Annotated in this window: 48 protein-coding genes and 2 pseudogenes (2 of these 50 cut by a window edge); 24 read left to right on the top strand and 26 right to left on the bottom strand. The window is 63.7% G+C overall.

Features of this window, described 5'->3' with window-relative positions; translation table 11 throughout:
- The 4 genes in view from JOE41_RS16070 to JOE41_RS16055 are tightly spaced (at most 9 nt apart) and all read right to left on the bottom strand, a layout consistent with a single transcriptional unit that may run on beyond the window.
- Positions 1-3,586, bottom strand: partial view of a hypothetical protein gene (locus tag JOE41_RS16070; protein ID WP_209752939.1) — the 5' portion only. The gene continues 1,991 nt to the left of window position 1, outside the view; 3,586 of the gene's 5,577 nt are visible here — the first part of the coding sequence; it begins with the start codon at positions 3,584-3,586; its stop codon lies off the left edge, out of view.
- Between the two features lie 8 nt (positions 3,587-3,594).
- Positions 3,595-5,022 carry a hypothetical protein gene (locus JOE41_RS16065; RefSeq protein ID WP_209752938.1) on the bottom strand — a complete coding sequence of 476 codons (1,428 nt, stop codon included), beginning with the start codon at positions 5,020-5,022 and terminating at the stop codon, positions 3,595-3,597.
- Positions 5,022-7,475, bottom strand: coding sequence for a hypothetical protein (locus JOE41_RS16060; protein ID WP_209752937.1), 2,454 nt, complete (start codon positions 7,473-7,475; stop codon positions 5,022-5,024). Before JOE41_RS16060 ends, JOE41_RS16065 begins: the two co-directional genes overlap by 1 nt.
- A 9-nt stretch (positions 7,476-7,484) precedes the next feature.
- Entirely contained in the window at positions 7,485-9,890 is a 2,406-nt protein-coding gene (locus JOE41_RS16055; protein WP_307800710.1) for a DEAD/DEAH box helicase family protein, read from the bottom strand.
- 545 nt (positions 9,891-10,435) lie between these two features.
- Here JOE41_RS16055 and JOE41_RS16050 point away from each other — a divergent pair.
- From JOE41_RS16050 to JOE41_RS16040, 3 genes are all read left to right on the top strand, one after another.
- Positions 10,436-10,984 (top strand): hypothetical protein, encoded by a 549-nt coding sequence (locus JOE41_RS16050; protein WP_209752936.1) that lies wholly within the window; start codon positions 10,436-10,438, stop codon positions 10,982-10,984.
- A gap of 1 nt (position 10,985) precedes the next feature.
- On the top strand, positions 10,986-12,572 hold the full coding sequence (locus JOE41_RS16045) for a DUF262 domain-containing protein (RefSeq protein WP_209752935.1): 1,587 nt from the start codon (positions 10,986-10,988) through the stop codon (positions 12,570-12,572).
- A gap of 681 nt (positions 12,573-13,253) precedes the next feature.
- Positions 13,254-13,844 (top strand): hypothetical protein, encoded by a 591-nt coding sequence (locus JOE41_RS16040; protein WP_209752934.1) that lies wholly within the window; start codon positions 13,254-13,256, stop codon positions 13,842-13,844.
- A gap of 166 nt (positions 13,845-14,010) precedes the next feature.
- On the opposite strand, the gene JOE41_RS16035 is transcribed toward JOE41_RS16040, so the two are convergent.
- Together JOE41_RS16035 and hisC are read right to left on the bottom strand one after the other, a co-directional pair.
- Positions 14,011-15,423, bottom strand: a complete 1,413-nt coding sequence (locus JOE41_RS16035; protein ID WP_209752933.1) for an amino acid permease — start codon at positions 15,421-15,423, stop codon at positions 14,011-14,013.
- A 41-nt stretch (positions 15,424-15,464) separates the two neighbouring features.
- The gene (gene hisC, locus JOE41_RS16030) at positions 15,465-16,574 is read right to left on the bottom strand and encodes a histidinol-phosphate transaminase (protein WP_209752932.1); all 1,110 of its coding nucleotides are present in this window, start codon (positions 16,572-16,574) and stop codon (positions 15,465-15,467) included.
- Between the two features lie 93 nt (positions 16,575-16,667).
- Here hisC and JOE41_RS16025 point away from each other — a divergent pair, with 93 nt between their 5' ends.
- The 5 genes and pseudogenes from JOE41_RS16025 (at position 16,668) to JOE41_RS16010 (ending at position 21,845) form a co-directional block, all read left to right on the top strand.
- Positions 16,668-17,171, top strand: a complete 504-nt coding sequence (locus tag JOE41_RS16025; protein WP_209752931.1) for an Lrp/AsnC family transcriptional regulator — start codon at positions 16,668-16,670, stop codon at positions 17,169-17,171.
- Positions 17,172-17,278: 107 nt separating this feature from the next.
- Positions 17,279-18,487 carry a hypothetical protein gene (locus JOE41_RS16020; RefSeq protein ID WP_209752930.1) on the top strand — a complete coding sequence of 403 codons (1,209 nt, stop codon included), beginning with the start codon at positions 17,279-17,281 and terminating at the stop codon, positions 18,485-18,487.
- A 414-nt stretch (positions 18,488-18,901) separates the two neighbouring features.
- Entirely contained in the window at positions 18,902-19,840 is a 939-nt protein-coding gene (locus JOE41_RS16015; RefSeq protein ID WP_209752929.1) for a reverse transcriptase family protein, read from the top strand.
- A 104-nt stretch (positions 19,841-19,944) separates the two neighbouring features.
- Positions 19,945-20,067 (top strand): annotated as a pseudogene (locus JOE41_RS21185) (Lrp/AsnC family transcriptional regulator); the annotation flags it as partial.
- 119 nt (positions 20,068-20,186) lie between these two features.
- Positions 20,187-21,845 (top strand): thiamine pyrophosphate-binding protein, encoded by a 1,659-nt coding sequence (locus JOE41_RS16010; protein WP_209752928.1) that lies wholly within the window; start codon positions 20,187-20,189, stop codon positions 21,843-21,845.
- Between the two features lie 352 nt (positions 21,846-22,197).
- On the opposite strand, the gene JOE41_RS16005 is transcribed toward JOE41_RS16010, so the two are convergent.
- Positions 22,198-22,653 (bottom strand): universal stress protein, encoded by a 456-nt coding sequence (locus tag JOE41_RS16005; RefSeq protein ID WP_209752927.1) that lies wholly within the window; start codon positions 22,651-22,653, stop codon positions 22,198-22,200.
- A gap of 275 nt (positions 22,654-22,928) precedes the next feature.
- On the opposite strand from JOE41_RS16005, the gene JOE41_RS16000 reads away from it, so the two are divergent.
- Positions 22,929-23,885 (top strand): lipid kinase, encoded by a 957-nt coding sequence (locus JOE41_RS16000; protein WP_209752926.1) that lies wholly within the window; start codon positions 22,929-22,931, stop codon positions 23,883-23,885.
- Between the two features lie 23 nt (positions 23,886-23,908).
- Here JOE41_RS16000 and JOE41_RS15995 read toward each other — a convergent pair whose 3' ends face one another.
- A complete protein-coding gene (locus JOE41_RS15995; RefSeq protein ID WP_374068727.1) occupies positions 23,909-25,045 on the bottom strand; it encodes a methyltransferase in 1,137 nt (378 codons plus the stop codon).
- Positions 25,046-25,254: 209 nt separating this feature from the next.
- Complete coding sequence (locus tag JOE41_RS15990; protein ID WP_209752925.1) at positions 25,255-25,815, bottom strand: hypothetical protein; 561 nt, start codon at positions 25,813-25,815, stop codon at positions 25,255-25,257.
- Between the two features lie 237 nt (positions 25,816-26,052).
- On the opposite strand from JOE41_RS15990, the gene JOE41_RS15985 reads away from it, so the two are divergent.
- Positions 26,053-26,733: a DUF998 domain-containing protein gene (locus tag JOE41_RS15985; protein WP_209752924.1), complete on the top strand. Its 681-nt coding sequence runs from the start codon at positions 26,053-26,055 to the stop codon at positions 26,731-26,733.
- 41 nt (positions 26,734-26,774) lie between these two features.
- Positions 26,775-27,860, top strand: coding sequence for a hypothetical protein (locus JOE41_RS15980; protein ID WP_209752923.1), 1,086 nt, complete (start codon positions 26,775-26,777; stop codon positions 27,858-27,860).
- 39 nt (positions 27,861-27,899) lie between these two features.
- Here the strand turns inward: JOE41_RS15980 and JOE41_RS15975 are convergent, their stop codons facing one another.
- The 3 genes from JOE41_RS15975 to JOE41_RS15965 are packed head-to-tail and all read right to left on the bottom strand — an operon-like array spanning position 27,900 to position 30,170.
- A complete protein-coding gene (locus JOE41_RS15975; RefSeq protein ID WP_209752922.1) occupies positions 27,900-28,598 on the bottom strand; it encodes a hypothetical protein in 699 nt (232 codons plus the stop codon).
- Between the two features lie 35 nt (positions 28,599-28,633).
- Positions 28,634-28,777, bottom strand: coding sequence for a hypothetical protein (locus JOE41_RS15970; protein WP_198011534.1), 144 nt, complete (start codon positions 28,775-28,777; stop codon positions 28,634-28,636).
- A gap of 1 nt (position 28,778) precedes the next feature.
- Positions 28,779-30,170, bottom strand: a complete 1,392-nt coding sequence (locus JOE41_RS15965; RefSeq protein WP_209752921.1) for an OFA family MFS transporter — start codon at positions 30,168-30,170, stop codon at positions 28,779-28,781.
- Positions 30,171-30,447: 277 nt separating this feature from the next.
- Between JOE41_RS15965 and JOE41_RS15960 the strand changes: the two genes are divergently transcribed.
- The 4 genes from JOE41_RS15960 to JOE41_RS15945 all read left to right on the top strand — a co-directional run bounded on the left by JOE41_RS15960 (position 30,448) and on the right by JOE41_RS15945 (position 34,368).
- A complete protein-coding gene (locus JOE41_RS15960; RefSeq protein WP_209752920.1) occupies positions 30,448-31,341 on the top strand; it encodes a potassium channel family protein in 894 nt (297 codons plus the stop codon).
- A gap of 256 nt (positions 31,342-31,597) precedes the next feature.
- On the top strand, positions 31,598-32,254 hold the full coding sequence (locus JOE41_RS15955; RefSeq protein ID WP_209752919.1) for a hypothetical protein: 657 nt from the start codon (positions 31,598-31,600) through the stop codon (positions 32,252-32,254).
- 9 nt (positions 32,255-32,263) lie between these two features.
- On the top strand, positions 32,264-32,578 hold the full coding sequence (locus tag JOE41_RS15950; RefSeq protein WP_209752918.1) for a hypothetical protein: 315 nt from the start codon (positions 32,264-32,266) through the stop codon (positions 32,576-32,578).
- 113 nt (positions 32,579-32,691) lie between these two features.
- Positions 32,692-34,368, top strand: coding sequence for an FAD-binding dehydrogenase (locus JOE41_RS15945; RefSeq protein ID WP_209752917.1), 1,677 nt, complete (start codon positions 32,692-32,694; stop codon positions 34,366-34,368).
- A gap of 27 nt (positions 34,369-34,395) precedes the next feature.
- Here JOE41_RS15945 and JOE41_RS15940 read toward each other — a convergent pair whose 3' ends face one another.
- Positions 34,396-34,926, bottom strand: a complete 531-nt coding sequence (locus JOE41_RS15940; protein ID WP_209752916.1) for a GNAT family N-acetyltransferase — start codon at positions 34,924-34,926, stop codon at positions 34,396-34,398.
- Between the two features lie 269 nt (positions 34,927-35,195).
- Between JOE41_RS15940 and JOE41_RS15935 the strand changes: the two genes are divergently transcribed.
- The 3 genes from JOE41_RS15935 to JOE41_RS15925 all read left to right on the top strand — a co-directional run bounded on the left by JOE41_RS15935 (position 35,196) and on the right by JOE41_RS15925 (position 38,738).
- Positions 35,196-36,233, top strand: a complete 1,038-nt coding sequence (locus JOE41_RS15935) for a TOMM precursor leader peptide-binding protein (protein ID WP_245200738.1) — start codon at positions 35,196-35,198, stop codon at positions 36,231-36,233.
- A 551-nt stretch (positions 36,234-36,784) separates the two neighbouring features.
- Positions 36,785-37,513, top strand: a complete 729-nt coding sequence (locus JOE41_RS15930; protein ID WP_245200737.1) for a hypothetical protein — start codon at positions 36,785-36,787, stop codon at positions 37,511-37,513.
- 1 nt (position 37,514) lies between these two features.
- Positions 37,515-38,738: an MFS transporter gene (locus JOE41_RS15925; RefSeq protein WP_209752914.1), complete on the top strand. Its 1,224-nt coding sequence runs from the start codon at positions 37,515-37,517 to the stop codon at positions 38,736-38,738.
- 105 nt (positions 38,739-38,843) lie between these two features.
- Here JOE41_RS15925 and JOE41_RS15920 read toward each other — a convergent pair whose 3' ends face one another.
- Both JOE41_RS15920 and JOE41_RS15915 read right to left on the bottom strand, forming a co-directional pair.
- On the bottom strand, positions 38,844-39,533 hold the full coding sequence (locus tag JOE41_RS15920) for an excalibur calcium-binding domain-containing protein (protein WP_245200736.1): 690 nt from the start codon (positions 39,531-39,533) through the stop codon (positions 38,844-38,846).
- Between the two features lie 53 nt (positions 39,534-39,586).
- Positions 39,587-40,984 (bottom strand): DUF1524 domain-containing protein, encoded by a 1,398-nt coding sequence (locus JOE41_RS15915; protein WP_209752912.1) that lies wholly within the window; start codon positions 40,982-40,984, stop codon positions 39,587-39,589.
- Between the two features lie 298 nt (positions 40,985-41,282).
- Between JOE41_RS15915 and JOE41_RS15910 the strand changes: the two genes are divergently transcribed.
- From JOE41_RS15910 to JOE41_RS15895, 4 genes are all read left to right on the top strand, one after another.
- On the top strand, positions 41,283-42,356 hold the full coding sequence (locus tag JOE41_RS15910; protein WP_209752911.1) for a glycerophosphodiester phosphodiesterase: 1,074 nt from the start codon (positions 41,283-41,285) through the stop codon (positions 42,354-42,356).
- Between the two features lie 52 nt (positions 42,357-42,408).
- Positions 42,409-43,407, top strand: a complete 999-nt coding sequence (locus JOE41_RS15905; protein WP_209752910.1) for a DUF6454 family protein — start codon at positions 42,409-42,411, stop codon at positions 43,405-43,407.
- Positions 43,408-43,541: 134 nt separating this feature from the next.
- Positions 43,542-45,230 (top strand): ATP-dependent DNA helicase RecQ, encoded by a 1,689-nt coding sequence (locus JOE41_RS15900; protein ID WP_209752909.1) that lies wholly within the window; start codon positions 43,542-43,544, stop codon positions 45,228-45,230.
- Between the two features lie 33 nt (positions 45,231-45,263).
- On the top strand, positions 45,264-46,574 hold the full coding sequence (locus JOE41_RS15895; RefSeq protein ID WP_209752908.1) for a hemolysin family protein: 1,311 nt from the start codon (positions 45,264-45,266) through the stop codon (positions 46,572-46,574).
- Positions 46,575-46,626: 52 nt separating this feature from the next.
- On the opposite strand, the gene JOE41_RS21050 is transcribed toward JOE41_RS15895, so the two are convergent.
- From JOE41_RS21050 to JOE41_RS15855, 11 genes and pseudogenes are all read right to left on the bottom strand, one after another.
- Complete coding sequence (locus JOE41_RS21050) at positions 46,627-46,785, bottom strand: molybdopterin dinucleotide binding domain-containing protein (RefSeq protein ID WP_307800709.1); 159 nt, start codon at positions 46,783-46,785, stop codon at positions 46,627-46,629.
- 24 nt (positions 46,786-46,809) lie between these two features.
- Entirely contained in the window at positions 46,810-47,118 is a 309-nt protein-coding gene (locus JOE41_RS21045) for a hypothetical protein (RefSeq protein WP_245200735.1), read from the bottom strand.
- 136 nt (positions 47,119-47,254) lie between these two features.
- A pseudogene (locus JOE41_RS21235) lies at positions 47,255-47,533 on the bottom strand (molybdopterin-dependent oxidoreductase); the annotation flags it as partial.
- Positions 47,470-48,105 (bottom strand): molybdopterin-dependent oxidoreductase, encoded by a 636-nt coding sequence (locus JOE41_RS21040; RefSeq protein ID WP_374100008.1) that lies wholly within the window; start codon positions 48,103-48,105, stop codon positions 47,470-47,472. The pseudogene JOE41_RS21235 and the gene JOE41_RS21040, both read right to left, overlap by 64 nt.
- 46 nt (positions 48,106-48,151) lie before the next feature.
- Entirely contained in the window at positions 48,152-48,592 is a 441-nt protein-coding gene (locus JOE41_RS15885) for a hypothetical protein (RefSeq protein WP_209752907.1), read from the bottom strand.
- A 120-nt stretch (positions 48,593-48,712) separates the two neighbouring features.
- Entirely contained in the window at positions 48,713-50,227 is a 1,515-nt protein-coding gene (locus tag JOE41_RS15880) for an MFS transporter (RefSeq protein ID WP_209752906.1), read from the bottom strand.
- Between the two features lie 239 nt (positions 50,228-50,466).
- Positions 50,467-51,234: an amino acid ABC transporter ATP-binding protein gene (locus JOE41_RS15875; protein ID WP_280873571.1), complete on the bottom strand. Its 768-nt coding sequence runs from the start codon at positions 51,232-51,234 to the stop codon at positions 50,467-50,469.
- On the bottom strand, positions 51,231-52,295 hold the full coding sequence (locus tag JOE41_RS15870; RefSeq protein WP_209752905.1) for an amino acid ABC transporter permease: 1,065 nt from the start codon (positions 52,293-52,295) through the stop codon (positions 51,231-51,233). The genes JOE41_RS15875 and JOE41_RS15870 overlap by 4 nt, the downstream gene beginning before the upstream one ends.
- Before the next feature lie 6 nt (positions 52,296-52,301).
- Positions 52,302-53,204, bottom strand: coding sequence for an ABC transporter substrate-binding protein (locus JOE41_RS15865; protein WP_209752904.1), 903 nt, complete (start codon positions 53,202-53,204; stop codon positions 52,302-52,304).
- An 80-nt stretch (positions 53,205-53,284) separates the two neighbouring features.
- Positions 53,285-54,556, bottom strand: coding sequence for an alpha-hydroxy acid oxidase (locus JOE41_RS15860; RefSeq protein WP_209752903.1), 1,272 nt, complete (start codon positions 54,554-54,556; stop codon positions 53,285-53,287).
- A gap of 154 nt (positions 54,557-54,710) precedes the next feature.
- Positions 54,711-55,577: a DUF1295 domain-containing protein gene (locus JOE41_RS15855; protein WP_209752902.1), complete on the bottom strand. Its 867-nt coding sequence runs from the start codon at positions 55,575-55,577 to the stop codon at positions 54,711-54,713.
- A gap of 119 nt (positions 55,578-55,696) precedes the next feature.
- Here JOE41_RS15855 and JOE41_RS15850 point away from each other — a divergent pair, with 119 nt between their 5' ends.
- Both JOE41_RS15850 and JOE41_RS15845 read left to right on the top strand, forming a co-directional pair.
- Positions 55,697-56,182, top strand: coding sequence for a MarR family winged helix-turn-helix transcriptional regulator (locus JOE41_RS15850; RefSeq protein ID WP_209752901.1), 486 nt, complete (start codon positions 55,697-55,699; stop codon positions 56,180-56,182).
- Positions 56,179-57,671, top strand: the 5' portion of a protein-coding gene (locus JOE41_RS15845; RefSeq protein ID WP_209752900.1) for a long-chain fatty acid--CoA ligase. The gene runs 376 nt beyond the window's last position; the window shows 1,493 of its 1,869 coding nt (coding positions 1-1,493); its start codon is at positions 56,179-56,181; its stop codon lies off the right edge, out of view. The genes JOE41_RS15850 and JOE41_RS15845 overlap by 4 nt, the downstream gene beginning before the upstream one ends.

The raw sequence follows: 57,671 nt of genomic DNA, 5'->3' as shown, positions 1-57,671 counted from the left end.
TCTGGGCGGACTGGTTGGTTCCGCGCGCGAGGGCCCTCAGAAAATTGTCGCAAGCATCGATCGGCAATACGTAGGTGTTTTCGGAGTCTTCGTTGAGCCGATTCATGAGAGCAAACGCCAGGTAAAAGCCAAGGGCCCCTGACGCGTGCGTTCCCCCCATCGCCAACAGCGATGACAGTCCCACTCCACGGGCGCCTAGCTGGCCAAGCAGGTCATCAAGCTCCTCATCGGTCACGGTTCCGCCCTGAGCTTTTGCGAGCAGCTTCTTTATTTGCGCACGAAAGCTTCCGGGAACCCTAGCAACCGAAACGAAGGGGCGCCGTTCCAAGAGAGGAACGTCCGCCGACGCGTCAAGGAAGGGCGGTCGCCACTCCCACAACATCTGGCTGCCGCCGCTCGAATGCTGCACGATCTCCGCCATAGCACTGGGATTCATCAAGGCTTCGCCCGAAACAGTCCAGTCCGCAGAATCGTTGACCAGGTTGGCCTTGAACAACTTTGAGATGATCTGTGGGCTGCTTGCGGTGCCCTCGACAAGGCGTAGTGCCCTCGAGAGTGGCTCCCACCCTGTTTCCGGACGAAAGGTGGGGTGCGAAGTCGACGACGATTTTGATTGGCCGTTGCCAGCCACGGACTCGAAGCGACGCAGCGGCGAGTCACCCAGTACACCCAGATTTCGCCCCTGACCTGACTGAACCTCAAGGTGCACACCGGCGTCTTGGAGGATGCGGATGTTGCACTTTTTCATGTTCGCGCTGTCCGGAGCATATCGCGACCATGTGAGCGGAATACCCTCGGAGGAGCGCACCAGACGCGCCATTTTTTCCCGGGGCGGTTCGCCCGACCGGCGATTCGAGTCCCAGATCCTGGCCCCTCCGATCAATGGAACGTCGGCCCTACCCGTCCATGCCTCGATTTCCTTTAGTACTGCGTCATCAACCTCATGGAGGCGAGTCGCTTCTGATGAAGCAGACAAGTCAACGGTCAGCGTTGAAACATGAGGATTCATCTGCCGATAGCTGCGCAGCGCGGCTGCAACAGCCGTCGCGTTCAGACCACTCGCTGCACTCCCAGGCGCAGGTCGATCTCCAATTCTGTCTGGGGCCTTCAGGGGCTCCGATCCCTCGATCGACGCGCGGACCAGCATCGACCAGCCCAGGAATAACTGGCCATCCCCAGTTTCCATCGGAACGGCGAGCATTCGTCCACTAGACATTTCCTTCGGACCGAGAAGGGGGAAGTTCCAGCCCTCGACGGTCCCCGCGAGGTGCTCCGCCCACTCGGATTCCCACAGGACAGATTCGACGCCAGCTAGCCACGCCAGTCGAATCGGATGCAGGGGGCTAAGAAGAACTGCTGAGCACTTCGCAGCCGGCTCGGTCTCCCATACGCTAATGCTGAAAGGATAGGCCGCCCAAAAGACTCCCGCAGGATCTCCGAACCAGCGAGCCTTTTCAACGAGGTCGGAATATGCCGTCAGATACCGCTTCAATTCCTGACCACGGTTATCCCAAAGGTGACGCCATGATGTCTTCGAAGGCCACTCGACATACGTCGCACCGTCGGCGTCGAGGGTTTGCATGGCCTCTAGGGGGTCTAATTCTTTTAGGGCAGCCCGGAATTCTTCCGCTTCAACGGAAAACAGAATCTCATCGGGTATTCGGAAATCGCTGATATTGCTCCATGTTGTGGCCATGTCACTGTTCATCAATATGCCGCCACGGGCACCCAGATCGTCAAGCGGGAACGCCCTATCTGCGGGCATCACGACGTGTCCCAAGCACGTGTTCCACTCGTTATCCAAAAGATCTTCTGCAAGCAGCGACTCGTAGATGCCTCGAAGCGATTGAAGGACGGCCAGGTCTGGCCGGTCCTTGGATATCCTGTCCCTATTCACTGCCGCAACGATCGGCGATTGGGGGGCCTCGCGGCTTTCCGCAGCGCGTATCTCGAAGACTATGTCGCCGACAACAATATTCGCCAAACCCACGGGGCTGGCATCCACCACAAAGATGCCAGGTCGCCCGCTCAGCGGCTGCATCTCCGTTCCTTCGTAGAGCGGTACAACCTCGTCAGCAGCTGCAACGACGATATAGCGATACTGGGACGCTCTTCCGTCGAGCGTGGCGCCGAAGGTCCCGCCGTCGGAATCGGAGCCTACATATTTAGGCTTACCAGCAGCACCCTTTGCCTTCAGCGGCAGGTATAGCAGTCCCGCAGAGTCGACCGGCGCCACAAATACGTCAAATGTTAGGGAGGTGTTCACCCGACCAGAAAGGACGTCCCCGGCGGGTACCTGGAGCTCAAAATGTATAGGCCGGGTCGGACCCTTGTTGCCGTCGCGCCGAATGTGGCCAACGGCCCAAAGCGCACCGTCCTCGTCCAACTGCAGCCATCCGGACCAATGCGTCTTTGCTGCCTTGGTCGTGAAAGTGAGGCCGGTGGTTCCAAGTTCGCCATGCGAAGGGCCTCCCGCAACGGGAATCCTGACACGGATTTCTTCGGACGCGATCCCACTCGATTCTTCGTCGGGTACTGCGCTAGCGATGGCGACTGAGCCGGAATCTCCCGGGCCGGTCGCGCTGAGGGACCTACCAGCTGCATCCGTGACCTCAAGTCGAGCTTTTGTTAGGTCTGCGCCCAATGGCTCGACGAAGTCACGATCTGTGAGGGAGCTTAGCGCCTCTGTAACGTCAGACCCCGGCGGTGAATAATTTGCAAGGGCAACCGCCTGATTATCGTCGGCGGCCATCTGGCTATCGATCCCCGACCAGTCAATGTCTTCTAGCGCATGGTGGCCCGGCTGGCCGCTGTCGAGCTGGCCCAGGGACTTAGCAGTTGCGTTGATTGTCGTCTCATCGGCCCAGTAAGACTGCAGGGCATCGACAAACTTCTTCGGCGAATATTTCGTTGGACCTGATCCAAGCGGCCGGGGCATCCTGAAAGCGGCATAGGTATACCGCTCGAAGACATCATCAATCGACATTTCCGGCGCCATCACCTTGGTGGCGCGAATCTTCTCGACAAGTCGAGTAAGTCCGATCCCTACGTGCCTAAACCAGTACGTGTTCCAACTTTCCGTGCCCTGACGAAGTTCCTTGTGGACGTCCGCAAGAAGCGTGAAGCACTGTGCGAGTCTGGCCCCCGCAAGCGTCCGATCCCAATCCGTCGTGGCGTCGATTCCGGTTGCGTCCGCAACTTCGGCGATTGCTGCCGCTGCGACAGCTTGTAGCGAAACTTCTTGAGCAGCGCCATCAGGAAAATTCTGTCCTAGGACTTCCCGGAAGGCCTGTACGAAGGATGCCAGATCGGGGTGCTTCCCAACGACCACCGCGAGTCGGTCGTCTTGACGATATTTGATGGCGTTCTGAGCGGACACCCTGATGCAGAGTGCATCTTCGTCGTTCTCTTCGCCGGCTGACACTAGGATCGCATAGGGAGGCACATCGGACCGAAGCTGATTCGCTCGCCGGACAACGGCCGCGGCGGTCGCGTCATCTATACCCTCGGGCAGGTACGCCGCCGTCAGCGTATCCAAAGACGCCAAGCAACGCCCTAGCACTGATCCAAACAGTTCCAATTCCACGATGTCTCCTAGAAAGCACTTTCGATGATGACGCCGCGGTCGGCATCGGCGCTACCCCGCGCCAGTCCAGCCTTTTCGAGCAGCTGAATGAGGTCCCCTGCCTCGGGCCTGAGGCCGAGCTCCTCTAGGTTCAGCATGAGCGTCGCCACGTCCGAGGTCTTTCCGGGACCTTCACAGGCAAGGCTGGCGACAACAGCCATCCACTCCGTCCCGGGCTGCACGGTGAGGAAGCGTCCGTTGGATCGCAAGAGTCCGTAGTAGTCGGCGAATGGGCCACTCGCGTCGCGCGTCAGCAACGCGTATTTGACCGCTTCCCACGTATTTGCGGCCGACCGTTCGCCGCTGCCCAAGGCCAACGTGAGGGAACCCCGGAGCTCCTCGTCCTCTGACATTGCAGCCAGCGCCGCAGCAAAATCGTTGTGAGATGCTGCATTTGACACAAGCCAATCTTCCAAGACCTTCCGGATTTTGGAGCCTCGGTGCACGCGCCACGAGAGAAGCGGAGCGACGTCCCTCACTGCAACGGACGAGCGACTCGACCTCCAAGGAAGAATCTCCGGCACTTGCGCCATGACCTCCCTCCACGTGCCCGGCTTTCCACTGAGGATCCGACGGGCCAGCGTTTCATACCAGGCAGCTTCCCAGAGGAAGCCCTGTCCAAGCGCGAGGCGTAATACCGTGGTTGCCCAGTCAACCCACACTCTGGCAGGTAGGGCTCCAACCCATTCATCACTAGTCAACTTTTGCCATGACCTGGCAAACCAAGAAAACGGAGTGCCCTCGTACAAGGCCCCTAGATCACTTTCCACCTTACGGGTCGTGTCGGGGTCTACGTCTTCGCCAAGTTCAGGGTATCCCGCATCGAGAAGCGCCGCTTTTGTCGCCTCATTAATTGCGGACAAGAGGGGGTCTATCTCACAGCGTTTGTTAGCGGCATTAAGCCAGAGCCGGGCAGCTGTAGTTTTTCCGTCGTCCTCTTTGAGGCCCAGCCGGAACAAAGATTCCAAAATTGCCCCCAGATCCGGGGGGTTTTTGGTTCTTTGGAAACCGCGCATATCTTGAAGCAATGCAAACGCTGGCGTAATGGGGCTAGCAGCCTGGCTCTTACTCTTCTCAGCCTGCACTCCCGCGACGCTATTTAGAACTGCTGAGGCTAAGTCGCCCTCGTATTTTGCATTCGTTGCAAGTCCATGAACAACGAGCTGGTGACCGTAGTCCACCAGTTTCTGGCCCTCCGGCTCCGTTGACCTGACTTTGAGCGTCGGTGTACCGGCCGTCTCTGACCTGAACATATACGCCACGGGAACACCATCTTCGGTCAATTCCTTCTTGCGATCGTCGTGAACCCTCCATGCCAGCGATGTGATGAAGGCTTCCGGCACCGACACATATTGAGGCCGGTTCATAGGAAGAATGATGCGGGTCGCAGCGACCATTAATAGCCTCCAGTGACGGTCATGCTGAAGTCCGAGTTACCCACCACAACGCGGTAGTTCGCCCTATTCAGTTGCGTGGGAATTAGGCGAGCAGCTCGAAACCTCTCCAAGCGAGGCGAAGTCACATCAGTCATTTCCGTCACTCCTGCATGCTCGTGCCCGCAAGCCAGAGCTTCTCTCACCAGAGCAAAGTCCAATGGCATGCGCGAGATCTCCTTGCCTTGTTCGCTCAATACGAGGAACAAGGCCTCGGAGTCCCTGAATGTCTTCATTTCGACGTCTCCGGTCTTGAGGGCGAGCTTAGGTTCGGATTGAACACCCACGATCGGATCAGTACGACTCGCCAGAATAGGAATCAGCGAAGCAGACTCGATATCCCCCGGCCTGCGCTTAGGACGAAGTAGCGTGCGGAGGCCAAACCCCAGCTCATCGGGAAGATTTGGGCTTAGATACCAAGCTTGGGTCCACGCGGCGACCTGAGGCCTGAAGGCTGGAATTCCATTGGCAAGTGCATAGAGGCGGCCAAGATACCCTCCATACCAAGAGATGAAGGCGTAGCGATCCTTGTCGCGTATCTTAGGGTCGCGCATCGCACCGACAAACGCCCGGTCCAAGATTCTATCGAACTCAGTCAAGATCTCGGAGAACGGATCTCGCGCATCAAGGTCATCTTCCAGGCTTTCTAGGGGTGAGCCGTTTGTGACGGGCCCGGCGAAAGAGTCGGCCAACGGTGTTGCCCATCCGGATTCCCAGCTTTGATCGAAGCGTCCTGGAATAGCGTCCCGCATCGGGTCCACGAAGTGGGTGAGCTTAGTAATGGGGTTGCTAAGGGGATCGAAGCTCACCGACACTGGATTCCGGCCACCAAAGATGGCTTGGGAGAAACGCAATCCGGCTAGCAGCTGAAGATCCTTGAACCGCAGCACAGAGTCGGCCTCGGTTGGTTGTAGACGCGTGATGAGACCGCGGAGCTCGTCTCTGGCGACCTGATTCGGCGCATCCCCGAGGATACAACGCGTAACTGTCCCCCATATCTCGCGAAAGGTCATACGCTGTCCGGACGTCAGCTCAGCCCCCCGAACCACCGTCAGGATTCCCGCACGAACGCGGTTAGAGCTAAGGGACTCGATATTCGCCTTTATCGGATCGACAAGGTGCTCTGATCCGCCATAAAATCCGCTGGTCGAAACGAGGTCAGTCACCTTGCTGAACAGCGCACTGGCGGGCGTAACGACGTCCATGGCAGTCCGCTTCGCAAAGTCCGCGATTCCATAGGGTTCAGCTTCGAAAATAGTGCCGCCGTTGTCGCCGGATGTAATGCGTACTTCGGGGCGCCGTTCAAGGAGTGAACACACGTCGACGAAAACAACCAGAACGCTGGCCACGATGTCAGGCCCATCGAATAGGTGGCCGGCGCGCAGATAGGGTTCATCGCAATCCGTTTGGACGTTCCAATTAGATTCGCTTGCGGCATCCCCTGCCAACCAGCGCACAAGGGCCTGACCCGCGGTGTGGTCATGAGTAGGGCTGGCAGTGATTGGGGTGGCTTCATCAATTAGGATTCCTCGATTGACGCAGGCCACGAGGTGCTTGCCGGCACGCTGAGAGGCATCTATTTCTTTACTGAGTGGATTCCGCCGGTGCTCGGTGCTACCGATAGTGGCATCGTTGATTAGCAGAAGTTCCCTGCCCCCAGCCCTGTATCGGTAGCTCCGATGGGCGAGTCCATCCTCTGGGGGTTCAATGGGGTCAAGCCCATCGACGATCTCAGAAGTTGCATGGGATTTCCCGGCACCGGGCCCTCCCACGAGGAAAAGGAAGCGGGGAAGGGAGTCGCTGTTTAGGCCGCTTTTGAACCAGTCGCAGGCCTCCTCCACACCGGCCGGCCGAGGCGCCGTAGGCAATTGGCTCTGGCCCTCGCTGGCCGGCTTCGCCGCTACGCCGCTCCCGCCAGTTGTCCTGTCCCACAACTCCCCCAGCGTGTCCCAGTAGGCGCATTCGCTTTCTTCGGCGTTCACGTACTCCCCCTCATTGCGTGGCTCAAAGTTATCATCTGGTTCTCGCCCCGGGTTCATGACGGTGGATGGAGCTACACCGCCAAGCTTCACCGCTTCGGCAAGCGCCGAGTCTCCCTCGGCATCGTAATCATCGGTGAAGGGAAATTCCCCCAACCGCCGGAGTACGCTGTCACGCAGGGCAGCCTGAAAGTGGGGACGCGGTTTGTACCCGAAAATGTACCTTCTGCCCATCCCGTCCAGAACAGCGCTCAAGTTGCAGAGCTTGAATTCAATCGAGGCGTGTGACCTCTTCACGGTCTCTTGGAGCTTCAGGTTGTTCTGTCGCTTGTTGTAGCTTGCGCCTGAGATCTCGAGCTTCAGCATCCCTAGATAACTGTCGATGAGTGCGTCGAGCTCGTCGTCAGACCACTGGGACGGGCGTGTTTCCTTGAGCATTCGATCAGATTACGGTTCACAGAGGGCCGCCGGCGGCACGACACTCTCTTTCGTCTCATCCGTGTGCCAGTGGTCCTCGCACCGGTTCCGGACTCTTGCTGGCGTAGCCTCGGCACGTTCCGGATCGTCCACGTGGATGAGCGCAGCCATCCGGCCCAGGAGCTTCTTCTCATCGGCATCCGAGAGCTCTTGGATGCCGATGAGGGCGGCCTCCAATGGCGAGAACCCATCGATCAGCCCCGCCTGGCGGAGGTAACCGGTCCAGGAATCCCTCGTCGAACGATAGACCGACTTCAGGTCGTTCCCGGACTGCTCTAGGTAAGCTGCCAGCTCGGTCTCGGCGTACGAGGCGATGTCCCGGACCAGCTGTGCCCGGTTGAACCGCAGCTGTGCCTTGATGTTGTCCAGCACCACCTTCTGCGCCACCCGGTCCAGCACGATCTGGGAGCCCGAGGGCAGGTACGGGAATTCGTCCTCCACTGCCTTCTCCAGCTCCTTCCGTCCGTAGCCGGTCAGCGCGCGGTAGCGCAGATCGAAGCGGAACTCACGCCGTTGCTGGCCGATGAAGTCCATGACCGTCAGCACGGCCTTGCCCTCGGCACGGCGCAGCCCACGTCCCAGCTGCTGGAGGAAGATCGTGGCGCTCTCTGTGGGCCGGAGCAGCAGGATGGTGTCCACCTGCGGCAGGTCCAGGCCTTCGTTGAAGAGGTCGACGGCGAAGATGCAGTTGATTTCCCGCCGGCGGAGGCGCTCCAGCACCGCCGCGCGGTCGGCGTCGTCGGTGCTGCCGTCGACCGCAACGGAGACGATGCCGGCGCGGTTGAACACTTCGGCCATGTAGTGGGAATGCTGGACCGAGACGCAGAAGCCGATGGCCCGCATCTGGTCCGTGCTGGTGACTTTGTCGCGGAGTTCGCGGATCACCTTGGCGGCGCGGGCATCGTTGCCCGTGTAGAGGTTGTTCAGCTGAGTGGTGTCGTAGTTGCCGCGCTTCCATTCCAATTGGCTGAGGTCGACGTCGTCCGACACACCGAAGTAGTGGAACGGCACCAGCAGGTCAGCGTCCAGGGCGTCCCACAGCCTAAGCTCACTGGCGGTGCGGCCGTCGAAGAACTGCTTGGCGACGTCGACGCCGTCGCCGCGTTCCGGCGTCGCGGTCAGGCCGAGGAGTTGCTGCGGCTGGAGATAATCCAGCAGCCGGCGGTAGGTGGGCGCCATGGCGTGGTGGAATTCATCGATGACCACGACGTCAAAGAAGTCAGGCTCCAGCTGCTCGACGCCGAGCGAAGACAGCGACTGGACGGAGGCGAAGATGTGCTTCCACTGTGTGGGTTTGTGTTCCCCGACGTAGAGTTCGCCGAAGGTGCCGTCCTGCATGACGTCACGGTAGGTGCGCATCGCCTGTTTCAGGATTTCCTGCCGGTGGGCAACGAAGAGCAGCTTCAGATCACGGCCGGCAGCCTCGCACAGGCGCTTGTAGTCCAGGGCAGCAATGACGGTCTTGCCGGTGCCGGTGGCCGCGACCACGAGGTTGTGGTTGAAGCCCTTGAGACGCTCGGCTTCCAGGTCTTCGAGCATCTCCTCCTGGTGGAGGAACGGCTGGACTTCGAGCCCGGTGGCCGCGCCAGGGGCTGCCGTGCGCCGGCCGCCGTTGCGTTCCAGGGCGGCGTCCAGCTTTTCGCCGTCCCGTTCCGGATCGTAGCTTTGGAAGGCTCGCTGCTCCCAGTAGCTGTCAAAGGTGACCTCGAACTTCTGCAGCAGTGTGGGCGTGCCGACCGAGCTGAGCCGGACGTTCCACTCGAGGCCGTCAAGGAGGGCAGCCTGGCTGAGATTGGAGCTGCCTACGTAGGCGGTGTCAAAGCCAGAGTCGCGGCGGAACAACCAGGCCTTGGCGTGCAGGCGCGTGGCCTGGGTTTCGTAGTTGATCTTCACTTCGGCGCCATAGCGGTTGACGAGCTCATCGATGGCGCGGCGTTCCGTGGCGCCCATGTAGGTGGTGGTCATGACTCGGAGTTTGGAGCCGCGTTCCTTGAGCTCTTCGAGGGCCGGCTGGAGCAGGCGGAGGCCCGTCCACCGGACGAACGCGCAAAGCAGGTCGACAGTGTTGGCGGACTCGATTTCAGAGCGGAGTTCCGCGGCAAGATTCGGCTCGTCCTTGCTGTTAGTGAGGAGCGCGGAATCGCTCAGTCTGGTGGTGGGGCGGCGAAGTTGCCGGCGCTTTAGGGTGTCCGGACGGTGGAGTGATTGGAGCTGGGTCGGGCCGTCTGCGATTCGGTCCGTAGTGCTCAGCTCCTGGAGAAGCCGGTTGGCTAGACCGACCCTGAGGGCTGGCTTCGCTGCTGCCAAAGCATGCCGGACGGCAACGGAAACGTGCCGAGTCAGGATGTCTGGGACATCTTCATCTTCAACCTGCACGAAGATGGGCTGATGATCCAAATCGCTATTTAGACGATGCTTGACCGAATCTGTACTTAGCAATTCATACAAGCCGGGAGGCAACTGTCCCTGTTCGCCGTCAAAGTTGATCACTTCGCTAGGCTAAGGCCTCCTGCACGCTTGCCAAAGAAGATTCGAAAGGAAATCCCCGATCGTAATTATTGGATTACTACCGCTTGCGGCTAGTGTCGCACTAGGGCGTCAACGGTGTAGAACCAATAACGTCTCGTGGAGGAACAAGTGCCCGGTTCAAAGGCACAAGGGTAGGGGGAACAATGAAGGCGACTTCGGGACGAGTACTGCTCATAGTGCTCGCATGTATCGTAGTTGGCCTGGCCCTGATGTGGTGGTCGACGGTACTGCCTGTTCCCTGGGGTGCCCTGGTATCCACATTTGGTGCTGTTGTAATAACGGTGGGCCTTGTGAATGGTGTTTCTGACCTATTTCTCCGGCAAACGGTAGCTCGAGACTTGATGTCATACATGGCTTCAGATCGGCGACTAGTGGAATCTGGGCTCGATGGAATGCAAGCACTTAACAATGTGGACTGGGCAAGTTTTGTTCCGTTTGCGAGAACGATCCAATGCTACACGAATGATCCTTCATCGTTTCGAACTCTGATCTGGCACCACATACTGGATCGCTCTACTGAAAGACCAAAGGAAGTAGAGCTTCATTTTCTAGATCCTTCGAGTTCCAACCTTGACACCGTTGCAAACCAACTGGGTCAAGAACCGAAAACATATAGAAGCATCCTCGAAGAAGTCATTCAAGATGTCGAGGACGACTGGAAAAAATCAAAACGCCATAAGAAGAGCAGTCTCGTGATACGCACCACTCAGGCCCCAGCGCGCCACGCATATCTCAAGTGTGATCAACGCTACGCTTTGTTCATTGACCCCCTCGACGGCCATCGTGGTCAAAATTATGTGCTTCTGGTGCGCTCCGACCGAGGTACCTATCCCAGCATTCAATGGCTAGATGACTCGATAAACAGGTTCCAGAGCAACTCAAAGGCTCCACGCTATTCAGACCGCGTCGAAGAAAACGACGATCACTTGAACGAGGTGTGAAGTGGGACTCGAAAAAACTCATGGTCGCAATTACGATTTGTCTCGTATTCTTTCTGGCATACATGAAGGCCGAATCGTCTTACCCGAATTTCAGCGCGACTTTCAGTGGGACAATGGGGCAGTCAAGCAGTTACTGGCCACATGCTTAACGGGATGGCCGATTGGCAGTCTGCTCCTGCTCCCTGGCAAGTCGCAATTCTTTTTTTCTGTTCGCGAAATTGAAGGCGCGCCGCGAGCGTCGCCTCCATATCAAATGGTCGTCCTGGACGGGCAACAACGGCTGACCTCTCTATACCAAGCGCTCTACGGGAGAGGTTCCTTCCGCTACGCCATACGTCTCGACGTTATAGCCGACAGAGAAACCATTGAGGACCTAGAAGAAGCTGTCGTCGCTGTCCCAAGCAAGCGGTGGGAGCGCGACTACGGCAATCCACGTCGGGAGTATGAAGACCATCTTCTGCCCGTATCTGCGCTGAGAAGTCCGTCCGCTTTCTACGCGTGGCGGGATGAAGCCCTAGAGTTCGAGGTTCACACCGAGACGAAACGGCGCATTACCGACCTATATGTCGATTTCCTCTCTGGGTTGGACCGGTATGAGATACCCGCCGTTGTAATTGATGATGAAGTGCATCCTGAGGCCGTCGCTAGGATCTTTGAACGAGTCAACAGGCTGGGTCAAGCGCTGGGGACTTTCGACCTCATGGTCGCTAAATCCTTCACACAACACTTCAACCTCCGGCACCGCTGGGAGACTGCTCAGCGTGAGCACCCTGGACTGGCCGCCTTCCTTGAGGGTGACGGGCTTCCGGTTCTAAGCCTAATTGCGCTGCGTGCACGTCACAGCGTTCGTCAGCATGACGTCTTGGAGCTCCCAGGCACCGTCGTTCGAGATTTGTGGGAGCCGAGCGTTGAAGCTATGTCACGTGCTGTCGTTTTTGCTCAACAACGCCTCGGCGTACTGGATCCGGACTGGATGCCTTTCCGCGTTCAGTTGTCCATCCTTGGGGGCCTGGCCCTGGAGGGAGAGTTAGATAGCCACACGTCGTTTGTGGAGTCGTGGTTTTGGAAGTCTGTCTTCCAAGGAAGGTACGATGTTGCGTCCAATACGCGCGCTGTAGAGGATTTTCAGGCCCTCCTGGGTGGCCGTGACCCGCTGCCCGACCGGATTGAACTGGACAAGGAGCTGATGCTTTCTGTCAATAAGCGTCAATTCGGTTCTCTTCATCGGGGGCTACTTTGCCTTTTAGCAACCGCTGGACCCATCGACCCAGTTGAAGGCGTACCAACGGCCTTCTTCGACGCCAGTAACATCGCGGCTGTTAGCGTCCTTGGTAGGGATGTGTCACAAATTTCCTCAGTACACCTTCTTACTCTTGGAATGCTGCTGGTCGGGCGTCAAACTGCCAAAGCGGGGATAACTGACCTCGGCGAGTTCCAACCAGCTACTTTGGCTTCGCATTTGATCGAGACGCCGGAACTTCTTAAAAATCCTTCTGAATTTCTAGAGCAAAGACTTGAGAGGGTTGCTGGGCAGCTATCATCACGAGCGCAGGTCCCCGTCGAGTTGATAGCCGCCGAAACGAATTAAAGGACTACGGTAGAGGCCGTCTGAGGCCGCAGACTTCCAGCAGACTTGATACATCAGCGGATCAGTGGGCGGTCCGGCTTATCTGAGGTGGATCTTCCGGTAGAAGGCGAGCCGGCCGCCGTCGGCCCGAACGCCACCAGGCGTCACTCGACCGCCCAGGACCGCAAAAGGATGCGGCGTTGTGCCCTAGGTTGAGCTGTTGCTGCCAACAGAATCGAGAAGCCATCCGTCAGAACGACCGGAGGCTGTCCAAGAGCTCCCTATTGTCGGAATTGCCGTTGGCCAACGCCATACCCCGAGGAGGCCGCAACTGGAGTGCGCGATCTCCTTCGAGCGTCTGGACGCAATTCCATAGCAGTGATCCCCAGTAAAGTCCCGTTTCGCCGGTGAGGGTGTACGACAGCCCACTCAGAAGCATTTGTCCGGCGGCTCATCGGACGGCCTTGTGGCAAGAATAATGCGCCGTATTCCAACGGCAGGCGGTCATGTCTTCCCTACGGCTTTGAGCGGCCAGCCAGGCTCCCGTTCGGCACGTATCGTCTCGTCGCTGACAAGTGGCAGCCCCAAGCAGACCTGCCGTAGACGCCGCTCAGTTCCCCGTTAGTTCCTTCAAGTAGGGCGACGAGTCTATCCCACCTCGCCATTTTCGTGTGACCAGCCATAATGCAGCATGATTATCGGATGGACCTTCCGATCATCCTCAGCGCGCTGGCCCTGGTGGGCATACCCGTCACCATTTTCGCTTCCCGCAGATGGGGTACCCGGCGAGGCAAGGTGGTCGTCGGCTCGATCTCGACACCGCTGTTGGCTTCCGGTGCCCACAGGAATAGTGACGACCTAAAGGTTGTCTTCCGCGGGAATGAGGTCCAAGACCCTCACCTAGTGCGGCTGCTACTGAGAAACGTCGGCCCGCACGACATAACCCCGGAGCAGTTCGACGGCGGAGAGTTCCTTGTCGAACTAACGGGCAGCACGCTCTACGGCCTCGTCCGGATTCTCAGCAGCGACGGAGTAGAACCTGACATATCAACCCATGAAGGCACCAATCAAATCGCCGATGTGAGCTTCCACCCCACGCTCCTGCCGAAAGGAGTCACGTGGGTCGTTGAAGCCATAGTTTCGGGAGCAGGCAAGTCAAAAGTTCGTAGCCGGCTCATTAATACCGATATTTCAGAAGCTGAAACCTCAAGCCTCGGTTTGGGTTTGCTGCGAGCGATGGCAACTCCTCTGGAAGTGCTGGCTGCCTTCTTCGGGTTCGTGCTGCGACGCTAGGCGCGGAAGGCTTTCTAGTGGTCGGCAGATGAACTGACGTCTCATAGCCGGCCCAATGTAAACCGCCTTGTCCCAGCCCTGCATCCTGTGCCAAGGGCGCGCCCGGCCAAAGCCGGACGCGCCCTTCAAATGCCCTGAACCAAAGAAGTGGTTCGCTACGACTTAATCAGTCGACAAGCACCGGCTCCTTGTCACCCTCCGAAGCTTCAACGGGGCCTGCAACCGTCCCGTTCCGGTGGTGGAGCCAGTTCGCCACCGCCAGGAGCGCCACGAGTCCGAAAGTGCTCAGGAGCTGGGGACGAGAATCCTCGCCGATGAAACCCACCGTGAAGATCGCAGCCAGGATGAACAGACCAAACACCGTGAGCCACGGGAAGCCGGGCATCCGCAGGGGAAGCTCTGTCCCCTCGCGGTCGGCGCGGAGGCGCAGCGCGAGCTGGGCGAGGAGCGCGGACGTCCACACCAGCAGGCACGTCGAACCCACGATGTTGAGCAGGACGGGAAGCACCTTCTCCGGGAAGGCCAGCTCCAGCACAACCGTGACAACGCCGAAAGCGACGCTGGCCAGGACTGCGACAACCGGGACACGCGCTTTGGACACCGAGGCAAGCAGGCGTGGTGCCTCACCCCGCTCCGCGAGGGAGTACGCCATCCGTGACGCACCGTAGAGGTTGGCGTTGAGGGCGGAGAGCAGCGCTGCCACGGCCACCAGGGTGATGGCAGTGGCTGCGCCGGGCATGCCGGCGGCATCCAGCACCGCGGCGAACGGGCTCTTCAGCCCCGCCGAACCCACGGGAACCACCGCCGCGATCACGAAGATCGCACCGATGTAGAAGACCAGGATGCGCCACAGCACCGTCCGGACCGCTTTCTTCACGCTGCGGGCAGGCTCGGCGGTCTCAGCTGCCGCCACGGATACGATCTCAGTGCCGCCGAACGCGAACGCCACCACGAACAGCGCCGTCGCAATCCCGGCAAAACCGCTCGGCGCGAACCCGGCACCCGTGAAGTTGCTCAGGCCCGGTGACTGCACGCCCGGCACCAAGCCGAACAGCAGCGCAAAGCCCACCAGCAGAAACCCGACGATGGCCGCCACCTTGAGCAGCGCAAACCAGAACTCAAACTCGCCGAAGTTCTTCACACTGGTCAGGTTCACAGCGGTGAGCACCACGATGAACACGAACGCCATCAGCCACACCGGCAGGGCAGGGAAAATGGTAGCCAGCAGGCCTGCCGCACCGAGGGCTTCGGCCGCAATGACCACCACGAGCTGGATCCACCAGAGCCAGCCCACCGTGGCACCGGCCACCGGCCCGTAAGCCTTGGCGGTGTAGACGGAGAACGCACCGCTGTCCGGGTTGGCGGCGGCCATCTCGCCGAGGGCCCACATCACCAGAATGATGAGGGTGCCGGCCACGAGGTAGAAGATCAGCACGGCCGGGCCCGCGGCTTGGATGCCGGCGCCGGAGCCGATGAACAGGCCCGCGCCAATGGCGCTTCCGAGCCCCATCATGGTGAGCTGGCGTGGTTTGAGTGCCGCACCCAGTGCGCGGCCAGACTTCATTGTCTGTTGTTCCATGGGGAGTCCTCTGGTTGTAGGCGGAACGGGTTGGTAAAGGGTCAGTCGATTGTCGAGGCTGCGTGCGCTTCCAAAAGCCGGAGCACGCGGTCGTTGGAGGCGGGAGCGGCAACCGTGATCCGCACGCCGTCGCCCTGGTACGCGCGGACCATGACGCCGGCGGCGTCGAACGCGTCCACCAGTCTCGCCCGGAGGCCCTCGTCGGCACGGATCCACAGGAAATTGCCCTGGCTCGGCTGAAGTTTCCAGCCCTGGGTTTCCAGCTGCGCGGCCATCCGGGCGCGCTCCTGCCTGACGGCGGCCACCCGCGCTTCCATCTCCTCCCCCGCGTCCAGCGAGGCGATGCCCGCCTTCTGCGCCAGCGCGCTCACGGAGAAGGGAAGGGCGGTCCGCCGCAGACCCTCAGCGATGGCCGGCGACGCCACGGCATAGCCAACGCGCAGGCCGGCGAGCCCGTAGGCCTTCGAGAAGGTGCGCAGGATGCAGACGTTGGGGTACCGGCGGTAGAGCGCCAGGGAATCGGGGCCGCTGCCCGCTTCGGCGTATTCCACGTAGGCCTCGTCGATCACCACGAGGATGTCCGAGCGCACTGACTGCAGGAAGGCCTCGATGCGGTCGTGGCTGATCGGCACGCCGGTGGGATTGTTGGGGGTGCAGAGCAGGATCACCTTCGTACGGTCAGTGACCGCCGCAGCCATGGCATCAAGGTCGTGGCCCTCGGCGTCGTCCAGCGGGATGCGGACCGGCCGGGCGCCTGCCAGCTCAACCAGGATGGGGTAAGCCTCGAACGAGCGCCACGCGAAGATCACTTCATCGCCGGCGTCGCACAGGCCGGTGATGATCTGCTGGAGGACGCCCACGCTGCCGGGTCCCACGGCAACCTCTGCGGCCGTCACGCCGAGATGCCGGGCAATCCGTTCACGGAGTTCGACGGCGGCAGTGTCCGGGTAGCGGTTCATGGTAACGGCCGCTTCGGCCACCGCGGCGGCAGCAGCGGGCAGCGGCTCGTAGTGGCTTTCGTTGCTGGCGAGGGCTGCAACGTCCGCGCCGGCACTGCGCCGGCCCGGGACGTAGGGCGGAAGTCCGGCCACCGCGCCACGAAGGGTGGGGAGCGCGGTGTCCGGGGCGGTCAGGGTCTGATCACGGGTCATGAGGACCGATCATGATTGTGACCCGGCCCACAATGCAAGATACGCTCATCCCATTGGGACTTCTGCTCAACTTCTACTGTGTGTGGTGAAAATATGACCATCGCGAACTCTCGCACCCTCGATTCCCTCGACGGCAGGATCATCCTGGCCCTGGACAAGGATCCCGAAGCCAGCGCCCTGGCACTCTCCCGGACGCTCGGCGTCGCACGCAACACCATCCATGCCCGGCTGGCACGGCTCGAGCGTAGCGGCGCCCTCCGCTCCTTCAGCCGGAGGCTGGACCCCGCCGCGCTTGGCTATGACCTGATGGCATTCCTCTCACTGTCCATCAGCCAGACCCGGACAGGTTCGGTGGAAGACGGGCTGGCCGCGATCCCGGAAGTCATCGAGGTGCACGCCACCACCGGCGACGCGGACCTCATGGCCAAGGTGGTGGCACGCGGCACGGCGGACCTCTACCGCATCACCAACCAGATCCTGGAGATCGACGGGATCCAGCGGACCAGCACGGCCATCTCCATCCTTGAACTCATGCCGCCCCGCTACGACGGCCTCATCAGCAGGCTGTCGGAGCAGGAATCCCGCCCTTCCATTTAGGGATCGGTGAGGCACGCCACAAGCGACCAGAGCAGAACACGGTGTTCACAGGCCTGTCAGAATGAAGGAGAACGCTGCGGATCCAGTGACCTGCCTGAGGGAGAAACATGACTTTGTCTGACACTGAAGTTGGAGGCATGTGGCTTGAGAACTTCCCGCACGAAGATCGCCAACTCGCACGGAAACTGCTCGACGCGTTCGCGCTTGACAGCTGGACTTCCGCGCGCGCGCTGCTGCTTGACCTCCTCAGGGCCGAGATAAGTAGCGCTCAGAAAACTGGTACGGTCTGGGTCATTCCTGCAATGGATACTGGCGATATCCGCCGCGCAAACCATCTAGATCAAAGCGCGCGTTTGATCGCGTTCGGAAATTTCGAGCCAGGCATGGATATCCCATCGATGCCTGGGAGCGAAGGCCTCATTGGCCATCTGCTAAGAGACGTTCAGGGCAAGGACGTGCTTTCGTCGACAACACAACTTTCAGTACTCCGCAACAAACATGTACGCACAATTATCGTGGTCACTGACACGATTGAGACAGGTGCGCAGGTCGCTAAGTACGTGCAGGCCATACTGCGAAACCCCACGCTAAGGAGCTGGAGGTCGTTCCACTGGATTAAGCTAAAGGTCGTCGCATACGCCGTTTCCAGAGAAGGTGAAGAGGCGCTTTCTCATTCAAGGAATGTGGACTCCCTTCGGTTCGTTCGACGTGCGCCGACTATACGAAGTTTGCCTTGGACTGCTGCCGACATCGCGGATGCAATCTCTTTTTGCCGCCGTTACGGACGAGGTTCCGCACTTCTCGGCTATGGAGAACAGGCTAGCCTGTTCGGGTTTCAGGACCGCGTACCAAATACAGTTCCCCGAGTTTTCCGACAGACAGGCGCCGATTGGGCGTCACTATTCGAAGGAAAAAATGGACGGTTGGTCCCAACTGGAATGATCGGTGAACTCCTCGACTCATCGGAGGGACCAGTCGCGCACGATGATGTGGTGGCAGCCGTTCGCCAAGAGCGGCTGTCGATCAGCATCCACAAACAACAACGGGAAAGCAATCGAGATATCCTCGCTGCGCTTGCGCTGTTGAGGGCTTCACCCGAGCGTGCCACTCTCTTGGGGCTTGCGCTGGATCTTACCCAGACCGAAGTTTCGGCACTGTTGGACTACCTGGTGTCCCAAGGTTGGATCTCGGAGAGTCACAGCCTGACTCAGACCGGGATCGCAGAGTTGACCGCAGGCAAGCGCAAACTTCGGCGTGTCGAGCACCGACCCTCTCCAATGAACCTGCAACCCTACTATCCTGAATCATTGAGGTGAGGAGATGGTAGAAGGTGGCCTAGAAATGAAGTTGCGGCGTCGTCGTGACTCGTTGAGCGATATCGCTCAAGTGGTTCGTTTTCGAACCTCGGTGCCCCGGATAGCCGGCGCATTCGGACTAGCTCGCGCAACGCGTGCAAGCACGGACAGGCCGCCCTGCGTGTGCCTTCGGGCTCTTCCTGCCCGTGGATCCCTCCGGGATCTCCCATCAGAGTAGGCCCAAATTTGCCATCTCCTCATCGCTACATTGCTAAAGGCCTCACACTCGGCCGCGACATCGACATGCTTCGTCGGGCAGGGGCCTACCAACGAGCGATCGCGTCGAACAACGCTTACCCTCTTCTCACGTTACGTCACCTGGCCCGGGAAACCGGGACTGAATGGGGGTACCTCAGGTCCATCGTGGAACGGCGGTTGAATGAGTACTCGTCCATCCGGCGGCGCAAGCAGGACGGCTCTTTCAGGGAAATCTCGGCACCTAATCCGAACCTCATGCATGTTCAGCGCTGGATGCTATCGAACGTCCTGACAGGCCTGCAGTTCCACGATGCGGCATTCGCGTATCGCCGTGGCCTATCCATTAAGCACTGCGCTGAAGTACACGTAGGCGCGAACTGGTTACTGAAGATGGACCTGCACAACTTCTTCGGAAGCATCGAGGAATCGCGGGTTTACGGCGTGCTTAGACGTCTCGGATACCCCGCGCTGCTCGCACTCGAAATGGCAAGAATCTGCACGAAGCCGATCACACTTCCCGGCATGACGAAACCTCGGCTTTCTGGTCGAGGTGTGGAGGCTTACAGCACCCCCAACCGCGGGGTGCTTCCACAAGGGGCACCAACCAGCGGTGCCCTGGCAAACGCTATTGCATTTCGTCTAGACACAATGCTGGCCTCGATTGCGGACGAGGGCGGGCTGACGTACACCCGGTACTCGGATGACCTCACATTCTCGTCGTACGAGGGCTTATCCCGCACTGCAGTCTCGAAACTTATACTTCAGATCGAGCATGCGATCTCGCTTGCCGGGTTCGATGTCCACAACGGGAAGACACGCATCGTTACTCCTGGCGCACGGCAGATCGTCCTTGGGCTCATGTTGACCCCAGAGGCGGTGAGACTATTGCCCGAATTTCGACATCAACTAGACAACCACATTCGCTGTGTGGAACGTTACGGTCCAGCCGCACATGCAAACACACGACGCTTTGATTCAGCGTTGTCGATGATCAACTACGTAGATGGATGCCTGGCATTCGCCGTTGACATCGAGCCCGATTGGACAGCGCGGCGAAAGATTCGGTGGCGGGCGGCGCTCGGTCAACACGGACATCCTGTCGCTCAGGACGCATGAAGCCGACACTTGCGTGGTGCCGGCCCCCTCGAAGCGCCCGTACCATCGTCAAGTTTCGTCCCAGTAGCGGACCGGCTTACGGGCACCAGGGGTGACATTAAGCGATCCTGGAGATCGACGGGATCCAGCGGACCAGCACGGCCATCTCCATCCTTGAACTCATGCCGCCCCGCTACGACGGCCTCATCAGCAGGCTGTCGGAGCAGGAATCCCGCCCTTCCACATAAGCGGGGTGATGCACGCCACAAGTGGGCATATTTTCACTCGAAACCCGCTTTGATTGCCAAATATCCCACCAGAAACGTGCTCTCTTGCCGATCGGTGACTCAGCCCACATGATTCCTGCATGACTTCATCTACCGTCTCCGGCCGCGTGGCACAGGTTCTCAGCAGCTACCTCAGCGATGTCTTCGGCGTCATGGGGAACGGAAACGTCTACTTCCTGGACGCCGCGGAAAAGCTGGGACTCCGCTTTTCCGCCGTCCGCCATGAAGGCGCCGCCATCGCCGCGGCCGACGCCTACTACCGCACGTCAGGACGTCTCGCAGCGGGCACCACCACCTACGGCCCCGGCTTCACCAATGCACTCACTGCCCTCGCGGAGGCGGTCCAGGCGCAGATCCCGGTTGTGCTGATCACCGGCGACGCCCCGACCAGCGGTGCGCGGCCCTGGGACGTGGACCAGGCGGCAATCGCCGCGGGCCTCGGCGCGGCCACCTTCACGGTCACCCGCGACGCCGCGGGCTCCATCACGCAGCAGGCGGTGGAATACGCACTCACCAAGCGCACCGCCGTCGTGATTGCCATTCCGTACGACCTCGCGGCTGTCGAAGCTGCGGACGAAGAGCTTCCGGCGCCGCTGGCACCGGCGGTGATGGACGACGTCGACGGCGGGCTTGGGCAGGTAGCCCGCCTGCTCGCCGGGGCGAAGCGGCCGCTGATCCTCGCCGGCCGCGGTGCGCACCTCGCCGGCGCCGGCCCGGAGCTCCGGGAACTCGCCGACCGCCTCGGCGCACTGACCGCCGGAACCGCCCTGGCGCTCAACCTCCTCAAAGGCGAGGGGTACTTGGGCGTCGCCGGCGGTTTCGGCACCGACACCGCTGCCGGGCTCATGGGTGAGGCCGATGTGGTCCTGGTGGCCGGGGCAAGCCTGAGCCCCTTCACCATGCGGTTCGGGGACCTGCTCGGGCCGGACAGCACCGTCATCCAAATCGACACCGCCTTGCAGCCGACACACCCCCGGGTGGACACGTTCGTCAGCGCAGACGTGAAGTCCGCTACGGGACGCATCCTCCAACTGCTCGACGGCGAGGCTTCAGCAGAAGCCTGGCGCGCGGAAGCCCGCAAACGCCTGGCCGAAGGACCGGCCCACCACCACGGCTCCGACGAGACCGCGGATGGCCGGCTGGACCCTCGTTCCCTTGCCATCGCCCTGGACGCCGTGCTGCCCGAGCGACGCACCGTGGTCCAGGACGGCGGGCACTTCCTCGGCTGGGCCCCCATGTACTGGAACATCCCGCGGCCGCAGGACCTGGTGATGGTGGGCACCGCCTTCCAGACCATCGGGCTGGGCCTTGCCAGCGCCGTCGGGGCAGCCCGCGCAGTGGAGGACGGCCGCACCCTGGTGCTGGCCTCCGGCGACGGCGGTTTCCTAATGGGCCTGTCCGACCTCGAATCGCTGATCGGCGCGGCGAGCAGCGCCGTCGTCGTGATTTACAACGATGCCGCCTATGGAGCGGAGATCCATCAGTACGGCTCCCAGGGCCTGACCGAAAAGCCCATGCTGATCCCCGAGGTGGACTTCAGCGGCGTCGCCCGTGCTTTGGGGGCCGAGTCGGCGATCATCCGCTCGCTGGCAGACCTTTCCGTGCTTCAGGACTGGATCGACGCTGGCGCCAAGGGAACTTTCGTGGCCGACTGCCGGATCACGTCGAGCGTCCGGGCGCCGTGGATGAGCGAGTGGATGGCGGCCAAGCAGGAGGCGAAGGCGGCAGTGGCGGGCTAGCGGGGAAGAAGCCGCCACAGCGGCGCGCCCTCGCCGCCGTCGAACGCAAAATAGGGGAAGCCCCACCAGCAATGCTGAAGGGGCTTCGACTGTTTTGATTCCGTTATGACGAACATCATCTCCCGAACTTGCGGGAATTCTGGTTCTTCCTGCCTCGTCATCGGCAGACCACGTGGATCAGATCCACAGTGTGTTCCAGGGTTCCCTGTTGTTCGTTCCCGTCCTTCTTTCGAAGAACGTATTAACAGTGTTACGCCTAGTTTTCCGGTGGCGCAAGAGCCAATTTTCCCGGGGATTCCGGCGTTCCAAACGGTGGCCGCCGGTCATCCCGGAGCAGCAAGCTTCAGGAGAATCACGCTTTGCCGTGAACCACCAGGACAGGACACTGAGCGTGGGTGACAACCTGGGTGGAGACCGAGCCCAGGTGCAAGCCCGGAAATCCCCCATGACCCCGGGATCCGACGACAATAAGGTCCGCGTCTTTGGCAGCCTCCAGAATTGCCGAAGCAGGTGAAGGCATGTCAACTAGCTCTCCAGCCGCGGTCACGCCTCCGTCTGCGGCGGTCTTCAGCGCCTCACCCTGGCGGGTCCGTGCGACTTGCTCCGGAGAGTCTTCGGCCGCAATCTCACCTGCCGCCGTTTCCAGGACAGCCGGATACCATGCCATCGGCGGCTTACTCCAGGCTGTGACCAGGCGGAGCTGGCCATTGCGCTGCCGGGCCTCATCCATGGCCCAGTCCAGTGCAGCCTGGGAATATTCGGAACCGTCAAAACCGACAACAATCAAGAATGAACCGGTACTGGTCATCTGTCTTTCCTTTCACTGCCTTGCCGAACCGTGCCGCGCCGAGCCTGACCTGTGAGGGCTACACGGCAATCCGGGCACCCTCGTCTGGCCCCGGGACGGACCAGCCTGCGTGCGGGGTTCGGTTCCAGCTGTCATGGTTCCATCGGACGCCCGTGCCGGCGTCGGGGGTAGAGTCCAAGGTCCCCGGCGCCGCGGGCCGAACGACTACGACTGAGTGCCTCGGATGTAGTTCCCGCCATAGGAAACCCACAGGTCCGCCGCCTAACATGGCCCACATGAAAGCCGCCCGGGACGCCCGCTCTGCCGCCGTCGTCATCAACGCCGGATCACGCCGAGGTGCTGCAGGCGAACTTGCGGTGGACGCGATGAAAAAGGCAGGCGTGCCCATCACCGCCGTGAACCACATCCTGTCCGGGGCAGACCTGGCCGGGACACTTGACCGGGTGCTTGCGGACGGGCACGACCTGGTGGTTGTCGGCGGCGGCGACGGGACCGTGTCCTGCGCCGCCGGCCGGGTTGCCGGCACCAACGTTGTGCTTGGCGTCCTTCCGCTGGGCACCGCGAACGACTTCGCCCGCACGCTGGAGATACCGAACAACATTGCCGAGGCGTGCGCAACCGTCGCCGAAGGAAAGGTGGTGGATATTGACCTCGGCCGGGCCAACGGTGAGCCGTTCCTCAACGTCGCGTCCGTGGGCCTGTCCGTGGCTGTGACGGAGGCTCTGAGCCCCCGCTTGAAGCGGTACATCGGACCATTGGCATACAGCATCGCCACGCTGCGGGCCTATGCCCGGCACAAGCCGTTCCGGGCCCGCCTCGAGTTCCCCGAGGGCGACCACGAGCCGATGGAACTGGAAGACCTGCTTCAGGTGGCGGTCGGCAACGGCCGGCATTACGGCGGCGGCAACACGGTCTCCCCCACCGCCGGGATCGATGACCACCTCCTGGACATCTACGCCATCCTGGCGGGTCCGCTCCGGGAGCACGTGAGCATCGCACGGCTGCTGAAGGATGGAAGCTTCATCGAGCACGACAAGGTGTACCACCTGACAAGCCGGCACGTTCGGCTGGTCACCGATCCGCCGCTGCCGGTGAATCTCGACGGCGAGATCGCCACCATCACGCCAGCCGACTTCACCGTCCAGCGCAACGCCGTCCACGTGCTGGTGCCCCAGAGCAGCACCAGCGCCCTGTTGGACGGACCGGGCGCCGCGAGCGGGCCGCCGTCGTGATTCCCGACGGCGGAAGGTTCTGACTATCGGGGAACAAGCCGCCACAGGGAGGTGACCTCGGCCGTGCGCGCTTCGAACAGGGGATCGTCCCGGTCCGATGCCTTCGGATGCGTTGGCTTGGTGTCCAGCCGTTCCACAACCTTCAGCCCGGCCGCCTCGATGGCGGCCAGCAGATCCCCACGCGACCGCAGGCCAAGGTGCTCGGCCAGGTCGGAGAGGACAAGCCAGCCCTCCCCGCCCGGCTCAAGATGGTCGGAGAGTTCGTTCAGGAAGCGGAACAGCATTCTACTGCCGGGGTCGTAGACTGCGCTGTCCAGGCTGGAATGCGGGGTGGCCGGAATCCAGGGCGGGTTGCACACGATGAGCGGCGCCCGCCCGGGCGGGAACATGTCGGTCAGGACGGCCTCAGCCCGGTCCTGGACACCGAGGTTCCGGAAATTCTCAGCAGCACAGGCGATTGCACGCGGTTCATTGTCGGTCGCCACCACGCGGCGGACGCCCCGGCGCGCGAGGACGGCAGCGAGCACCCCGGTGCCTGTTCCGACGTCGAACGCTAGCGTGTCAGAAGGCAGCGCAGCGGCAGCGACGAGATCCACATACTCGCTCCGGGTGGGGAAGAATGTGCCGTAGTGCGGGTGGATGCGGCCCTGCAGGGCATCGACGTGGATGCCATTACGCCGCCACTCGTGGGCGCCGATGGCCCCGACAAGCTCATGCAGGGATACAACGGAGGGTTCGCCGATGTCACCGTACGCTCCAGCGGCGGCCTGCCGGATGTCCGGTGCGCGGCGCAGCGGCACCACCGGGCCCGGATCAAGCGGAATCAGCAGCAGTCCGAGGATGCGTGCACGGTGCGAGGCGGACTGGCGGTGCCGATAGAACTTTTCGGCCGGAGTCGCTGGGGTCTCTTTCTTTGCCGCGCCGATCCGGCGGTCCAGGGCGCTGAGGATCTGCCGTGCGTTGTGGAAGTCACCGTGCCAGAGCATCGCGATCCCCTGTGATGCCATCCGGTTCGCATCATCGGCTGTAAGGGAGTCGGAGACCACTTCGACGCGCGTCGGCGCCGGCCGGCCGTTCGCCGAACGCCATCGCGCAGTCCTGCTCTCGCCGGCGTCAGCCCAGGCCACGAGGGCTCGCTCAACGACCGCGGTTGTGCGCACGGGCTTGGGGACCGGCGTCGGGATGCCCACGGGAGCTGGCGTGTCAGTTGTGATAAAGATCCATTCCAAGCGTCAGAGGAGCCGATCGGCGACTGACGATTGCGGCGGTGATTCCACGACGTGGATGGCTGCGGCCCAGGGTTCCGGACCGTCAACCGGCCGCGAACCGAGCGTGGTTGATGGCCGCTGTAGCCATTCAACCTGCCTTCTCAGGATACAGGTGGGCCGTGGGTGCTACCCGACGATGCAGAGATGTGCCGCTTGACCTGCTCAAGCTCATCTTCGAGCAGGTCAACTTTGGTGCGGTATTTTTCGAATTCCGCCGCTCGGCGCCTGGCCATGGCGAAACTGATGACCGCGGCGAGAACGGCAAACGGGAACGAGAGCAGCAGGGCCCAGCCGGACGTGGCAAGGAAGTCCAGGGCTATGGGAAGCGCCTGCTTGAACGCCAGGAAATCGTTCACCCCACCAACCATTCCCTGCAGGGCTGAGTCCAGGGGGCCAAAGTACTGCCCCACGATGGGCGTCTCGGAAAACGACGGGGCGCTCAACGGCGGCTCTCCCCCCGCCGACCAGCGCGAATCACGGAAAGTGTTCAGGACGTAGATCCCTGCACCCGCGTTGAGGGCCGCGAAGAGCAGGACGGCTCCAAGCGCAGTCCAATGGAGCCTGCGCCAACGCCAGAGGCCGGCCACAAGCGCGAAGACGGCGGCCGCAATCCAACAAAAGTTGCGTAGTTCGTCGCGGCTGAGGCCGCCCAGTAGGTCCAAGGTATTTCCCAGCCTTTGCAGTTGATGCTTGTCGCGGTCCCAAGCAATGCCTGTTCAGGTCCCAAGGGAGCCTATCCCAGTCACCCCGGTCATGCCGCGGGGCAGCAGGCCAAGGCCGTTCGGCCCTAGCGACGCCCGCTATCCGGGCCAAAGCTTAAATCGTTAGGCGCTGGGGCGGACGCCCGCGGGCCCCTGCACCGAGCCTTTGCCAGACCGCGGCTCTGAGGACATCCGGACATGTCAATCGACAAGCGCCGACTCCCGCTGCGCAGGCGGGCCCTGATGCCGGGAAGTCAGCGCCGTGATGTGACTCGCAAGGCCCTCCTCGCTTCAGGAGCGCTGTCTTCGCTGCTCTACGTGATCGCCACAGATGGCCTGGCTGCGTCCATGTGGGACGGGTACCGCCGCACCGAACAGATGGTGAGCGAACTCTTCGCCGTCGGCTCCCCCGGCCGGGACGTCCTGCTGCCCTTCACGTGGCTCTACACGGTGCTGTTCACCGCATTCGGGGTGGGCGTCTGGAACTCCGTGCGCGGCAACCGCGCCCTGCGCATCAGCGGTGGCCTGCTCACCGCGTACGGGCTGTGGAACATCATGGGCGCCCTCTACCCGCTGACACTGGGGGACGATGCTTCCGTTCCTATGCATATCCTCGTCACCAACATTCAGCTCGCCCTTATGGTCGCGGCAATGTGTTTCGTGGCTGCGGGGTTCCACGGCCGGATGCGCGCCTATTCGATCGTCTCGCTCGCGGCTTCTGCGGTTATGGGCGTGGTGGCATTCATGGCGGCCCCGGGGCCCAACCTCGTGCTGGGCATCAGCGAGCGGATCAGCATCGGGGCATTCCTGCTCTGGGTAGTTGTCCTCGCTACCGCGCTGTGGAAGCGGCCTGCCGCTGACAGGACATCACAGGTTTAGGCGCCATCCCCTCACCGAACAACTCCCGGAAGCGGCCAACGATGCTCGAAACTGCACGCAACACCAGGACCCACGGACGCCGCGACCTGGTCACCGAACTCCTGGGCCTGTGGCTGGTGCTGGCCGTCTTCCTGGACGGCTGGGCGCACCTGAACCTGCCCAGCCTGGAGACGTTCTTCACCCCGTGGCACGCTGCCCTCTACTCCGGCATGCTGGCGACGGCGGCGTGGACCGCCGTCGTGATCTTCCGGAACCGGGAGCCGGGGCAGCCGCTGGTGCAGGCCATCCCGCCCGGCTACCGGGGCACCGTAGTGGGGCTCATCCTCTTTGCCACAGCCGGCGGCCTGGACCTGCTGTGGCACGAGGTCCTGGGCATCGAGGTCTCGCTGGACGCCCTGGTCAGCCCCACCCACCTGCTGCTGGGCTTCAGCCTCTTCCTCATCCTCGGCACCGCGGTCCGCAGCGCCCGGGCCTGTCATTCGGCCAGCCCCGACGATTCCCCGGCCCCGACCCCGGTGGCGCTGTTCGCCGTCGTACTGATGACCGGGCTGGGAGCGTTCTTCCTCATCTACGTCTCCGCCTTCGTCCGGCCGGGGCCAACGGCCCTCTTTGTTCCGACGCCGGTCGGCAGCCCCGGGCGCGTCCAGTCGGAGCTGCCGGTAGTCGTCACCCTGGCCAGCTACCTGCTCACCACCTTGCTGATCATCGCCCCCTTCCTCTTCATGCTTTCCGCGGCGCAGCGTCCGGCCCGCGGGGTTGTCACCATGTTGGTGGCCGCTGCAGCGTGGCTGCCCGTCGCGATGCTGGGGTTCCGCGCGTATTCCATTGCTGGAGCCGCAGGCGCCACCATTGCCGCCGTCGCGGCTGACCTGCTGCTGGCCCGGCTTCCGGAGACCTGGCTGCGCAGGCGGCTGCCGGCCGTCACGGGAGGAATCGCGGCTGTCCTGTGGACGGGACAGCTCGTGGCGTTCGCGGTAACGGACGCGATCCGCTGGCCCGTCTCGCTCTGGCTGGGAGCAGTGGTACTCAGCACCGCGGTGGCCGCGGGCCTCGCGCTCCTCGCCTCCTGGGGTCCGGCGGGTTCGGCCGCTCCGGCGGGTCCGGTGCGGGACTCCGCCGCGCGGTAGCGGCCTCTCACAGCCAACGGCGGACGCAGTTGCAGCACGCTACCCGTGGGTGACTGCAGCGCCCAGCAGACCGAACAGTGTCCCTGCCGCCAGGGCAATGAGGGCACGTTTCCGGGTGGGATACAGCCAGCGCACTGCGAACACGGCCGCTGCCAGAATGACACCGTTGACGATACTCAGAATGACCGCGATCCACTCGGACCCCGTGGCCACCCCGAAGCCTCCGCCGCTGCACCCGCTGACCCCGCACCAGGCAAAACTCGCCACCATCCACTGCGGCAGGCTCAGCAGAACTGCCAGCGGAACGGCCCACCAGAGCTTTGTGACGTCCGGGGTTATCCCGCGCAGCGTCAACCGCGGATTCTCAGATGAGGCGCCCGACGCGCTGCCGGCCCGAACCAGCGCCCGCCTCCGGACGCTGAGGACAATCCATCGGAAGACACCCGCGTTGACCGCCGCAAGGAGGACGTATCCGAGATAGTAGAGAACCGTAGTCAGGCCCAGTCCACCCCCGGAGCCAAAAGTCCCGACGACGAAATACGCGAAAGAAACGGGCAGGGTCAGAACCACCAGGGCGAGCAGCAGGCCCTCCTTGAACCCGGGATCCAGGCCCAGGGCGAGGACTCTGCCAAGCAGCGCAGCCACAACAACGGCGAACGTCACCGAGAGGTATATGACGACGGCGGTTCTGGCCCAGCGCGGCAGGGCCCTTCCATTCGGCGGTGATCCACTGCCCACAACGTTCCCCCTTGACGTCGTTCCGGCCTAACCCCTCACCCGAACAGCGCCGCGACGCCGGTCAGCGTGACAAAAACTCCGTAGAGCAGCGGTATCCCCACCAGGGCCCACGCGAGGATGAGCATGCCGGTGGACGATGTGACGGGCGTCTGTGCGCCGCCGGTGTTTTGGGTGTTCATTTCAGGCCTCCAAGGCATGTTCGGGCCGACGGCGGTCGGTGCGGAGTTCGTGGAACCGTGCGTCCACCGGTTTGACCAGCAGGTTGGTGACGAAGCCGACCACCAGCAGCGCCACCATGGTCAGCAGCGCCGGCTGGTAGGACGCCGCGTTCAGCTGTCCGGGTTTGCCCTGCGCGTCCAGGAACGCGTTGACAATCAGCGGCCCGGCCACGCCGGCGGCGGACCAGGCGGTCAGCAGCCGGCCGTGGATGGCGCCCACCTGAAAGGTGCCAAAGAGGTCCCGCAGGTAGGCCGGTGCCGTGGCGAATCCGCCGCCGTAGAAGGAGATGATGAAGAACGCCAGCGCCACATACAGGACGGTGGTGCTGGATCCGGCCAGCGCAAGCACCGTGTAGAGCACGGCGCCCACGCCCAGGTACACCATGTAGATGCGCTTGCGGCCCGTGACGTCGGAAGTGGCGGACCAGGCGAAGCGCCCGGCCATGTTGCCGATGGAAAGCAGCCCCACAAAGCCGGCGGCGACGCCGGCACTGACCAGGGACACGCCGTCGGACTTTCGGAAGAAGTCCTGGATCATGGGCGCTGCCTGTTCCAGGATGCCGATGCCCGCGGTGACGTTGCAGAACAGCGCTACCCACACCAGCCAGAACTGCGGGGTCTTGATCGCGTTCTTAGCCGAGACGTTCTCGGTGGTGACCAGCTTGGCGGCCTTGACCTTGGCGGGGTCGAATCCCGCGGGGCGCCAGCCTTCGGCCGGGACCCGGATGGTGAGGGCGCCGAAGAGCATGTAGGCGAGGTAGACGACGGCGAGCGTCAGGAAGAGCTTGCCCACCGAATCGCCGCTGGCCACCCAGCCCTTGGCGCCGGAGTTGGGATCGTACAGCTTGAGCAGCGCGGTGGAGACGGGGCTGGCGATCAGCGCGCCGCCGCCGAAGCCCATGATGGCCATGCCGGTGGCGAGTCCGGGGCGGTCCGGGAACCACTTGATCAGGGTGGACACGGGCGAGATGTAGCCGATGCCCAAGCCGATTCCGCCCACTACGCCGTAGCCGAGGTACACGAGCCACAGCTGGTGGGTGAAGATGCCCACCGAGCCGATCAGGAATCCGCTGGCCCAGAACATGGCCGAGGTGAACATCGCCTTGCGGGGGCCGTTCCTGTCCACCCACGTGCCCATGATCGCGGCCGAGAGGCCCAGCATCACGATGGCGATGGAGAAGATCACGCCGATCTCCGTCAGGCTGGCCCCGAAGTGCTTGACCAGCGCCGTCTTGTAGACGCTGGTGGCATAGGCCTGGCCGATGCAGAGGTGGACGGCGAGCGCCGCGGGCGGTACCAGCCAGCGGTTGAATCCAGGCGGGGCGATGGTGCGGTCACGGTCAAGCCAGCCCATGTTTGCTTCCCTTGCGTGTCGAAGACGTCGATGTCGGATCGATCCAGAGGCAAAGACCCCCCACTGCCCGTTGCCTCCAGCCATCATGTGCCCAGATCATCAGTAAACGTACTATTGGCGCGCCAAGCGGTAGGGACTTTACGACGAACGGTCCGGTACGTTGAAGAAACGCTCCTGGCTGCAGGAGCGCGGCGTTGCCTCGAACCGGGACACTGTTGAGGAGTTCGAGCTGCGGTGCGGCTGCTCCCCAGGAAGCACCCCGCCTCTAAGATGAGGCATGGACTTCGAGGACACGCTCTGGACGGTTTTGGGCGCGGGGCTGGTTCTGCTGATGCTCGTCGACGTCTTTCGCACACTCCTGTACCCGCACGGTTCCGGCCCCCTGGGCCGGGCGATCATGCGCGGGTTCTGGCTGGTGTCCAGAAAACTCCGGGGCCGGGGCTCATTCATCGCGGCGCCCCTGGCGATGGCGGCCGTCATCGGCGCGTGGGCAGGCCTGGCGGCCATCGGCTGGGCCCTGCTCTACCTGCCCCACCTGACGGACGGTTTTATTTACGGAGCCGGGGTTCCGCTGCGGGCCGACTTCGCCGAAGCCCTCTACATCTCCCTGGTCACTCTTTCCACCGTTGGGTTCGGCGACATCGTGGCAGCACATCCGGTGCTCAGGCTGGTTGTTGCACTCCAGGCCGTCACCGGTTTCGGCTTGCTGACAGCAACGGTCACCTGGATCCTGCAGACGTTCCCCGCCCTGAACCGCCGGCGCGCCCTTGCCCACCAGCTGACCCTGTTCCGGGAGGCTGCAGGTCCGGCAGGTGTCCTGGCGCTGGACCCCGGTCACGCTGCCGGACTGTTGGAGGCAATGGCCGGAAACGTGGCTTCGGTGAGCATAGACCTGCTTGCCTTCCATGAGACCTACTACTTCCGTGAAATTGAGCAGCGCGGCTCACTGCCCGCCACGGTGGCCTACGCCCAGCAGTTGGCATCCCAGGCCCAGCTCAGCGAGAGCCCTGAACTCCAGTTCGCCGGGCGCATGCTCCACGCGGCGCTCGACGGACTGGCAGACGTCCTCCGCGGCAAATTCGGCCACGCAGGAACCACCTCCGCCGATGTGTTCGACAGCTACGAGCTGCATCACCGGCACCGGCGGCCGGGGAACCCGGACGCAAACTAGCCTCACGGCACCTGCCGCGCCGTGGATCCGTCCCTAGAACCCGTGAGCCATAGCCCTCGTTGAGAAAGCGCCGGCTGGTACAGGACTTTGAGCCCTAGTTCCGGCCGAGCCGTAAGGCCATCCTCTGAGGTACGGGCGCGCGTGCTCCAGAACGAGCAAGAGCCGGCCGCACTGAAACCAGGACGCCACACAACCGCTGTTACCTCCCATATTCGCCGTCGCACAGGCGAACCTGCCAAAGCGTCAGGAGCCTCGAATGGCAGTTCCGATCCAGCCTTCCGTCACTGCCCGGCCCGCCGTCCCGGTTCCCTGGCTCACCCGAACGGCCGTGGGGCTCTTCATTGCAGCCCTCACCGTCGCCCTGCTCCCCGCCGGGCCTCTTCCTGCCTCGTTGGGGGTGTGGTCGGCAGCTGTCGTCGCCGGATTCACTCTTAGCGCTGCCGCCGCGATCGCATCCCAGGCACGGGGGCACCGGGTTGTCCGCACCCGGCTCGGCTATTGGGCCCTCGCGGCGCTCACGGCCGCCCTGCTGGCACTGGGTCTGGGGACCCTGCCGACAGACAGGAACCCCGAGATGTTCTTGTCCGCCGGCACCGTCGCCGCCATCACCGCGGCAGTGCTCGGCACCCTCGCGGCTTTCCGCGCCGCCGGAGCACGTATCCGCTTCCTGCCCACAACCCCCGCAGGATGGTGGGCCGCCGCGTTCCTGGCAAGCTTCCTGATCCTTGGGTTCAGCCCGTGGGCCGTCCTGACTCCGGCGACGGTGATGGCCGGCCCAGCCCTTGCGCTGGCGGCAATCGTCAGTTATCAAGACCGGTCGGTGCTCACGGTGATCGCTTTGGTGGCCGGACCGGGGCAGCTGGCCTTCTTCGATCTCGCCGTCCTGATCAGCACGTTCACACCCCACCCCTAGGCGGACGACATGCACTTCGCAGTCACACCCCGATCGGCCTCCGGGCGGTGGAGCCTGCTCTTCGCCGGCCTCACCGTCCTGGCGACGCTTGCGGCCTGGATCGTCCTCCTGCCGGTGACGGCAGATCCATCCGGCACCTGGGTCTGGATGGCCCTCGGCCAGGCGTGCATAGCGCCCGCAGCGGCGGCAACGGCACTCGGACTGGCCAGCCTTATCCACTATGGCGAACGCTCCGTACTGACATGGGCAACCACCCTCGCCGCCCTGGCGGTGACGGTGGCCACGGCCGTGATCATGCTCTCCACATCTGCGCAGCCTTATTAGTCGTGCAAGCTCCCGATCAGCCGCCTCCCGCCGTCGTTGCTACCGCCTGACGAAGCCTGCTCCTGTAGGTTGATGCTGAACTCTCACTTACCTTCAACCAGGGCGGTTTTCTGATGGACGCGGATGTCATCATCATCGGCGGCGGGCTGGCCGGGCTGGTGGCCAGCAACGAGCTGGTTCGGGCCGGCAAGCGGGTGGCGATCCTGGACCAGGAGAACGCAGCCAACCTCGGCGGCCAGGCCTTCTGGTCCCTCGGCGGGCTGTTCCTGGTGGACACCCCCATGCAGCGGCGCCTGGGCGTGAAGGATTCCTTCGAGCTGGCATGGCAGGACTGGCAGGGTTCGGCCCAGTGGGACCGGCTGGGGGGCCCACTTCCGGAGGACGAGTGGGCGCAGCAGTGGGGCCGCGCGTACGTCGAGTTCGCCGCCGGGGAGAAACGCTCCTGGCTGCAGGAGCACGGCATCACGTTTACCCCTCTGGTGGGCTGGGCCGAACGCGGCGACGGCCGCGCCGGCGGCCACGGCAACTCGGTCCCCCGCTTCCATGTCCCGTGGGGAACGGGCACCGGGGTCTCCGAACCCTTTGCGCGGCTGGCCCGGGAGGCTTCCGGAACGGGACGGGTGACGTTCCACTTCCGGCACCGGGCGGACGGGTTAACGTTCGACGGCGGCACGGTCACCGGGGTGCGCGGCACCGTGCTGGCACCGGACGATTCGCCGCGCGGCGTTGCCTCGAACCGGACCGCTGCTGGGGAGTTTGAGCTGCGTGCGCAGGCCGTGGTGATCGCGAGTGGCGGGATCGGCGGCGACCACACGCTGGTGCGCCGGTGGTGGCCCCAGCAGCTGGGGACGCCGCCCGCGAAGATGATCACCGGGGTGCCCCGGCACGTTGACGGGCGGATGCTGGACATCGCCGATCAGGCAGGCGTCCGGCTGGTGAACCGTGACCGCATGTGGCACTACACCGAGGGCATCCAGAACTGGAACCCCGTCTGGCCGGACCATGCCATCCGGATCCTGCCCGGGCCGTCGTCCCTGTGGTTCGACGCGCTGGGCCGGCGGCTTCCCTCCCCCGGGCTGCCCGGTTACGACACCCTGGGAACCCTGCGGCTGCTGAGGACCACACCAGATATCCAGCAGTACAGCCACTCCTGGTTCATCCTGAACCAACGAATTATCGAAAAGGAGTTCGCCCTCTCCGGCTCCGAGCAGAACCCGGACATCACCAACCGGGACCTGAAGCTGTTGCTTCGCTCGCGTTTGGGCCGCGGCGCCGCAGCCCCCATCGAGGCATTCAAAGAGCACGGCGCCGACTTTGTGGTGGCGGACAGCCTGGAGAATCTGGTCCGCGGGATGAACGGCCTCACCTCGGAGCCGTTGCTGGACTACTCCGGGTTGCGCCGGCAGATTGAGGAACGGGACGCTGAGATCCGCAACCCCTATTCCAAGGACACGCAGATCCTGGGCATCCGCAACAGCCGCCGCTTCCTGGGCGACCGGCTGTTCCGCACGGTCAAACCGCACCGGATCCTGGACCCTAGCGCGGGCCCGTTGATTGCCGTGAGGCTCCATGTTGTGACCCGCAAAACCCTGGGCGGCATCCAGACGGACCTTACTGGTCAGGCTTTGTCGCAGGACGGCGCGCGCATCCCCGGCCTCTACGCTGCAGGCGAGGCAGCGGGGTTCGGCGGCGGCGGGGCCCACGGCTACAACGCACTGGAAGGCACGTTCCTGGGCGGCTGCCTCTTCACCGGCAGGACCGTGGGGCTCTCCCTGGCGCGGCTGCTCTAGCTGGGAATCGCACCAGCCCGGTATGGCTTAGGACCGCGCCACATCAATCCAGTAGCGCCTAAATGGCCGCCCGTTCCCGCCCACCCTCACGTCCTCGAGCAGGCCCCCGCAACGCTCGATAGTCCTGGCTGACGCTGCATTTGCATCATCGCAGGTCAGGAGAACGCGGTCAGGCTCTTCCTGCGCAGCCAAACGGGCACACACTTCCTGCAGGGCCCACGACGCCGCCCCCCGCCCACGGTCTGACGGCCGGACCCCGTATCCGATATGCCCGCCCGAGTTCAGGAGGGCCGGCGTGAGGTAGTGGCGGAAGGCAATTGCCCCCACATACCGTGAGCCCTCCGTGATCCAGCGATAGGTGCAAGGAACAATGCCGCCCGCCCCGGCAGCCCGTTCAGCACGCGAGAGTCTTCGGACCCAGTCAGCGAACCCCTCCGGGCTGGTGACATCGTCGTCTGGCAACAGGCCGGCACCGTCCTGGTGGGCGCCGTCCCACTCGCGGTGAGACTCGGCAAACGACGGGTAGAAGGATGCATCCGGGACAACAAGTTCAAACATGCACACGACTCTATACGCCATCCAACCTACTTTTGTAACACGAATCGGCGTCCAAAGAATTTCTAGTCAACAGACTTGTCAAGCTTGTGACAGATGTCGTAGATTCAATCCGTCCAACAAATTGATAAACCAAGAGGAGTGATCCACGTGCTGAAGCTCAAGCGACTGACCAAGCGCCGTTCCAAGCTGAACTTCGTGTTCAACTGAACAAATAAAAATTAGTGGGGACCACGCATTGCGTGGTCCCCACTCCTAATTGGAGGCAAGAATTGGCAGCCACGACCTACTCCCTCAAGCAGTCGCTTCCCGTCGTCACAACAGACACCTCCGTGCACATCGGATTGGCGCCACCCAATGCAATCGAAATTGAAGACGCACCAGACGGGCTGGCGGAATTGCTTGGATTTGCATCGCAACCGCGGACACTCGATGAACTGGGCAACGAGGCCCAACTACTGCTTGGCGAAAGCTCCGGGCAAATCGTTGAGGAACTCATCGACGCCGAGATTTTGGTGCCCTACAGGATCGACCTTTCAGGGCAATACAGCCGCCATGATCTGTACTTCGCGCTTGCTCACGGCACAGGACCGGGAGCCAGTGACTTGCTCCGCGCACGAACGGTAGCGCTCATCGGCGTCGGCGGCATCGGAACCAACGTGGCCATGCAGCTCGCGACGGCAGGGGTCGGTTCCATCGTGCTGGTGGACGGAGATTCCGTCGAGGAAAGCAACCTCACCCGGCAGTATCTCTTCACTGCCCAAGACGTCGGCAAATCGAAGATCGAAGCGGCCGCAAAGAATCTTTCGCTTCGAGCTCCCGGCATCAACACCATCGAAGTCCCGTCAATGATCTCAGGCGTTGACGACCTCCTGCCAATCTTTCAGGATTCAGACTTCGTGGTTGTTTCCGCCGATACTCCCCAGGAAGTGCTCGAGTGGTCCAACGAAGCGTCCATTATCTCCGGAACTCCGTTTACCTGCGCCGGATACCAGGACACGCGTGGAGTGGTGGGGCCGGTCGTCAGGCCGGGTGAAACTCCATGCCTGCTGTGCGCCGCAACAGATAACGACGGGCGGACGAACTCCACGGCATCCCTCACTACGACAAATTTCAACTCGGCCTACCAGGCGCCCAGCTTCGGCCCCCTTAACTCCATCGTGGCGTCCATTGCCGCCATGGAAGTGTTCCGCTATCTGCTCACCGGCTCGACGCAGCTTGATGGTCGGCGACTGGTCTTTGACTCACTGGAACTGTCCTCGGAATTTGAAGACTTCGCCAGGAACATCCACTGTGCTGCGTGCACCTGACGTCAACAGCGGCAAGGCACTGGTGGCACTGGCCGGGGCGTTTACCGTCGCATCACTGGCGTCGACCGTTGCCAACAGGAACTTCTGGCCCATCGCATCAAACAACATGTTCAATGCGAAGTTCGGCGACCGACTCTCCCGTTTCGCCGTCGAATTCCACCTGTCAGACGGAACGGTAGTGGCCTGCGGGCCCGCAAACTGCATTCCGACCCAGTTCTTCCGGGCCGGGGCAGTGTTCGCAGACGTTTTCATGGGTGACGGGGACCATCCGAAACAAGTCCTGTGCCAAAGGATTCTCCGCAGACTGCGCAGCGATCGGTGGAGGCCATTTGACGAGGTTAGAGCCCCCGCAAATCTTCCCAACGTTCCCCTAGCCAGGATGGAAATCTGGGTGGAGACCACTGTGCGGGGAATGCCCGAAGAAAGGGAAGTCGTGTATACCTATGTTCCATCAGATGCGCAGTAAGCCAGCAAGTTTGCGGCAGGCACGCACTGCCGCATTGTGGATCGTCGCTGCAGTGGCAGTTACGTTACGACCAGGCCCGGCTGCTATGCAGGACTACAAAGCTGCCCTCGATCCTCCGGCCGAGAATTCGGACCGTGATTCCACTTCCCGCTACGTCCCGGGGGCTGAACGAATAGCGGCCGGCTTGCTCCTGGCAGCAGCAGCGAGCGAGCTATGCAAGAGTCCCGATTCAAAGCACTCTTCCTGGCTCCGGCGGGCAGCCCTGGGGGTCTTTCTTGGAACTCGTGCCGCGGATGCCCGGTCGCTTCCGGGACGGTGGCCCTATGACACGTTTATCGAGGCGGTCCTTGCCGTAAGCCAGTGGCCCCACTCCGCAACGACCGACCCGCGGCTCGCCAACTTGCCGCTCTCAGTGTCACGTGTGGCTCTGTATTTGCCCTACACCCAGGCTGGCCTGTCCAAACTGATCCACGGCTTCGACGCCTGGGTCCGGCGCGGGGATGCGAATCACATCTACCACTCGCATTTAAGGGCATCTGACGGCCACCCATTTGCCCAAGAGAGATTTGCCCGGCCCGTTCGAGTCATTACCCGGGCAATTCCCTTCCTCGAATTGCTCGCCCTGCCCCTCGCCCTCGTTCTTCCCGGAAGATGGCGGATCCTGGTCCCATGCTGCACCACCCTCTTCCACGTGATGGTCGCCCGTACCTGGAACATCAGCTTTTGGCAGGCTCCCGCCATGCAATGGCTACTGACCTCGGTGGAAAAGCAGACCGATCTTGCCACCATCCTCCGCGCGTACCAAGGAAAGTAAATTGTCTCCAGCAAAGCCATGGCAGCGGCGCCTGCACCTGACGGGAATGTGGGTTAATTCGCTTGGCGGGGGCGCGTATAACATCGCCCTGCCGCTCATCGTGCTGCAAACCAGCGGCAGCCTTGCCCAGATGTCCATCGTTGCCGTCGCATCCCAGCTGCCAAAGGCCTTTCCCGGAGTGCTCATCGGAGGACTGGCCGACCGTATGTCGCCGCGCACCATGACCCACATTGGATATTGGGGTCAGGCGCTGGTAGTTGCAGCTATGGCGCTGCTTATCGGGCCCTGGCACACACCATTTTGGGTTCTTGTACTCGGCGCCTTCCTGCGCGGCAGCCTCGACATGTTCGCAAGAACTGCAACCTTCGTTGCCATCCCGAAAATGTATGGCGACGGCACGGCAAAGTTCAATGCATCAGTCTCTACGGCATGGACATCGGCTTCCATCGTGGGGCCGGCCATCGGCGGAGCTTTGAGTGCTGTCTGGGGTCCTTGGTGGTTGCTGGCAGTGGACGCTGTCTCATTCACGGTCATCGCAATGATCATGAACTTCCTGCCGTGGCCGGACCGTCCAGGCAACGTGCCCGATCGGCCGGGCTTCATTCAGGAACTTTCCGCGGGGTACAGGCGACTCTCTCAACTCCACGGTTGGTGGCGTTTCGCCGGGACAGTTGTCCTGATCGGCTTTCTGTCCGCGCCTCTCTCAACCCTGGCCATCTTCCAGACCTCGGCTGGCCTGGGCGGCTCAACTACCGAAGTGGGGATTGTTGGCGCGGCCGCGGCCGCAGGCCTGTTTTGCGGATCAATCCTGTCCGGCCTGTTTTCCAGTTGGCGTCCAAACATTCTCATGCAACGTTCCTCGTGGCTTATGGCTGGGGGCTCGTTGCTCTTCTTCATCCCTTCGTGGATCGCTGTGGCCGGTGCTCTCTTTACCGTCTGTACCGGAGGCATTGCCTGGACCGTGGGGCGCACATCCCTTATCCACCAACAGATTCCCTCCACTGATCTCGGCAAGACCATGACGGCCGTCCAGTTTCTGGAAACGGTATCCAGCCCCCTCAGTCTCACGGCTGCCACGTATCTCATGGGTGTTTCGTCGTCCATGGCGTTTGCGTCAATCTTGGCCGCGGCGCTGCTGTCAGGGCTGCTTGCGCTCAAATCCGACTCGATCCTAAGTCCTAAGGAGCGCGAACCAGAGCCACGGCAGAGGGAGACGGTGCACTAGTTCACCTGTCCGATAAGGAGTCTTTGTCCTTAAAGCCGTCTGCCGTGGTTACCTTCCAGCGAAGGAAGGCATCCACGGCAGAACAGCTGCTCCGGAAAGCGGCGGCTATTTCTCGCAGGCCACGCCGTCGCGATCGCGGTCAAGGCTGGTGCTGTAACCGGGCTGGCCGGAGTAGAGCGGCGCGGCACCTGCGGCCTTGACGGCGGCACAGTTGGGATAGTACGCGGTGGCCGGAGCGGCGGGAGCTACCGGCGCCGGTGCCGGCGCCGGCGCAGCGGGAACCTGCGCCGGAGGGGCTGCCTTTTGAGCCGCAGCCTGCTCGGCGGCCACCTTCGCGGCAGCAGCCGCAGCCGCATCTGCTGCAGCCTTGTCAGCTGCCGCCTTATCTGCCGCTGCCTTATCGGCCGCAACCTTGTCCGCAGCAGCCTTTGCCGCCGCAGCCTTCTCTGCAGCCGCCTTGTCCGCGGCGGCCTTTTCCGCCGCCTCCTTCTCAAGGTTCTTGACGCCGAGGTGCACGGTGGAGTCCTTCGCCACCTTCGCGCCCTCCGCGGGGTCCTGGGACGTCACCTGCCAGTTCTTCTTGGACATGATCATTTTGCCGTCGGCGGTGTCGTCCGCCTTGACCTTGAGCCCAAGGTTTTCCAGCTGATCCGTGGCCTTATCCAGGGTCAGGCCCATCACGCTGGGAACCGTGACAGCATCTGAGACGTCTGCAACAGCGGTTGCGGACGATGCCGCCTGCTGACCGCCGCATCCGGTCAGCATGAGGCCGGTTAGCACTACCAGTGTCAACATTTTTTTCATTTTTCCCCCTAGGAAAGTTTGGAACGGTGGAGTGATTGGTCTGGTTAGCCTTCGCAGGCGATGCCGTCGGAGTCGCGGTCCAGCGCCGGGCGGTAGCCCGCCGACCCTGCGTACAGCGGCGCCGCACCTGCAGCCCTGGCCGCGGCACAGTTGGCGTAGTAGGCGGCAGCCGGGGCCGGCGCAACGGGAGCGGGAGCCTGGACAACAGGTGCCGGAGCAACAGGAGCCGGGGCCGGGGCCACCACAGCGGGAGCAGGCGCGGCCGGGGCGGGCACTGCCACAAAAGGCGCGGGCTCGACGGCGGCGGGGGCCGGCGCCGGTGCGGGTGCGGGTGCCGCAGCGGCGGGGGCCTGCTCGTTCGTCGGTGCCAGCTGGCCCGAGCAATCGGCCAGGATCTTGGCCATCGCATCGTGCTCCGCCTGGGTGACCCACAGGCTGTACGTGGCCTTCACGGAAATCTGCCGGGCAACGTATTCACACCGGAAGCCCTTGTTCGGCGGCAGCCAGGTGGCGGCGTCGCCGTCGCCCTTTTTGATGTTGGTGGGACCGTCGGTCGCCTGCAGGTTCAGCGGATCATTGGCGAAGGCCGTCCGCTGTTCCGTGGTCAGCTGCTGAGCGCCCTTCTGCCAGGCGTCGCTGAGGGCCACAACGTGGTCGATCTGGACCTTGCTGCTGGTCGCACTCCCCCGCAGGAAGCTGATGCTGGTGCCCGTGTAGGGATCCGCCAGCGTTCCGGACTGCACCTTGCACGGGACGCTGTTGGTGTAGGTGATGCCCGTCAGGTCACGCTTGAGGATGTCGTTCCGGGTGTCGCAGCCGTTCCGGTCAACGTCGGCCCACGCCTGCCCGAACAGGGCACGGTCATACCCCGTCTTCGGTGCGCGGCCCTTGATCGGAAGGGTGGCCAGCAGGTCCACCGCCTTGGTGGCGAAAGCCGGCTGGGCCTTCGGTGCCGTGACGTTGACCCCCTGTGCCAGGAGGTAAGGACTGTCAGGATCCAGCGGCTCGCCCGTTTCCTGCGCAGTCGGAGAGGACGACGGCGCAGGCGTCGCCTTGGCAGTTGCACTCGCCGCAGCGGCAGCGGGCGAGGCGGTGCCCTCGGATGAGGCCGCCTCAGCGTTCCACGAGGAAGTCCGCGGCAAGGCAACGGCGCCGCCGATAAACAGTGCAAATGAAACGGCCAGGGCAATAGCCCCCGCCTTACGCCTGGCCGGAAGCCACGCCCAGGAACGGCGGCCAGTCGCCAGGACATAGAGGCCGGTGAGTCCCGCCGCGATGGCCAGGAAAACCAGTGCGCCCCCAAGACCGCCGCTGAGCGCACCCAGGAGCATAAAGAGCGCCGTGATGGCCCCAACGATGAAAGTGGAAGCGCGTGGCTTGCGTGGCGGCCTGGGGTCCTCCCCGGCAGGAGTGGACCCCATAAGGGTCACATAGTTCGACATTCTTTTCCCCCATTAATAAAGGCCCGGCATATAGCCGGGCCTTTTTCTTAAGCCAAAATCTTGCTAACCAGAAGCGTATTTCTCGTGCGGCAGCGTAATGATGAACCTGCGGAGATCTTCGTCCAACCTTGATGGAGTCTTGAGCCGGCCTTGTGCATTCCGGCGGAACTAAGAGTTCACTTCCGAGTTCACCAGTCCGTCATGTCTCCTCCACCGTCAGGAAGCGCGTCGTTTCCGGTGGATGACCAGACTGGATGCCGCTCGTAAACGGGCATGACACCGATTTGGAGACCCACAAATGAACACCGCAAAGCTGCTGACCGCGGCCGCCATGTGCGCAGGCCTGGCGCTGGGGACACCCCTTCCGGCGCAGGCTGCCGATACCAACCCGAACGGCACCGCTAACCACTTTGACCTCCAGGCCCACCGCGGAGGAATCGGGCTGACGGTCGAGTCCACGCTTCCTGCGTTTGCCAAGGCGCTCGAGACGGGTGTGACCACTCTTGAACTCGACCTCCAGATAACCAAGGACGGCCGGGAAGTCATCACTCACGACCGCAAGATCAGCGACAAGAAGTGCGCGGACACCGCACCCGCGACGCCCGGGGACCCGTTGTTTCCCTACGCCGGCAAATACGTCAAAGACCTGACGTTCGACCAGGTGCGTACCCTCGATTGCGGAAGCCTCACCCTCCCCGAGTTCCCCGGGCAGCAGGCCGCACCCGGCGAAAAGATGCCCACGCTCGCGGAGGTTTTTGCACTGGTGGACTCCTACCGGGCCAGCCAGGTGAAATTCAACATCGAAACGAAGGTGGAGGCCGGCGCCCCGGAGCAGACCGCACCCCGTGAACAGTTCGTGGCCGTCGCACTGAAGGAAATCAAGGCCGCCAACATGCAGCAGCGCGTATCCATCCAGAGCTTCGACTGGGGCTCACTGCGGCTGATCCAGGCGGCCGACCCCCGGATCCGAACCGTCGCCCTGACCAACAAGGACTTCCTGCAGGCCGGCCAACCGGGCAGTTCCCCGTGGCTTGGCGGCATCGACGCGGACGACTTTGGCGGAGACCTGGTCAACGCCGCCTCCCACCTGGGGTTCGACGCCATCTCCCCGGTCCACGGCACACCGCAAAACGGAACCGTAGAGGACCCGGGATACGTCCCGTACGTCACGGCGGACATGGTCAACCGTGCCCACGACGCCGGGATGCAGGTTATGCCGTGGACTGTCGACGACAAGCCGACCATGCGCGCCCTCATCTCCGCCGGTGTTGACGGGATCATCACCGATTATCCCGACCGGCTGCGTGAGGTCATGGCCGAGCACTCGATGAAGCTGCCGAAGCAGTACTCGCTGGAACCGGGCGCCGTCTAGGGAAAATCGCCGCACCCCGGTCCTTACCATCTGACTCTTGAAAGGCATCCCCATGAACCGCATTCGCACCCGCGGCGCCCTGACAGCCGCCGCTGCCGTCATCGTCCTCGCCGCAGGCAGCGGCATTGCCGCCCAGGCTGCGCCCGAGCCCGGCGACAGTGACCGCCACGCCGCCGACACGGCATTGGCCGACAGCTTCAAGGCCGTGGACCGTTCCACCAACTGGGAGATGACAGGCAAGCTCAAGCTCGGCTTCCCCACATTCCATCCCCAGGGCATCGCCTACACGGAGGATCACATCTTCCTGTCGTCCGTGGAAATAGTTGAGCCCACCGTTAAATACCCTGCGCCGCGCGACGGGTACGACCGCACGGCCGGGAAGGGCGTCGGGCACCTGTTTGTGATGGACAAAGCCGGGAACCTGCAGAAGGACATCATCCTAGGCGAAGGCGACATGTACCACCCGGGCGGGCTGGACTTCGACGGGAAGAACATCTGGGTGAGCGTGGCACAGTACCGGCCCAACAGCAGCTCGATCATCTACAGCGTTGACGTCACGACCCTGGAGCCGCAGAAGAAGTTCGAGGTCCCCGACCACTTTGGCGGCATCGTCATGGACCGCCGGACCGGGCATCTGATCGGCAACACGTGGGGCTCCCGGAGGTTCGCCGAATGGAACCTCAACGGCAAGCAGCTCAGCACCTGGCAGAACCCGAACCACTTCATCGACTACCAGGACTGCCAGTACGTGGCCAATTCCCAGGCCTTGTGCGCAGGGGTCGCCAACCTGCCCCAGGCCCCGCCGGCAGGCGGCACGGCGGCCACCTACGAACTGGGCGGCATGGCCCTGATCGACCTTGCCAGGAAGACGACCCTGCATGATGTGCCGTTCCAAAAGTGGTCCACGGCCGGTCACGTGGCCACCCGGAACCCCTTCAAGCTCACGGCGGAAGGCAACCATCTGACGATGCACGTGGCGCCGGACGATGCCGAAGAAGGCAACGGCACGGAAATCCTCACCTACGAAGCAACGGTCACCCCCGCAAAATAGCGGCTTCGTTTCCTGGAGCGGGCGGCTGAACGTACGCGTTCCGCCGCCCGCTGCGACCTCCCGGCACGCGTTATGCTGGAGCCCTCGGCTGAAGACGCCCGGCCATCGGATCGCACCCCTACGGAGCTGCCATCATGGCCGAGGCCCTTGCCCCCGCAGAACCCACCAGCACAGAACTCCGCCAGCTCGCCGCGGACACCTTCGGACTCCCCCGCCTCCGCGCCGGCCAGCTCGCCGGAATGCGCGCCCTCGTCGCCGGCCGGGACGTCCTGGCCGTGATGCCCACCGGCTACGGCAAGTCCGCCGTCTACCAGGTGGCCGCGCTCCAACTGCACCAAGGCAGCGCAAGCAGCGGTCCCGCCGTCGTGGTTTCCCCGCTGATCGCCCTGCAGGAGGACCAGCTGGACGGGCTGCTGGCAACGCTCGGCGGGCAGGCCGCCGTCGCCATCAACTCCGGCCACAGCGATGCCGAAAACAACGCCGCCTGGGAGGCCGCCGAAAACGGCGAAGCGGTGTTCGTCTTCCTCGCCCCTGAGCAGCTCGCCAAGTCCGAGACAGTGGACCGGCTCGCGGCCCTGGACGTCCCGCTGTTCGTGGTGGACGAGGCCCACTGCGTCTCCTCGTGGGGCCACGACTTCCGCCCCGACTATTTGCGCCTCGGCGAGGTCCGCGCGCAACTGGGTAACCCGCCCGTGGTCGGCCTTACCGCCACTGCTTCTCCTCCGGTGCGCGAGGAGATCCAGCAGCGCCTGCACATGGTGGACCCGCTGGTCCTGGTGCACGGCTTCGACCGGCCCAACATCCGGCTGGAAGTCATCCGCCACCACAAGGACAAGGACAAGCGCCGCGCCGTGACCCGCCAGGTGGCCGAACTCAAGGGGCCGGGCCTGCTGTACGCCGCCACCCGCAAGGACACCGAGGCCTACGCGGCCGAACTCACTGCCCTGGGCCTGCGCGCTGAGGCCTACCACGCCGGCCGGAAGCAGGGCGAGCGGGACCGCGTCCACCAGCAGTTCCTCGACGACGAACTGGACGTGGTGGTGGCCACCACCGCCTTCGGCATGGGCATCGACAAACCCAACGTCCGCTTCGTCATTCACGCCGACATCCCCGACTCGCTGGACAGCTACTACCAGGAGATCGGCCGCTCCGGGCGCGACGGCGAACCCGCCTCCGCCGTCCTGCACTACCGCTCCGAGGACCTGGGCCTCCGCAAGTTCTTCGGCACCCACACCACGGACGAGGAATCCCTCCTCGCCGTTCTTCAGGCACTGCGCGACGCCGGCGGGCCGGTCAGGCAGAAGGCCCTCGCCGAGCAGACCGGATTCTCTCCGCGGAAGCTCACCGGGCTGCTGAACCAGTTGCAGGAAACCCGCGCCGTCCGCACCGGCAAGCGCGGCATCCGGCTGGAAGCGGGTGCCAAGCTGCCCGCGGTGGTGGAACGCGCCGTCGAACACGCCGAAGCACGCCAGCGGGTGGACCGCTCCCGCATCGAGATGATGCGCGGCTATGCCGAGACCGACGCCTGCCGCCGCCAGTTCCTGCTGGGCTACTTCGGCGAGAACCTCCCCGAGCCCTGCGGCAACTGCGATACCTGCACCGACGGCTCCGCCTACGAGGAGGATTACGACGACGCCGCAGCGGCCGCCGCGGGCGGTGACCCTTTTCCGCTCCAAGCCTCAGTTGTACATAAGGAATGGGGGCCCGGCCTGGTGATGCGGCACGAGGAGGACACGATCACGGTGCTGTTCGAGCAGGCGGGCTACAAAACGCTGTCCCGCCAGGCCGTGACGGACGGGAAACTGCTGACGCTCGCTACCTGACCGGTTGTTGACCGCATTCGGTAGTGTCAGGATATGGACAGCGGCACGTTGGTCAACTTCGCCTTGGTTCTCTTCTTCGTACTGCTGGGCGGCGTCTTTGCAGGCACCGAAATGGCGCTCATTTCCCTCCGGGAAAGCCAGGTGCGCATGATCGAGAAGGCCGGCAAACGCGGGGCCCGGGCCGCTGCGCTGGCCCGCAACCCCAACCGGTTCCTCTCCACGGTCCAGATCGGCGTAACGCTCTCAGGCTTCTTCTCGGCTGCCTACGGCGCGTCCACCATTTCACCCGACATCGAACCCGTCCTGGAACGCCTTGGATTCGGCGCGGCGGCTGAGCCGGTGGCCTTTATCGGCATGACGCTGCTGGTGGCCTATCTCTCGCTGGTCCTGGGTGAACTGGTGCCCAAGAGGCTGGCCATGCAGAGCGCCGTCGGCTTCACGAAAGTCCTGGCCCCGCCGCTGGTGGTCCTGTCCGAAATCATGCGGCCCGTCATCTGGCTGCTGTCCGTGTCCACCGATGCCGTGGTCAAGCTGTTCGGCGGTGATCCGCACGCCAAGCGGGAGGGCATCAGCTCCGAGGAACTGTGGGACATGGTGGCGGAGAGCGATCTGCTGGAAGAGAGCAGCCGGCACATCCTGACCGACGTGTTCGGCGCCGGGGACCGCACGCTGCAGGAGGTCATGCGCCCCCGCACCGAAGTGACCTTCATTGACGGCACCATGACTATTGCCGACGCACGCAGCATGGTCCGGGACGGCCCGTATTCGCGGTTCCCTGTGATCGGCAGAACCCCGGACGACGTCCTGGGCTTCGTCCACATCCGGGACCTGATGACCCGGACTGAACAGCAGGACCAAGGGCTGGTGAAGGACATCGTCCGCGAACTCCTCCCCCTGCCGGGAACCAACCGGGTGCTGCCCACGCTGTCCCGGATGCGCCGGCTGGGCCACCATATAGCGCTGGTGGTGGACGAATACGGCGGCACGGACGGCATCGTCACGCTGGAAGACCTCGTGGAGGAACTGGTGGGCGAAATCTACGACGAATACGACACCGGGGCCGACCACGAGGACCGCGTCACCGTGGCCAACGGATCCATCGACGTGGACGGCGGCCTGATCCTGCAGGAATTCGCCGCTGCCACCGGCATCACCCTGCCGGAGGGCCGCTACGAGACAGTGGCCGGGTTCGCCATCTCCCGCCTGGGCCGCCTGCCCGTGGTCGGGGACCGGGTGCAGGTGCCGGGCCACGTGCTGACGGTGCTCGCCATGGACAGGCTCCGCATCGCCCGGATCCGGGTGACGCCGGCGGACGGGAAGACAGTTGGGCCGTCCTCGGACTAGTGACCGCCTGCCGTGTGGACGCCGTCAGCGGCTCCGGACAGGCGGACCGCAGTCAGCTTGTATTCGGGGCACCCGTGACCTCATCCTCCACCGGGGAGGTGAGGCCGTTGACCGCGGCACCAGGGAAGTGGAAGCCCGCGAAGACCTGGCCCGGTTCCACCTCGTCCGTGATCCTGGCCTGCAGGACCGCCGTCCCGTGCCGGCTGCCCACCCGGACGAAGTCGCCGTCGTGCAGTCACAGTGCAGCAGCGTCCCCGCGTTCGACGTCGACCGTCTCCCGGGCAAGCAGGCGCAGGTTGTCGGTGCGGCGGGTCATACTGCCGGAATTGTAGTGCTCTGCCCGGCGCCCGGTGATCAGCAAAAACGGGAAGTCCGCGTCGCATTGCTCGCCCGGAGGAAGGTAGGGCCTGGCCACCAGGTGCGCCAGGCCGTCCGGCGTGGCGAAGCGGTCCTGGTAAAGACGTGGCGTCCCGGGGGGAATCGACGGATCCGCACGGCCACTGCAGCGGCCCCTCCCGGTCCAGGCGCGGGTGCGAGATACCACCAAAAAGCGGCGCCACCACCGCGCATTCCGCCATAGCCTCCGCCGGTGTGGCGCACCCAAGGGCGGCCCCCATCCGGGCCGCGACGGCGTGCAGCACCGCGAAGTCGGTGCGGACACCGGCAGGGGGCGCCACCGCCTCCCGGACCCGCTGGAAGCGCCGGTCGAAATTGACGAACGTGCCATCCTTCTCGAGCCACGCGGCCACCGGGAAGACGACGTCCGCGGCGGCGGCCGTCGCGGAGAGGAACAAATCGTTGCAGATCACCAGCGGACAGGACTCCAGGGCAGCCCGCACCGATGTGCTGTCCGGGTCGGTGGTGAGCACATCCTCGCCGATGACCCACAGCGCCTTCAACGCCCCGGCACGGGCGGCCGCAAACATCTGCGGGATCCGAAGGCCAGGCTGCGTCGGCACATCGGCCTGCCAGGCCTCGGTGCACCGGGCACGCGCCGCAGGGTCCAGGACTTCTGGTACCCGGGCAGCAGGTCGGGCAGTGCCCCCATGTCCGAGGCGCCCTGAACGTTGTTCTGCCCGCGGAGCGGGTTCACCCCTCCGCCGATGCCCGGCCCCACGGCGCCGCGCAGGAGTGCCAGGTTGGACAGCGTCCGCACCCCGTCCGTGCCGTGCCGGTGTTCGGTCACGCCAAGGCCGTAGAAAATGGCGGGAGCCAGTGCCTGACCGTAAACGACGGCGGCCCGCACCAGATCGTCTGCCGGGACGCCGGAGATTCGGGCCACCCGGTCCGGAGGATAGTCGTGGAGCAGCCCGGACAATTCCTCGTAGCCGCTGGTGCTGGCCGCAAGGAACGCCTCGTCCACCAACCCCTCACGGACCAGGACGTGCGCCAGTCCGTTGAACACGGCCACGTTGGTGCCCGGCCTGGGCCTCAGGTGGACGTCCGCGTGCCGGGCCAGGAAAGTGCGACGGGGATCGACCACCACCAGGCGGGCGCCGTCCATGACCCGCTGGAAGATGCGGGATCCCACCACCGGGTGGGCGGCCGTCGGGTTTGCGCCGACCAGGAGGACCGCGTCACACCGCGGTCTCGACTTCGGCCAGAACGTCCTCGGGGTTTGCCGAGGCAGCGACGCCGGGACATACCGACCACGGCTGCGCGCCGCCGAGTAGCCCGGCAGTCACCACAGGGACTCCGGTGTCGCAGGCCACCGGGATGGGCGGGGACGTACGCGGGGCGGATCCACTCAATTGTGCTGCCAGGCCGGGCCCGGCCAGCGCGTCGACGGCGTCCAGGGCTGCCGGACCGGAGAAGCAGTAGCCAGGCAGCGCACTGCCTGGAGCGAGACGGAACCGTCCTCGCTCCGGCTCCCGGCGTGCACTCCGAGTGCCGCTTCTACCTCCGCGGGTCGCGGTGAAGTCGGCGAAGAAGGTTGCCGGACCTTCGACCGCTGCCGCGGGCAGGCCCAGCGTGCGGGCAATGTCAGCGGGGGCGGCACGGGAGGAACGGATCGTCATTGCTCCGGTCCCGCCGGCCCTGAGGTTCGGCGCTGGGTTCCTGCATGCGTCCAACCCTCGCCTGCGCGGCCCGTGCGGGAAGAGTCGAAAGTCCCCGCATGGCCATATAGTCCCCTCAGCTCAACCGCCCGGCGTCGTTCCCGTATGGCCCGCGTGCGACGCGCGCGCAGCCTCGTAGCTGCTGTCAAAAGGCAAAGTGTCCATGTCCAGCAGCGGGTTCTCGTCCTGGGTGGCCACCAGCTCGCGGGCTGCCTCTTCCGAGTCCACGCTGGGCATCGACCCTGGCAGGTGCCGGCGGGCGGATTCCGGCAGGAAGTAGATGGTGACCACGGCGATCGCCGAGGTGGCCATCAGGTAGTAGGCGGGCATCATGTCATTGCCGGTCGACTGGATGAGGGAGGCAATGATGAACGGGGTGGTGCCGCCGAAGATGGCGACGGCGAAGTTGTAGGCGATGCCCATGGCCCCGTAACGGTGGGCCGTCGGGAACAGCGCCGGCAAAGCAGACGCGAGGTTGGCCACGTAGAACGTGACGGGGAAGGCCACCAGGACCAGGCCCGCGAGAGTGGCCGGGACAGTTCCCACCGCGATCAGGCTGAACGCGGGGATGGCCAGGACCACGGTGCTGACCGCGCCGATCCACAGCACGGGGCGGCGTCCGATCCTGTCCGAGAGATGGCCGGTGAGCGGGATGCACAGGGACATGACCACCAGCACAGGGATTGTGAGCAGCGTTCCGTGGATCTCGTCGTACCCCTTGTTGCTGGTCAGGTACGTCGGCATGTAGGAGGTGAGTGCATAGCCCACCGTATTGGCGGCCGCCACGAGGATCATGGCCAGCACAATCCTGCGCCAGTAGGCCCTGAAGACTCCTGCCGGGCCCATGGCGCCGAGCACCTCCCCCGTCTCAGGGTGCCGGGCTGATTCCTGTTCCGCTTCCAGGGTTGCCTGGAAGACGGGCGATTCCTCGATCTTCATCCGGAAGTAGATCGCCACAATGCCGAGCGGACCGGCGATCAGGAAGGGAATGCGCCAGCCCCAATTCTCCATCTGGTCCTGGCCCAGGGTCAGCTGCAGGACCGAGACCAGCGCCGCTCCCAGGGCAAAGCCCAGGTAGCTGCCCATGTCCAGGAAACTGGCGAAGAAGCCGCGGCGCTTGTCCGGAGAATGCTCACACACGAACGTGGTGGCTCCGGAGTACTCGCCGCCGGTGGAGAAGCCCTGAACCAGTTTGGTGACCACCAGCAGGACGGCGGCCCAGATTCCCAGCACCGCGTAGCCCGGGAGGAGGCCGACGGCGAACGTCGCGGCCGCCATCAGCATCAGGGTCATGGCCAGCACCTTCTGGCGGCCGATTTTGTCACCCAGCCAGCCAAAGAAGACGCCGCCCAGGGGACGTGCGATAAACGTGGCGCCGAAGGTACCCAGCAGGAAAAGATTCTGCACCGCTTTATCGGCCTCGGGCAGGAACACCGGGCCCATGGTGGTGATCAGATAACCGAACACCCCGACGTCGTACCACTCCATGGTGTTGCCGACGATGGTGCCGCCCAGCGCCTTCCTCAGAGTGGGATGGTGAACCACATTGACGTCCGTGACGCGGAGGCGGCGCTTTTTCGGGGGCTGAACGGTCATAGCTGCGGCCCTTCCACGAAACGGCCAAACCCAGGTGCCCGGCAAGCGTGCCGAACTGTCGAGAGGAGCCACTGCGGCTCATGTGCGGTGCTCCGACCATTTTCCCACCGCTGCCCGTCCTCCTCAATGACCCGCTCCCGCATCGAGATGATGCGCGCCTACGCAGAGGATTACGACGCTGCGGCATGAGGAGGACACGATCACGGTGCTGTTCGAGCAGGAAGGCTACAAAAACGCTGTCAGAGGACCTTGGACAGGAACGCTTTGGTCCGTTCGTGTTGCGGATTGGTGAGGACCTGCCGGGGAGGCCCGGCCTCCACCACCACTCCTTCATCCATGAACACCAGGGTGTCCGCCACCTCCCGGGCGAACCCCATCTCGTGCGTCACCACGATCATGGTCATGCCGCTCTTGGCCAGTTCCTTCATGACGTCCAGCACCTCGCCCACCAGTTCCGGGTCCAGGGCGCTGGTGGGCTCATCGAAGAGCATCAGTTTCGGATCCATAGCCAGGGCGCGGGCGATGGCCACGCGCTGCTGCTGCCCGCCGGACAGGTGCGCCGGATAGGCATCGCCCTTGTCCCCCAGTCCCACGCGCTCCAGGAGTTCCATGGCCCGGGCGGTGGCTTTGGCCTTGGAGATCCCCTTCACCCGCATCGGGGCCAGGGTGATGTTCTCCACCGCGGTGAGGTGCGGAAACAGGTTGAACCGCTGGAACACCATCCCGATTTCCTGGCGCTGGAACGCTGCTTCCTTGAGCTTCAGTTCGTAAAGCTTGTCCCCCTTCTGGCGGTAGCCCACCAACTGGCCGTCCACGGACAGCCGGCCGCCGTCAACCCGCTCCAGGTGGTTGATGCAGCGCAGGAACGTCGACTTGCCCGAGCCGCTGGGCCCCACGATGCAGAGCACCTCCCCGGGGTCCACCTCCAGGCTGATCCCGCGCAGCACCTTGTTGGTGCCGAAATTTTTGGAGACCCGCTCGGCGAGCACCATCGGCGCATCCGTCATCCTTTTCCTCCAAAGTCATTGCCCAGCGGTCCGCCAGGGACCCCCGGGGCGCCGGGGACCGCGGCAGGTGCCGGTTCCGGCGTCGTGCCTTCCTTGCCGGTCTTGGCCCGTCCGGTGCCGCGCGAGAACCGCTTCTCAATGAAGTGCTGGCCCACCATCAGCACCGAGGTGAAGAGCAAGTACCAGAGGGACGCAACAATCAGCAGCGGCACCGGCGTGAACGTCACCGCGGAAATGCCCCGGGACACCCCGTAGAGGTCGATGCTCAGCGGGATCGCCGCCACCAGCGAGGTGGTCTTGAGCATCGAGATGACCTCGTTGCCGGTAGGCGGAATGATGATCTTCATGGCCTGCGGAACCACCACGAACCTCATGGTCTGCCCCCAGGACATGGCCAGCGCCGTCGACGCCTCCGCCTGCCCTTCGTCCACCGACAGCAGGCCGGCCCGGACGATCTCCGACATGTAGGCGGCCTCGTTCAGGGCCAGGCCGATCACTGCGGTGATGAAGAGGTTGGTGAACACCTCATTCGGGATGGTGACCCACGGGTCCATGAACGGGATGCCCAGCGTGAACACCGGATAGATGAGCGCCACGATCCCCCAGAACACCAGCTGCACATACACCGGGGTGCCGCGGAAAATCCAGATGTACAGCCAGGCGATGCTCTTCAGCACAGGGTTGGGCGAGAGTCGCATGATGGCCAGCAGCAGGCCGATCACGATCGCGCCGATCATCGCGTAGATGGTCAGCCACAGCGTCACCCAGGCAGCCTGGCTGATCCGGCGGTCGAAGATGTACTTGCCCACGTCCGCCCAGCCGTAGTCCGGGCGCTGGGCGGCGTCGAGCACAAAGACCGCCAGCCCGAGGATGAGGAGCACTGCCACCACGTTCCGCCACGGGTGCCGCAGCGGGATGGCGACGATCGCCTCCGGCGGCGCGCCGTCGTCGTCCACTGCCCTGCCGGCCCGCTGCTTCCTGGCGGGGCGGGGCTTCCCGCCCGGTCCCGGCTGCCTGCCGGGGTCAGCCTCAATCATCCGGCCGGATTCCGGCTCGCTCATGCTGTATCACCCCTTGGCTGCCACGTTGAGCTCCGCCGTCTTGATGCCGCCGGCTTCCACTCCCCACTTGGACAGGATCTTGGTGTAGGTGCCGTCGTCGATCAGCGTCTGGAGCGCCTTCTGGAGGGCCGGCGTGAACTCGCTGCCCTTGGCAACAGGGATACCGTACGGCGCCACTTCGAAAGCGTCGCCGGCGGTCTCCAGCTTGTCCTTGGTCTTGGAGATCGCGTAGAGGGTGACGGGTGAATCGGCGCTCATGGCGTCCACCTGTCCCACCACCAGGGCGTTGGTGGCCTGGTCCTGGGCGTCGTACTTGAAGATGGTGATTGCCGGCTTGCCGGCGTCGGTGCAGGCCTTCGACTTGGCGGGCACCTCGTGGGTGTCCTCATATGTGGTCGCCTGCACGGCCACCTTCAGCCCGCAGGCGTTGTTGGGGTCCACGGTCTTGCCCTTGGGGGCGGCCCACTGAATGCCGGCGGAATAGTAGTTCACAAAGTCCACCTGCTTTTCGCGTTCCAGCGTATCCGTGAAGGACGACATTCCCATGTCGTCCTTTCCCGCGCGCACAGCCGGCAGGATGTTGTCGAAGGTGCCAATGTCGAAGTTGACCTTCAGGCCCATCACCTTGCCCAGGGCGTTCGTGAGGTCCACGGACCAGCCTGCAGGGGCACCGTTGTCATCCTTGAACTCGTTGGGCGGGTAGTTGTTGGCCATGCCCACGTTCAGGACGCCGGCGTTCTTGATCTTCTCCGGCAGCATCGCAGCAACGGAGTCATTCTTTTTCACGTCGATGGCCTCGGCGGTGCCGGATGCGCCGCCGGTGGCTGCCGGCTGGCTGTTGTCGACGCAGCCGGAGAGCGCGAGGGCCGTGGCGATGGTGAGGACGGGAATCAGGTATCGGGTGCGCATGGCTTCCTTAGCTGTTCAGGGATTGTTGTGGTTCCCGCTACGCCGCGGGAGAAGTGCACTGTGTACTTGTTTAGAACTCGTTAGTGCTCGGTGCCTGACGCTGTTGTTTCAAGGATTTTCCCGGAATGACGGATGTCCCGGAGAATTTCCCCGCCTCGAGCTTTCACCTCGGAAATGCTGGAAACGCCTACTAACGTCATGGTACGCCGGAGTTCGTCCGAGAAGATCTCGATGATCCGCCCGACGCCCGGCGAGCCCGCCGCCACCAGCCCGTACAGGTAGGCCCTGCCGATTGAACAGGCATCGGCACCCAGCGCCAGCGCCTTGAGGACGTCGCTCCCCCGGCGGATGCCCGAGTCCACATAGATCTCGAGCGCATCCCCCACCCGCTGGCGGGACTCCTGCAGGACATCCATGGGGCTCAGCATGTGGTCCAGCTGGCGGCCGCCGTGGTTGCTGAGCTGGACGGCATCCAGGCCGATCCGGGCGGCTTTGTCGACGTCGGCCGGGTTGACGCAGCCTTTGAGCACGATCTTGCCGTGCCATGCCTGGCGCAAGGCTTCCAGTTCCTTCCACCCGCTGGTGGCATCCGAATGGCCCAGGATGTGCTGCCACATGGACGGGGTGACCACCGAGGTGGCCGCGGCGCTGCGCGGATCCAGGTTGGGAAAGCTGATGCCGTCCGCCGCCAGGAAGTTGATCCACCACGACGGCCGCCGGGCGATGTCCGCGATGGTGGAAAGCGTCAGCGCCGGCGGCGCGGTGAAGCCGTTCTGGAGGTCCCGTTCCCGGGCACCCAGTGCGCGGGTGTCGACGCCGACAATCAGGGTGGTGAATCCGGCGGCTTCGCAGCGCGCCAGTTTGTCCGTCAGGGCTTTGGCGTCGGAGGTGAGCCCGAAGTTGAACCACCGGTCAAGGGTCGGGTGGCTTTCCGCGATCGATTCCATGGACACGGTGCTCAGCCCGGCCAGCCCGTAGGGAATGCCGGCACGCTCCGCGGCAGCCGCGACCGCCAGCTCACCCTCGGGATGGAACAGCCTTGTAGCGCCGGTGGGCGTCAATGTCAGGGGCAGTGCGCTGCTCTTCCCCAGCAGCGTGGTGCTCGTATCCGGTCCGGACACCGGACCCCAGCTGGGCATAAGCGCCCAGGAATCAAAGACCGCACGGTTGCGCCGCAGCGTCACCTCGTCTTCGGAACCGCCGTCGAGATAATCAAAAATCCCGGCAGGCAACACTCTCCGTGCCGCTTTCCGGTATTCCTCCACATTAAAAGCGTTGGCCAGCACCCGGCGTCGGCGGGATAAAACAGGGGCTTTGACCTGGACGAGCTGCCTGGCTTCGCTGATTTTCAATGACGGCCTTCCCACTGCGTGCGTAAGTTGTGGTTCAGCGTACGAAGCGGGACTCCAGACGACTATGGAGGGAACGACAAATTGCGGGACTTAAGTTTGGTAGCAGCTACCAAAGCGGATGCGCGGCGCCGCCGCCTGCCTAGAGCTTGTCGTTCTAGAGCTTGGGGATCAGGACCGGGGTGTTCTTCTTGTACGCCTCGTAATCGGCCTGGCCGCCCCATTTCGAATCGGCCTTCTTCTCCAGGAGCGGTATGCCGCTGGCTTTGATGAGCAGCAGCGCCACGAACACCGGAGAGAGCAGGGCCACCCACTGCCAGCCTTCCAGCACCGGTATGGCGATGAGGAGGACGCCTATCCAGAGCACAATCTCGCCGAAGTAGTTGGGGTGGCGGGATTTCGACCACAACCCGGTGGAGATGAACTTGCCCTCATTGGCAGAGTCAGCCTTGAACCGGCCCTTCTGGTTGTCCGCCACGATCTCGATGCCGAAGCCGGCGGCCCACACCACAAAGCCCGCGAGGGCCCACCCGTCAAGCGCCACACGGGTGGCGCTCGTAATGGCAATCCAGGCCGCAGCTGCCGTGAGGACCACCCATAGCCCCTGAATGGTCCAGGCGTTCAGGAACCGGAGGAACGACGGCTTGATCTCGTCGAAGCGGTCATCCTTGCCGTGCCTGCTGACCCGGCGGAACAGGAAGCTTCCCAACCGCGCGGCCCACGCCACCACCATTGCCGCGAGCAGAAGCCCGCGGGCGTCGACGGCCGGGGTGAGCAGGACCAGGAGGAGGGTGATGGAGATGTACGTCAGGGCGCCGGTGAGGTCGTAGAACTTCTCCGTCTGCCCCTTGAAGGCAGGGATGAACGCCAGCCACTGGATGATGAACGCAGCCCCCACCCCCAGTGCGAACAGGGGGAAACCTCCCAATGTTGCGCCGGCCTGGCTGCCGGCCACGGCAACCAGCGCCCCAATGACCAAAACCACCGGCAGGCTGATGAGCGCTTTACGGTCCGATTCCTTCATCAAAGCTTCCTTTCAGACGCCGGCACGAAATCCGACAAGAACACCCGGGAGTCAGTACGCTAGCCAGCCTACTATTCAATCCTGTTTGAACATCTAACTTTATTGAGTAGTGTGGATACATGCAAATGCAAGCAGGTGAGGGCCCAAGTGCACCGAAGTATCACCCGGCGGCTGTGGCGCTGGAAGCCCTGTTCGCCCTCGCCAACGAAACGGAACGCGAGATCGCCCGGGGCATGGGCATCAATCTCACGGACTTCCGCGCACTGTCGGCGCTGGAGCGATCGGGACCGGTGACAGTGGGCAAGCTCGCCGAGGACCTCGGCGCCACGCCTGCCACCACTACTGCCATCGTGAACCGGCTGGAGAGCCGCGGCTACGTGGCCCGGCACCGCGGCGCCGACGACCGTCGCCAGGTCCAAGTCAGCACCACCCCGGAATCCTCCCAGGGAATCACGGACCTGATGCGGCCCCTGATGACCGCCACGGACCGGCACCTTCAGGCCCTGCCCGCCACACAGCAGGGCGCCGTGGCGGATTTCCTCGTTGTCGCCGGGCAGCTCATGCGGGACCACCTCGCCACACTTTCCGAGAGGGACAGCCAATGAGAGAGTTCACCACGCCGCTGCTCGTTGAGCCGTCCGTTCACCGGAACGCGACCGAGCTCCTGATGCAGCGGTTCCGGACCGCCCCGGACCACGTCGCCTTCGAGGTGCGCGCCGCCAACGCCGCGATCACGGAAGCGTGGCGCCCGGTGACCACCAGGCAGTTCGTGGACGAGGTCCGGGCCCTGGCCAAGGGCCTCATCGCCGCCGGACTCCGGCCCGGCGAACCGCTCGCCATCATGTCCCCCACCCGGTACGAGTGGGCGCTGGCCGACATGGCAGCGTGGTTCGCCGGCGCCGTCGTCGTCCCCATCTACGAGACGTCGGCAGCTCCCCAGGTGACCGCAGTCCTGGCCGACGCCGGCGTGCGTCTCGCAATTGGCGGCACAGCCGAGCATGCGGGCCTGCTGGAGCGGGGATTCGAGCAGGCCGGGATGCCGGGCCTGGGCGTCTGGACGATGGACGCCCGCCCGGGCGCAGACCTGGCCGACCTCGTGGTCCGCGGCGCCGGGACGTCAGATGCCGCCGTCGAGGAGCGGCGCCTGCTGGCGGACCTCGACTCGGTGGCCACCATCGTGTACACCTCCGGCACCACCGCCGCGCCGAAAGGTGCCCTCATCACCCACGGCAATTTCGTGGGTCAGGTGCTGAACGTGGCGGCCGCCTACACCGAAGTGGTCCGTGAAGGCGGCAACACCATCATCTTCCTGCCGATGGCCCATGTGCTGGCCCGCGGACTGCAGCTGATCTGCCTGGCGAACGGCATGCGCATTGCGCACCTGTCCGATCCCCGGGACGTCGTTCCCGCCCTGGGCGTCCTGCGGCCCACGTTCCTGGTGGTGGTCCCCCGCGTTCTGCAGAAAATCCAGGCGTCCGCTGCGGCCGCCGCGGCGAAGAAGCACCTGGAACGGGTGTGGGCTTCGGCGCAGCGCACCGCGGTGGAGTGGGGCCGGTTCGCCGAAGCCCGCGACGCCGACCCGTCGGCCAAGGCCCCGCCGGGCCTCCGGCTGCGGCATGTCCTCTACGACCGCCTGTTCTACGCCCGGCTGCGGAAGCTGATGGGCGGACGGCTCGACTACCTGCTGTCCGGCGCGGCCGCCCTCGACGCCGAGCTGTCCCTGTTCTTCCGGGGCCTGTCCCTGCCGGTGATCGAGGGCTACGGCCTCACCGAGACCACCGCTCCGCTGACCGGCAACATGCCCGGCGCGATCGTGTCAGGCTCCGTGGGCGTCCCCATGCCGGGAACCACCGTGCGCATCTCGGAGCAGGGCGAGGTGCTGGCCCGCGGCGTGGGCGTCTTTGCCGGCTACCGCAAGCCCTCGGACAACACGGACGCGTTCGCGGACGGGTTCTTCCGCACCGGGGACCTCGGCCGGCTCGACGCGACGGGACGGCTCACCCTCACGGGCCGGCTCAAGGACGTCATTGTCACCGCGGGCGGCAAGACCATCTCCCCCGCCATCTGGGAAGGCTATGTGGAGGGCGACCCCCT

The sequence above is a fragment of the Arthrobacter sp. PvP103 genome (assembly GCF_017833075.1).
Taxonomy (GTDB): Bacteria; Actinomycetota; Actinomycetes; order Actinomycetales; family Micrococcaceae; genus Arthrobacter.
Note: the sequence above shows the minus strand (reverse complement) of the source record. Positions and strands in the feature narration are given on the sequence as shown.

Coding starts and splice junctions, on each gene's coding strand:
- JOE41_RS16065 (WP_209752938.1), bottom strand. CDS start 5,022: ATGGTCGCTGCGACCCGCATCATTCTTCCTATGAACCGGCCTCAATAT.
- JOE41_RS16060 (WP_209752937.1), bottom strand. CDS start 7,475: ATGCTCAAGGAAACACGCCCGTCCCAGTGGTCTGACGACGAGCTCGAC.
- JOE41_RS16050 (WP_209752936.1), top strand. CDS start 10,436: ATGCAAGCACTTAACAATGTGGACTGGGCAAGTTTTGTTCCGTTTGCG.
- JOE41_RS16040 (WP_209752934.1), top strand. CDS start 13,254: ATGGACCTTCCGATCATCCTCAGCGCGCTGGCCCTGGTGGGCATACCC.
- JOE41_RS16035 (WP_209752933.1), bottom strand. CDS start 15,423: ATGGAACAACAGACAATGAAGTCTGGCCGCGCACTGGGTGCGGCACTC.
- hisC (WP_209752932.1), bottom strand. CDS start 16,574: ATGACCCGTGATCAGACCCTGACCGCCCCGGACACCGCGCTCCCCACC.
- JOE41_RS16025 (WP_209752931.1), top strand. CDS start 16,668: ATGACCATCGCGAACTCTCGCACCCTCGATTCCCTCGACGGCAGGATC.
- JOE41_RS16020 (WP_209752930.1), top strand. CDS start 17,279: ATGACTTTGTCTGACACTGAAGTTGGAGGCATGTGGCTTGAGAACTTC.
- JOE41_RS16010 (WP_209752928.1), top strand. CDS start 20,187: ATGACTTCATCTACCGTCTCCGGCCGCGTGGCACAGGTTCTCAGCAGC.
- JOE41_RS16005 (WP_209752927.1), bottom strand. CDS start 22,653: ATGACCAGTACCGGTTCATTCTTGATTGTTGTCGGTTTTGACGGTTCC.
- JOE41_RS16000 (WP_209752926.1), top strand. CDS start 22,929: ATGAAAGCCGCCCGGGACGCCCGCTCTGCCGCCGTCGTCATCAACGCC.
- JOE41_RS15985 (WP_209752924.1), top strand. CDS start 26,053: ATGTCAATCGACAAGCGCCGACTCCCGCTGCGCAGGCGGGCCCTGATG.
- JOE41_RS15980 (WP_209752923.1), top strand. CDS start 26,775: ATGCTCGAAACTGCACGCAACACCAGGACCCACGGACGCCGCGACCTG.
- JOE41_RS15970 (WP_198011534.1), bottom strand. CDS start 28,777: ATGAACACCCAAAACACCGGCGGCGCACAGACGCCCGTCACATCGTCC.
- JOE41_RS15965 (WP_209752921.1), bottom strand. CDS start 30,170: ATGGGCTGGCTTGACCGTGACCGCACCATCGCCCCGCCTGGATTCAAC.
- JOE41_RS15960 (WP_209752920.1), top strand. CDS start 30,448: ATGGACTTCGAGGACACGCTCTGGACGGTTTTGGGCGCGGGGCTGGTT.
- JOE41_RS15955 (WP_209752919.1), top strand. CDS start 31,598: ATGGCAGTTCCGATCCAGCCTTCCGTCACTGCCCGGCCCGCCGTCCCG.
- JOE41_RS15950 (WP_209752918.1), top strand. CDS start 32,264: ATGCACTTCGCAGTCACACCCCGATCGGCCTCCGGGCGGTGGAGCCTG.
- JOE41_RS15945 (WP_209752917.1), top strand. CDS start 32,692: ATGGACGCGGATGTCATCATCATCGGCGGCGGGCTGGCCGGGCTGGTG.
- JOE41_RS15940 (WP_209752916.1), bottom strand. CDS start 34,926: ATGTTTGAACTTGTTGTCCCGGATGCATCCTTCTACCCGTCGTTTGCC.
- JOE41_RS15930 (WP_245200737.1), top strand. CDS start 36,785: ATGCAGGACTACAAAGCTGCCCTCGATCCTCCGGCCGAGAATTCGGAC.
- JOE41_RS15920 (WP_245200736.1), bottom strand. CDS start 39,533: ATGTTGACACTGGTAGTGCTAACCGGCCTCATGCTGACCGGATGCGGC.
- JOE41_RS15915 (WP_209752912.1), bottom strand. CDS start 40,984: ATGTCGAACTATGTGACCCTTATGGGGTCCACTCCTGCCGGGGAGGAC.
- JOE41_RS15910 (WP_209752911.1), top strand. CDS start 41,283: ATGAACACCGCAAAGCTGCTGACCGCGGCCGCCATGTGCGCAGGCCTG.
- JOE41_RS15905 (WP_209752910.1), top strand. CDS start 42,409: ATGAACCGCATTCGCACCCGCGGCGCCCTGACAGCCGCCGCTGCCGTC.
- JOE41_RS15900 (WP_209752909.1), top strand. CDS start 43,542: ATGGCCGAGGCCCTTGCCCCCGCAGAACCCACCAGCACAGAACTCCGC.
- JOE41_RS15895 (WP_209752908.1), top strand. CDS start 45,264: ATGGACAGCGGCACGTTGGTCAACTTCGCCTTGGTTCTCTTCTTCGTA.
- JOE41_RS15885 (WP_209752907.1), bottom strand. CDS start 48,592: ATGACGATCCGTTCCTCCCGTGCCGCCCCCGCTGACATTGCCCGCACG.
- JOE41_RS15880 (WP_209752906.1), bottom strand. CDS start 50,227: ATGACCGTTCAGCCCCCGAAAAAGCGCCGCCTCCGCGTCACGGACGTC.
- JOE41_RS15875 (WP_280873571.1), bottom strand. CDS start 51,234: ATGACGGATGCGCCGATGGTGCTCGCCGAGCGGGTCTCCAAAAATTTC.
- JOE41_RS15870 (WP_209752905.1), bottom strand. CDS start 52,295: ATGAGCGAGCCGGAATCCGGCCGGATGATTGAGGCTGACCCCGGCAGG.
- JOE41_RS15865 (WP_209752904.1), bottom strand. CDS start 53,204: ATGCGCACCCGATACCTGATTCCCGTCCTCACCATCGCCACGGCCCTC.
- JOE41_RS15855 (WP_209752902.1), bottom strand. CDS start 55,577: ATGAAGGAATCGGACCGTAAAGCGCTCATCAGCCTGCCGGTGGTTTTG.
- JOE41_RS15850 (WP_209752901.1), top strand. CDS start 55,697: ATGCAAATGCAAGCAGGTGAGGGCCCAAGTGCACCGAAGTATCACCCG.